Source organism: Niabella drilacis (genome assembly GCF_900101395.1).
In the GTDB taxonomy this organism is placed as follows: Bacteria; Bacteroidota; Bacteroidia; order Chitinophagales; family Chitinophagaceae; genus Niabella; species Niabella drilacis.
This window is the reverse complement of sequence record NZ_FMZO01000002.1, coordinates 128354-186024: the sequence shown is the minus strand read 5'-3', so window position 1 is coordinate 186024 and position 57671 is coordinate 128354. Positions and strand designations below refer to the sequence as shown.

The following is a 57671-nucleotide window of genomic DNA, read 5'->3' as shown; positions in this document are numbered from 1 at the left end:
CAGCCCCCATTTTTACCGAAGCATTCCGGTCCATTCACCAGTACCTGGCATTCAGCGTAAATACGCCGGCACAATATGCCCTGGCAAAATACCTGCTGATCGCAGACCAGGAAGCCTCCGCCATTATGTTACAGGCGAAACGCGATCTCCTGGTAAGCAGGATGGAATCATCAAAATTCAGACTCCATGCCTTATCCAGAGGCTCCTATTTCCAGCTATTCGACTATAGCAGGATCAGCGACCTGGACGATGTATCCTTCGCCCGTTGGCTGGCTGTTGAGCATAAAGTAGCCACCGTTCCGTTAAGCGCTTTTTACCGCATTCCTCCCGGGATCAGGCAGGTCCGTTTAAGTTTTGCAAAGCATGATGATATACTCCATGCAGCCACAGCAATACTCTCCAGTTTATAAAGATCCCCCACTATCGTAGCGGATCCTGTTGGTTTGGCAGTAGGTTTCAAACGCTTCCAGGATATGCTTCCATTGTTTCTGGGTAAACCGGCAAACGACCTTATTTTCCCTGTCAAACACCAGGGTATACCTGAACTTCATCTGATTGAGCGTTTTCACCTGTACACCGGCAATACGGGTCAACACCTTGTCTTCGTTCCCATACTTTCCGGAAAAAGCAACAATTGCGGCAAGCAGCTGGTACATTTCTGCTGCATTCCCTTTATAATACTCAACCTCATAGGCGCCGCTGGACCAGTCATCATGATAAAGCTGGTATCCCCAAAGCGAGAACGTATCCGTCTTTTCTTTTCCCGTCTTGCCGTCGAGCAATTTCCAGTAAGAAAGGTAGGTAAGCGTATTCCTGTCGGTAAATACCGGGTCCAGTTTATATACCTGTGCAGATACCACGGTGGCGCAAAAGATCCACAAAAGCGAAAGCGTTAATTTTTTCATAGACTCCTGGTTGCTTCTTATGTTGTAATAAGCAAAAGTAACGGGAAGGCCATCAGAATATATGGATAGGAAAAGTGAATTAAGAAAAGATTAACCCCTGTCCCTTTGGGAAATTTGAGAATGTGGAAATATGGAAATGTGAGCATGTGGATCCCCAAACTCCGGGAGAAAATCAAGCATAAAACCGGGTATGGGCAAGGTCAATAGTCAATGGTCAATAGAACATCAGACAAGCACACATATCCAACATCAGCCCCCAAACATCTTTCGAACCCCGATTCCGAAGCTTCGGAACGGGGGGCCCCGCACCTAACCCGTTTGCACCCCAAACAAATAGCCCACCAGGGCAGTAGCGCCCATGGCCACAGTACCCCAGAAACAAACCCTTAGAACGCCTTTGACCACGCTGGATCCTCCGGCACGCGCGGCAATCATACCGGCAACGGCTAAAAAGACAATGGCAGACACATATTCTACAAGTACCATATTTTTTACAGGCGCAAAAACGGCGACCAATAAGGGCAGCATGCCCCCGGCAATAAAAGAAGCGCCCGAGGCCAATGCGGCCTGAAAAGGTTTGGCCTGGGTAATCTCGTTGATACCCAGTTCGTCCCTGGCATGCGCCTCCAGGGCATTATGCTCCGTTAAAGCCCGCGCTACCTGAAGGGCCAGCTCCGGCGACAGTCCGCGCCCTTCATAGATCTTGGCCAGTTCCTTCAGCTCTGTATCCGGCATGGTTTCCAGCTCCCTCCGCTCCCGTTTCAGATCGGCAGTTTCTATATCCGATTGGGAGCTTACAGAAACATACTCACCCGCGGCCATGGAAAAAGCACCGGCTACAATACCCGCCAGCGCCGCCAGCATAATAGGGTTTCTTAAATCGGATGCTGCTGCTACCCCTATCACCAGGCTTGAAGTAGACAGGATCCCGTCATTGGCACCCAACACAGCAGCCCGCAGCCAGCCGCTGCGGTTAATATAATGCTCTTCGAACAGGGGGACCTTTTCCATGCTTGATATAATTACAGTTACGCTAAATTAACCAAATCATAAAAATCAATCGCTTATTCATTATTTCCGTAAATTTCAGGGGGCACCGCAGCATTAAAGCCGTTAACCCTAAAAAATTATGTATATCCCGGCAAACAACCGCATGACCGACCCGGACGAGATCCTTTCTTTTATCGAACGTTTTTCATTCGGCACTCTTATTTCTACAGCAGCAGGAGGTGTACCCGTTGCCACGCATCTGCCTTTTCTTGTAAAGTGCGAGGCAGGGCAGCTGGTTCTGACATCTCATTTTGCCAAAGCCAACCCTCAATGGCAACAGATCGAAAACAACGGAAAGATACTGGTCATTTTCCAGGAACCGCATGCCTATATATCCCCTTTTCATTATGAAAAAGAACTGAATGTTCCTACCTGGAACTATATCGCCGTTCATGTTTATGGAACGGGCTCCCTGATCACAGAACAGAACGCGGTCTATGAGGTACTGGACCAAACTGTTGCCCGTTATGAGCAAGCCTACAAAACCCGGTACGATCAGCTTCCTCAGGATTTTAAATTCAAAATGAGCCAGGGCATCGTAGCATTCAGGATCTATGGCACCGATATACAGGCCAAGAAAAAACTGAGCCAGAACAAAACAAAAAACGAACAGGAACAGATCATCCAGAGTTTATCTGCCAGCAAGGATACAACGGAACAACTGGTTGCCGCATACATGCAAAGAAACCTAGACGCACATTAACATATGAAAGCGCTTTTTTCATCGTTGTTTGCCTGGCTTTTTCCGGTAATCTTTTTTACAGGATGCCGCAGCGTATCCTTGTCTGCCTCGGGTGCACCCGGCCACTCCTGTGAAGGCGTTAATGCAGCAGCAGCGGAAGCTACCGCTCTTTCCGGAACAGCCGTATACCAAAGCGGTGCCACAGAGATATACCGTGCAGCCCATGATCAAAAAGAGCATGCCGTTTCATTTGGAAAAGATACAAACGGGAATATAGTGCGCTCAGCCCTGTACAACGGTTCTTTCAACAGCACCCCGGTTCCTTACATTGAAAACCGTTTTGCAGACCTGCACAATCATCCGGAGAACAGGCCGCCTTCCAGCGGCGATCTGTATCATTTTATCGACCAGGCAACGGCCGCCAACGGGCATTATCAAAAATTTATCGTATTGCCGAACGGCGTGCAATATGCACTGGTGCTGATCTACGCACAGGCGGCCCAAACCTTTAATACCCGGTTTCCAAGAACCCGCGGCATCCTCGATACGATCGCTCAAATACAGTACCAGCCCACATTTCCCCGGTTGCTGGTCGATGAAATCAATCAGCTGAAGGGCTGGGGCGGGGCCACAGAGGAAGCCGCAATGGCGTTTATCCTTCAGAAATATGACGCAGGGATTGCGTTACTGAAAAAAGACAACAAGGGAAACTTCCGGAAAATATACACTGTTGAACAGAAATACAGGAGCGGAACCCGGGCCTATATTGCTTACAGCTGTCCTGACTGACATTAGTTAAGATCCGGGAACAGACCCGATCCAGGCAGGTGCTGTCCGGCGGAACCGGGTGGTCAGAACCGCTTATACTTCAGGTAAATCTCCAGTGCATGAGCCTGGCGTGCGCCGCCTTCCCGGATCGCTTTTTCGCGAACGTCCGGCTGGTTCATCTTCCGCTCCATCCACCTCAAGCGCCATAAAAACAGGTGTGCAATATTTCCGGCCACCGGTTTGGGGATCTGCAGCAACCGGCAGGAATACGCTCCCAGGAAGAAGTGATTATAAAACAGGTGCAGCTGCTGCATGAGCTTGCGGGCCAGTATGGATTTCGGAAAGCCGGAAGTGATGGTTTCGCGGATCAGCGCCTGCGCCAGCGCAACAGAATCCCCGTCGCCCCTGGCCTGGGTCATCGTCCAGTAATAAAGCGCCTCTATCGCCTCCGGCTCATTCTCCGGCAATAGTTCTACGGGAATACCTAAAAGATAACCGATGTATTTCCACAGATGAAAAAGCCCTTCCGTTTCCTCAGCAGAAGGCCGGAATCCCATGCGCCGCAGACCGGTAAGGAAAACGAGCGAAAAGCCCAGCTGTGTGGCCAGCATATCCCAGGTATTCAGCGGTACGCCCCATTGCGCGGCATCCCAATCCGTTTTTTCGAGGATAGCTACACGGGAGTACGAATGAATAAGCCGGGTACTGAGTACATGGAACAATCCGCGCCCATTCTTCTTAAAAGCCCCGGCACGGGTTATATTGATCCAGAAAAGCGTAGTTTCCGTAAGTCGTTTTGCCGCTCCTTTTTTTAAGGCCCCGGTATAGATCAGCGGCTTATTGATGGCAGCAGATTCATAGCCGCCCATTAAACAATAGTTACGCAATACCAGCAGCCCGGGAATGCCCGTACGCTGGCTTAGCTCTATCCCCTTATCTATTTTACCATGATCCAGCCAGGAAGGATAAAGCTCAAAAGTATTGAAGAAGGCATCAAAAACCGGGGCTGCTTCACCCGTTACTGTGCCATTACCCATATATGCCTCAAGTGCGGCATGTGCTTTTACAAACCCCACCCTGCTATACAGCCGGTGCACCACGGCATCTCCGTCCCGGTCCCATTCCAGCAGGTATTTTTTAAAGGAATCCGCATTCCGGATATCGGGCGTATACCCCAATTGCTGCAATAACAACAGCCCCGCTCCTTTTTTCCAGTAATGATCAAAAGAAGTCGTATTAACCTGGTAGCGGGAAGGCGTTTCCATAAACTCTAAAACAGGAGAGCCGGCAAAAGGTTTAAGTAAAAAACAAATAGCTGATGCCAATGGCCGTTAAAACGCCGGCCAGATCGGCCAGGAGCATCGTGCCGATAGAATACCGGGTATTCTTGATCCCAACAGCACCGAAATAAACGGCTACTACATAAAAAGTGGTATCGGCAGCCCCCTGAAAAACCCCCGAAAGCTTGCTGGCAAAGGAATCGGGGCCAAAAGTGGTCATGGTACTCACCATCATGCCCCTTGCCGCCCCCCCGCTAAGCGGGCGGATCAGCGCTGTAGGCAGCGCATCCACAAAACGGGTGTCGGCACCCAGTGCATGAAATACATATTTCATACCATTGATCACCATATCAAAGGTCCCGCTTGTACGCAGCATGCTTACGGCAACCAGGATTCCCAGGATATAGGGGATAATCTTTATTGCCGTATCAAAACCGCCCCGGGCTCCATCGATAAAAGCGCTGAATACATCTATTTTTTTGTATACCCCTCCTAATACGATCAGTAAAAACACCAGCAGGATCAGCCCGTTGCTCAGCAGCCCCGAGAAAGACTGGATCGATGCCGCATTTAAGGAAGACACATAGAGCACCAATGCCACGATCGCTGCCGATATACCCAGGAGCCAGATCAAAATGACCGGCTGAAACAGGTTTACCTTCTGCCGGAGCGCTACAATGGTTAGTGCTACCAGTGTGCCCACGAAAGTAACGATCATGCAGGGAATAAACACATCCGTGGGATCAGAGGCATTTTGAGCCGCCCGGACAGCGATCACACTCACCGGTATCAGGTTAAAGCCCGCCGCATGCAAACAAAGGAACATGATCTGGGCGTTGGATGCCACGTCCTTATTGGGATTCAACTCCTGGAGGCTTTCCATCGATTTGATGCCAAACGGTGTTGCCGCATTATCCAGCCCCAGCAGATTAGCAGAATAGTTCATTACCATATGGCCCATAGCCGGATGATCCTTGGGCACATCCGGGAATATTTTTGAAAAGAAGGGGCCGATGATTCTTGATAAGAACCGGATCCCTCCGGCTCTTTCCGCAATGCTCATAAACCCCATAAACAGGCAAAGTACACCGATCAGTTTCAAACAGATCTCCACGGCTACCCAACAGGTTTCAATAACACCGTCCAGCTTCAGCGGGTTAGCGGGGTCACTGGCTTTACCACTGATCATATAGCTGAAAATCTGGGTCTCTCCCAGAAAAAAACACTTGAATGCCGCAACCAGAATGGCGACAATGATAAATGCGGACCAGATCCTGCTCAATGCCATAATTCCCCGGATTATGATTTTTAATCGAAAGCGGGAAGTTAGGCTATATTTGAGAATTGCGCCGGAGAATTTGTACCTTTGCGGCCTGAAAAAAAAACAGGTTAAGGTTTAACGTTGCCCTGAAGGGGCCTTTTGAACAGGTTCAGGGTTATTTACCGGAAAGGAACGGGAACCATTAACTACTAATTTTAAAAAGATGGCATTACAGGCAGGCATCGTGGGGTTACCCAATGTAGGAAAATCGACGTTATTTAACGCAGTTAGCAACAGTGCAAAAGCACAGGCAAGCAATTACCGCTTTTGTACCATTGAGCCCAATGTAGGGCTCGTAAACGTGCCGGACGAACGGCTTAGCGTTCTTACAGGACTGGTACAGCCGGAACGCATTGTACCCACACAGATCGAGATCGTAGATATTGCCGGCCTGGTACGCGGGGCCAGCAAGGGCGAAGGCCTGGGGAACAAGTTCCTTGCCAATATCCGGGAGGTGGATGCCATTATCCATGTGATCCGCTGTTTTGAAGATGAGAACATCCTGCGTGATGAAGGGGCCATCAACCCCGTAAGTGATAAAGAAATTATTGATACGGAGTTACAGCTGAAAGACCTGGATAGCGTGGAAAAACAGATCCAGAAAAAAGAGAAACAGGCCAAAACAGACCCTAAAGCGAAAGCAGAGCTCGAAGTGCTGCAGCAATGTAAGGCACACCTGGAACAGGGGAAAAGCATCCGCTCTTTAGATCTGAGCAAAGAAGAGAAGGAAACCATCGCCGACCTGTTCCTGCTTACGGATAAGCCGGTTTTATACGTAGCCAACGTGGATGAGCCTTCTATGCATACGGGTAACAAATTTTCTGAAGCGCTGAAGGAGGCTATCAAAAGTGAAAATGCCGAAATGATCGTAATGAACAACTCCATCGAGGCACAGATCTCTGAAATGGAGGACCCGGACGACAAGGCGCTGTTTATGGACGAGTATAAAATGACCGAACCGGCCCTGGATCGCCTGATCCGTTCCGCTTATAAGCTACTGGGCTTAAATACTTATTTCACCGCGGGTGTGCAGGAAGTACGCGCCTGGACCTTCCACAACGGCTGGAAGGCGCCGCAATGTGCCGGCGTGATTCATACCGATTTTGAAAAGGGTTTTATCAAAGCCGAAGTCATTGCCTACAATGATTTTGTACAATACAAATCCGAAGCCGGTGCACGCGATGCCGGCAAACTGCGCATTGAAGGAAAAGAATACCTGGTAAAGGACGGCGATATCATGCACTTCCGGTTTAATGTATAGTCTTTTGCCGCAATGAACGGTTTTTCTTCCGGGAACAGCGCTGCGCTTTGCGAACCGTTTCCCGCAATGTCTCCCGCAGGGGACGTTGCGAAGGGGAAGTCTTTCAGCGCTGCCGGTTGCATCCCCTAAAACCACATTTGTTACACTTTTCATTGTATTAAATTTTTAAAACTGAATCAATGGATATTGCCTGCATAAAGTTGAGGTATTTTAGTGCCGGTTTCTTTTTTTGATCCCTCCTGATCCCTCCTGACCTCAAAACGCATGTTTTCTGTATCCCTTCTGTATCGTTTGTATATCCTTTGTGTATCCTTTGTATATCGTTTCTGTATCCTGGCTGCGGTGTTTGTATATCCTTTCTGTATCCGGTATGGAGCAAAAATGTGGAAATTTCCTGCTTTTTTCCTTCCCGGTGCCGGCATGGGCGTAGCAGATCGGGAGGGCTCCGTCCTTAAGCCGGGTGTAACGTATTGTTAAATTTTGTACTATTGATCAGCCCCCAAAAACGCATCATAAAGCACCGGAATCAGTTTTATCAAAATACGCCATCACAAGTGGTTTGTGAAGACAGGACCACGGCCCGCGCTACGGTCAGTGCCCTCACTGTACATAAGCAGCAATCATTTTGATACGGTTTATTAGGAGGTGCTGAAGTGCTAAAGAATTTCAAAGTTTTTCATACCACTTCACGTGTCTCTGTTTCTTTGTGTCTCATGACAGAAAGCAATTACAGGTCCACCACTACCTGGTTGCGGATCAGATCTTCCATTGTATCCCGTTTACGGATCAGTTGGGCCTTTCCGTTGCGCACAATTACTTCCGCAGGACGGAAACGGGAATTAAAGGTAGACGCCATTTCATATCCATAGGCGCCGGCATTATAGAATACCAGCAGATCCCCTTCCCGCACTTCCGGCAACGGGCGGTCCCATGCGAAAGTATCCGTTTCGCAAATATTGCCGACAACGGAATAAGGCGCCACCGCACCACCGGGATTGCTCAGGTTCTCGATCCGGTGGTAGGCATCATAAAACATAGGACGGATCAGGTGATTGAACCCGCTGTTAATGCTTACAAATGTAGTAGCCGCCGTTTCCTTTAACAGGTTCACCGATGTAATCAGGTACCCGCACTCACTCACCATAAATTTACCCGGCTCAAACCATATTTCCAGTCCGCGGGCTGCTTCGTGCGCATCGAAGGCAGCCAGTACTTTTTGGGAAAGTTCCTCAATATTGATCACCGGATCACCATCCTTATAAGCCACTTTAAAGCCCCCGCCCAGATCGATCGACCGCAGGTCGGGAAAATGCGGAATGATATCAAACAATACATCAATCCCTTTTATAAAAATGTCGGCATCTTTGATGTCGCTGCCCGTATGGATATGCAGGTTCTGGATCCGGATCCCGTATTTACGGATAATGTCCTGCAGTTGTCCGAGCTGCTCTACAGGAATACCAAATTTACTCCGGTCGTGCCCGGTTGATATTTTAAGATTGCCGCCTGCCATAATATTGGGCCGCAGCCTTACGCCTACCGGGTACCGGTTCCCATATTTTTCGCCCAGTTTCTGAAGGTTGTACAGGCTGTCGATATTTACAAACACCCCCAGGAGCAATGCTTCTTCGATCTCGGCAAAATGAATACCATTACTTGTATAAAGCACCCTGGAAGGGTCAAAACCCGCCTGCAGGGCCAGTTTCACTTCGTTGATGGAGCTGCAATCTACATTTGCACCCAGCTTATGAATAAACCGAAGCACGCTCAGGTTCGTTAAAGCCTTTGCCGCATAAAAGATCTTTACACGTCCTCCCTCAAAAGCCGCGCGCAACCGCTGGTACTGCTTTTCAATTTTATCCGCATTATAAATATACACGGGGGTTCCGAATTCCTGCGCAATACGGACCAGCTGTTCATTTGTTAATTGTTCGCTCATAATGGTATTTACAAAAAAAGCAGTAAAATTACTGCTACATAAAAATAATAGGCCGGGCAGCAGTTATTCTTCCTCCGGCTTCTTCGAATTATCTTCTGTTTGATCGGTATCTTCCGTTTCGGAAATTTCCGTATCGCTATGATCCGCAGCGGCTTCCTGCGGTGCCGGTTCTTCCTGCTCAGGAGCTGCAGTTTCCGCTGTACCGGTTTCTGGTTCTGCTGCTGCAGCCTCTCCATCCGCTGAAAGGGCTTCATCATACTCTGCTTCCGGCTGCACAGTTGCCGCTTCAACCAGCGCCCCGGTTCCGGCAACGGCCAGGGGTTGATCCGCAGTGTCCGCAAGAGCATCCCGCCCAATGGCATTGCCCTCCTCATCTACCGGCGTTGGCAGGATCTCCTGTTCTGCAAGGACCTCCCTGATCTTTGGCAACTCCTCTGCCGAATTGATGCCGAAATAATCCATAAATGTTTTTGATGTGGAATATACGAGCGGATGGCCTGGCAGCTTTTCATTACGTCCGCTGATGATGACCAGTTCCTTCTCCAGCAGTTTCTGAATGGCATAATCGGCACTTACACCCCGGATGGCTTCGATCTCTCCTTTTGTTACCGGTTGCTTGTAGGCGATGATAGACAATGTTTCCAGTGCAGCCGGAGACAAGCGTTTCATAAACTTATCGCCATTGATCTGCGCCACCGTTTTATGATACGCCTTTTTAGTCAGGAACTGCCAGCCGCCGCCGCTTTCCCGCACTTCAAAAGGATAAAACTCCGAGTCATATTTTTCCACGATCCCTTCGAGGGCTGCTTCAACCTGGTCCAGTGTGATCTTATCTTCCATAAAGCCAAAAGCATTGTTCAGCAGATCCGTTAACTCCAGTGGGGTCAGCGGTTTATCGCTTGCAAAAATCAAGGCTTCAATATGGGGGATCAACCCGGTTATGTCCATGATAAAACGTTCAAAGTTTAAACGCTCAAGGTTTAAAGTCAAGGGCAAACAACGTTGAACCTCAAACCTGGTTCCGATAGCTATCGGAACGGAAACAAAATTTTATCCCTGTAAGGCAGCGGCACCGCTTACAATCTCGGTCAACTCTGTGGTGATCGCCGCCTGTCTTGCCCTGTTATAGGAAAGTTTGAGGTTCCGCAACATTTCGTTGGCATTTTCTGATGCCTTATCCATAGAGGTCATTCGCGCTCCATGCTCGGAGGCATTGGAGTCCAGCACCGCCTTAAACAACTGCGTGTTCAGGATCTTGGGCATCAGCTCCGCTATCAGCTCTTCCTTATTGGGATCAAAAACAAAATCGGCCTTTGTAGCCCCTTCCTTTTTCTCAACTTTCGGGATCGGCAAAAAGGGTTCTACGGTAAAGACCTGCGTGGCAGCGTTTTTAAACTGGCTGTATACGATCTCTACTGCGTCAAACTGTTTTTCTTCAAAGGCCTTCATTGCTTCCGTAGCAATTTTCTGCACATTCTCAAAGGAGAGCTGCAGGAAAATATCTTTATAGGTATCATCTGTTTTATACCCGGCCTTGGTCAGCGCCTCATATCCCTTCTTACCCAGGTTCCAGATCGTTACGTTCCCCTTCTCAAACTGGCTTTGATACTTTTCACGGATCAGGGACCGGGTCAGTTTAACCACATTCGTATTGAATGCTCCGGCCAGTCCGCGATCGCTGGTAATAGCGATGACCAGCACTTTTTCAACCGGACGCTCAGCAGCCAGCGCAATTTCGGTATCTCCATCATTATTGCTTACAATATTGCTCAGCATTTCCTGCAATTTCTGAGCATAGGGCCGCATTTGAACGATGGCATCCTGCGCACGGCGGAATTTTGCAGCACTTACCATTTTCATAGCCTTAGTGATCTGCTGCATGCTTTGTACCGAACTGATGCGATTACGAACCTCTTTTAACTGACCTGCCATAACGATTTGAGATTTGAGATTTGGGATTTGAGACCTTCCCGACCTACCGGAGGGTTTGCGATCTCGATCCTTTCCTCTGTTTTTTAAGGCGCAAAAGTAAGCGCTAATTACCAGATTTCCATATCTGGACCCCCTAATTTGGATGCCTTGTGGAAAAAGGCCGGATAAATCTGCAAAAACGACCTCCTACCTGCTGTAAAACAGGATATTAGCTACAGCACGTTCTCCTTTATGGTCCCATTCCTTGTTGTCGGACGGATGGTTGACCACTCCTTTTTTACGGGTCCATAAGGTAGAGGAACCACCACCGTCAAAATTGATCACCGCTACACAATTCAGCCACCGCATTACCTTCCGCAGCTCATCAAGACTCAAACCTGCGGCATTGGCACTCCTTCCATCGGCCACGAGCAGGATCACGGCCCCCTTGCGGGTAACCCCGACCGCCGTACGGGGGTGCCGGTTCTGCGAAAATGCAGACCCGGCAATGGCCAGATCAGCAGCATCCTGCACCAGCAAAGGGCCATTGGCCAACACGGAGGTTGCGGCAAGTGCATCCGGCCAGCCGGGCTCCTCACCACCCTGAACGATCGACAGTTTTCCATCCTTTATGACAACCGCCGATCTTTGATGTGCCGTCATTTTTTCATTGGTGCCCACCAGGTTTTCACTGATAACCCTGTTGTTCACCTTTACATAGTCCACGGATCCTCCCTCTTTGATATTAAAGAAATTGCCATTGACAGCTACCTCGGCACCTGACTCTTGGGCAAAGACAGATACCGGTTTCAATAATTTGGGGGCCGCAGCAATATTAAATCCTCTCTTTTTTCCCGCGCCTTTGATCACGGCATAAACAATAAACTGGTTGGATCCAAAAAGATCCTTGTCCTGGAACGAATGCATGACCAATTTTACCCCGCGTCCTAAACGTTCTTTTTTCCAGGCTGCTTTTACAAAATGAGCGGAATCGGATCCCTGGGCCGCAGCCATCAGCCCCGTAAGCATTAAGACGCATATCAACAATCCTTTCCGGGTCAGGCATGTCCCAAACATATACACTGATTTTTTAGAGTGCAAAAATGCAATGTTTTTGCTGCATTATTTTGATTAGAGAAAACTATAATGTAACTTTAATAACGGGTTACCTTTTCCTGACTTCTTTATAAACCACAAACGATTGACCATGCTACGATATGCAAGCCGGATGCTGCTGCTGACAAGCCTCCTTATACAGGTTACGGTACAGGCGCAGCAACTAAAAACCAGGCAGGAACGGGGATATTTTAACATTACAACTCCCGCAGAGATCCAGCTGATGCGCTCCATTGATTCAGCCATGCTTAACGACGGAAATGCCCGGTTCAGGGCGGGGTTCGAGTTCCATACAATAAACGGTTATTTTGTTAATCCCCAGTTTTCGGTAGGATTGGGCGTGGGTATCCAGTACTCCAATTACAAATATTTCCCGGCAACCGGCGCGCCTGAACAGCCTGCCCCGGCCAAAAGCGCCCGGATCAGCACACTTCCCCTTTTTGCAGATTTCAGGTATTATCCCCGCAACAGTATCAACGGCGCCATGTTTCTTGTAAACGCCGGCTATGCGCCTGCTTTAAGCATCAGTGTTGCCGAGCATAAACCTTTTTTGAATGGCGGCGCCTTCATGAAACTGGGGGCCGCCTATAAATTTTACCTGAGTCATTTTATTTCTTTTGTTCCCTCGCTCAATTTTAAAGCACAGCGGTATGGCGACCATACTGTTGCCGGCGGCATCGTGGGATTCGGGTTTATGTTTTGAGTAAACTCCTTTCTAACCAGGCCGGGGGCTTTTCAGATTTACATTGTCTATTCAATGCCGTTGCCTAAGCCTGATGCCGGGCCGGTAAAGCGCAAAGACGGGGAATGGCAAACCTTTCTTTTGCTCCGGGCGTATTGGTTCTAATATAGCATTACCGGGAACACTCCTCTGCTCTTCCTGTGCATATCCGTAGAATCTGTGAACAATGTATGGAGCATCTGTGTACCAAGAAAACGATATTGATAGCCTGTTCCCCAAATAGCTGCTGCAGGTTGAACGTTCAATCCGGATAACCGGGGCATGCCGGGTCCTATGCTCCATTGATTACAGGCTATTGCCGATGAACATTCCCCCGCCGCATTGCAGATTGCTATTAACTAAACCGTTTCCGCATCTGTTCGGTTTTACGCCCGATCAGCCAGAATGAGAGCGCCAGCAGGGCAAAGAAGATCCCCTTATTGGTCTTATCCCAGAAATATTCAAAATACCGGGTATAGATGTTCAGCAGGAAAAACAGTAATACCAGGTCCCTGAAAATTTCGTCCTTCAGCTTATAGGCAAGCACGATCAGTCCTCCCAGCAAAAGCGTATATCCCAGTGCCCAGGGCAATAGCCGTCCCTGACGGATATTACTCCATACATCGTAACTCAGGTTTCCGGATACAGAGAGGAACAACCCGGAAAGCAAAAAGAAGATCCACAGGAAGTAGACCGTGATCTCATAAAAAGGAACCTTTTGCCACTGCTGTCTGCGCAGGAATAAAACGACTGCCAGGAGTACACCGCCCAACACAGTCATCCGCAAAGGATAGTTCATACCCAGGAAGTAATCATGTGCAGGTCCGGACCATGTCCAGGTTTGGATCCCCCAGCTTACGATCAGTGCCAGCAAAGCGCAAATCCATATTAATTTTGACCGCAGGTATACGGCAACGGCTCCGTAACTGAGGGCCAGTACCAATACAACCAGGCCATAGAACCGGTATCCTTCTCCCAGCCCGCGGGTAAGATAGGTGATCGATACCCCAAGACTCAATACGGCCAGGATGTTAAAGCTTTCGTTACTCAGGGTGGCATCGGGGAACTTCCGTTTTCTTTTCCCCGCAAATCCTATCAGCAGAACTGAAAGTATCAGGAAGATCCCTCCGATCAATACCTCTGAAAATGCAAAAAAACGCCGCATCCGTTCGATCCACTTTTCATCCAGCACAATGGCGCCAAAAGCAAGAATGGCACAGGACACGGCAGCAACAAATGCATAAAAGGTCAATGACCCGAGGTCATCTTTATAAACATTGACAGACTTTCGTAACTGCGTTGCGTTCTGCGCATCAATGACCTGCTCTTCTTCCCATTGATCGATGGCATTCAGAATCACGTCCGCATCTTTTTTTGATACCCGCATGTCCCAAAGTTCGCAATAAAAACAATAAAAAGGGGCTTCATAAAAAAAACGAACGTTCGAAAGCGCCCTGCTTTATATCCCCAAAACAGCTTATCATTGCAGGCGCAGCGGATTTTAAATAACAGCCGCAACGGCTATAAAAAACAGGATGAAAGCAACAATTGATCTCTTCAGATGCATTAACGAAGGCCATACTGAGTACTTAAAGGAGGCCCTTGCCCGTAACACCAGCCTTGAACGGACCAACCCGGAGGGGCAAACGCCCCTGCTCTATGCCCTGTATAAAAAAGATACGGTAACCGCATTGCTGCTCATCAGTCACGGAGCGAATGTTAACGCACAGGACCAGGTTGGCAATACGCCTTTTTTATATGCCGGTGCACAGGGGTATACAGATGTGGTAAGGGCCTGCCTGGAGCAGGGTGCCGATTTTACAATTCTGAACCGCTATGGCAGTACCGCCCTGATACCGGCAGCTGAAAAGGCGCACCTGGAAACGGTAAACGTACTTTCCGGGACACCGGGTTTTCCTATTGACCATATCAATAACCTGGGATGGACGGCCCTGCTGGAAGCCATTATTTTAGGCGAGGGGGATGACACACATGCCCCTGTTGTTACCGCGTTAATTGCCGGTGGCTGCAATGTAAACCTCGCCGACAAAAAAGGCATCACTCCCCTGGCGCACGCGCAGAGCCTGGACTATAAAAAAATAAGCGCACTCCTTGAGGCGGCCGGGGCCCGGGTATCATAACAACCTTTCAGCGCTTCCCGTCGTCATACAAAAGAGTAAATTTTTTATGGGAGATGAAAAAGATCAGCGGCATCCTGTTATTAATGATGACTACGCTTTCCCTGCAAGCGCAACGAATAGAGCGTATTCAATTTAACCTGTATACAGACAGCCTGAAAAAGGGCACGCACAATTATATCAATGTAGACGGTAAAATGAGCGACGGCAGTTGGCGCCCTATGACTCAAAAGGAACTGAAATTCAGTTCCGATTATGGCAAATTTGATGGCAACAGCCTGGTACTGCCCGATGAGCCTTCTGTAAAAAAAGTAGCCATAACCATTTCCCTAAAAGATAACCCCAGGATGACCCAGGACATTACCATCTGGATCAAACAAAAGCCGGACCCTCCCCTGCCAAAATATGAAACCAACGCACCCCGCAGGCGAAGGTAACAGTCAATAGGCTTGGTTACCAGCTATCAGTCTTCAGCCGCCAGTAATCAGCACCCTTTAAAGAATGTTCCACCACGTTAAACCAGGAACCCTCCTGTGATCTTTGAGGGGGCCACACACGGATGTGACGTAAAACTTGAAACCTTAAACCTGAAACAAAACACATGCCTAAGCCTGCGCCGTGGGGCCTCCAAAATTCACCGGTAGTGCCATTTCATCCAGGTCCTTGATGGGTCCCTGTGTGGCTTCAAATTTTTCAACATTTTCAATCAGCGCTTTCATAAAGCGCTTTGCATGCTGGGGTGTAAAAACGATCCGCGACTTTACCTTGCTCTTGGGTGTGCCCGGCATTACATTCACAAAGTCAATCACAAATTCAGCCATGGAATGGGTAATAATGGCCAGGTTCGCATAGGTACCTTCTGCTACTTCTTCCGAGATCTCTATATTTAACTGGTTGGGTTGCTGTTCGTTCATTTTATCCTGTTTGGGACGAAGGTATAAAAAAGACGCCACCCCGAAAAGCGGAGTGGCGTCTTTAAGTTCTCAGTTCTTTTTAGCGGCTTCCACCAGCCCACCAAACATTTTCTTTGTAAACATAACTGCCATCTCCAAATGCGGCCTTAATAGCCTGGTTGGCGGTTACATCAGAGTTCCCGTAGGTATACCGGAGCGGGAATTTAGCCTGCGCATTAAGCGGATTGGCCAGCCCGATAAAATCTTCCTGGCCCAGGGCCTTTAACCGGCGGTAGTCATTATAAGCTTCTGTTGACTCTCCCGATGCCCCAAAGAATGCAAGGTATTTTTGCAATACCACCTCCTTCAATGCATTTTGTGCAAAGCGGGGCAAAACACTTGTGGTAAAGTAGTCATTGGCCACACTCTCCGACAGATCGGGGGTCACAATAGTCTTGGATGTACCTAACGCATCCATCAGACCGGAGTTACCCGACTCGATGGATTGCTCCAGATTTGCAAAAGCGGCAACAATGGCTTCATGAAGTGGTTCTGAAGCCTCTGCCCCGCGGTTTAAACGAGCCAGCGCTTCTGCCTTCAGGAATAAAACTTCATGATAGCTTAACAATAGTGTTGGGGCTGTTGAAGCATAGTCCAGTATTGCAATCGGATAGGTAAATTGCACCTGCTCTGCCTCTCCATTCGGCACCCCGTTCGTAATTGCAGCATCATTCGTTAATAGTTTACCGCCGTACGTAACAAAGACCTGGTTGCCTCTGGGATCATTCGTGTTTTTGAATTTCGTGGCAAGGCTTTTACTAGCGCCAAGCATATCCCTTGAGCTGGAGATCCCGTAAAGCGGGTTGATATTTGAAGACCCGTCATACAAATCAAATTTCATTTCCTCGCTGGCGTCTGCAAAAGATTTGCTCACATAATTCAGGATCTTATTTAAGTCGCCATTTACGTCTGCAGAAACCTTTAGTGTGTGCATCAGGTACCGGGCCTTTAAGCCATAGGCTGCCTTTGTCCACAAATTGGCTTTAGCACCATAAAGCAGGTCCTGATTTTTATTAGCAACGATACCTCCGATTAAGGATGCATCCGAACCTGCTAATTGTGTAATGGCTTCGTCCAATAACTTTTGAATTTCGGTATACAGATCCGATTGCTTGTCAATAGCAGGCTGCATGTACTTGGGAGTACCATCCTCATTCATAATGCCGGTTTGCTGGTAAGGCACATCCCCGTACAGGTCCGTTAAAACACCCAGGTTATAAGCCAGCAGCACTTTCGCTATACCCCCGGTAACATCATTCCCTTCCTCTGATCCGCCTTGCGCGGTTTTGCTTACAGCAATTTTGAGTGCCTTTATATTGTTGTACACCGCATCCCAGCTGTTATTATAGGTGGTGGCGGAAGTAGGCTGTGTAATCCGGTTTTCGGATTGATAGGCCTGGTTCCAAACCCCGCCTTCATGCTCCAGGTAAATGGATGCATATAAGGAAACATCACCGCCTACCACATTAAATGCTGTAGCCGTCATTGCATCTGTTAAAATAAACCGCGCCGGTACATCCTGGGTATGATTCCTGTCCATGTTCACGTCATCCATCGCTTTTTTGGAGCAGGAAGTCAAAAGACTGCCGGCCAGAGCAACGATGATAATATTAAAAATATTTATCTTTTTCATCTCCGTTGTTTTAAATTAGAATTAAGTTAGAATTGCAGGTTTAAGCCAATACCAAAACTTGTGGTTTGCGGTAATGTGAATCTTTCAAAAGCTCCTGCCATATTGGTATTTCCCTGAGTAGATTCAGGATCTAATTGCGGGTTGTTGGTCCACAGGAGGATATTGCGTGCAAAACCGTTTATAGCCAATCCCAGACGGGCTTTTTTCAGCACCTGGTACCTTAATGCAATTTCCCTCATCTTAACAAAAGAACTTCCATAAATGCTGCTTTCATCAATGGAGTTCAGCGTTTGATAATAGTCCTGAATATTGTCATACCCTTCTATTTTAATATCACCAACGGTACCATCTTCTTTCACAACATTCTTGAGTACTACTTCGTTTTTCTCTCTCGAATCTCCAGTTAACTTGCTGGCTCCATAGTTATCCAGCAGGTTGGTAGTACCGCTATATTGCTGGCCGCCGCTTTTCCATTCCACAACGGATGAGAATGTAAGGTTCTTATAACGGAGCCGGGTATTAGCACCCAAAATGAAGTCAGGTGCAGCCACTCCAATTACGCCGTCTTCGCCCACCAGGGGAATACCATCTTCACCGTAGATAACCTGTCCTTTATCATTCCGCTTGAACTTGGTACCATAGATAACCGGGAATTTATCACCAATGCCCGCACGTACCTGCGGCGTGGTAAATCCACCCAGGAAGATGCTTTCCACTTCCGGAGCTAATTCATCTACATAGTTATCAATTTTCGAAAAGTTTACACCAAGGCTCCATTCAAGATCGTTCTGCCGGATAATGTTTGCCGTAATAGTAGCTTCGTGCGCATTGGTATGAATTTTACCACCATTGGTCATAAAATTATTGGCACCGGTAGATCCTGCCAGCGGAATGGCAAAGATCTGGTCTTTTACATTCTGCCGGGAGTAGGTATAATTAAATTCTATTAAGTTGTGAAAGAAATTCAGATCCGCACCAATTTCATAAGAGTTGGTATTCTGCGGTTTCAGGTTGGGATCGTAAATAGTGGTACTGGGAATATAGGCTTTAACCGAATTTCCTCCAATGGGATAGAAAATGGGGGTGCCACCGTAAAAACCTCCGCCATAGGAAGGAATGGTATAATAATTAGGCAGGAACGTTCCGGCCTGACCAACCTGTGCTACAGAGAGGCGCAGTTTACCATAATTCAGTACATCGTTGCCTTTCAGCCCTGCCAGCTCGGTAAACACAAAGCCCAGCGATGCAGAGGGATAAAAGAAGTCCCTGTTTTTTGAAGGCATGGAAGCAACCCGGTCATAGCGGCCGGTTAAACCCAGGTACAGCATGTTCAAATAAGACAGGGAAATATTGGCAAACGTACCAATGGTCCTGTATTTTGTTAATGTTGCCGTAGCATCTTTGGTACCGGTATTATCCATATGGTTCCACCCGCCAAAAGCAAAGTCCTGACCATATTGGGATTTGTAGTTCGTAACCTGGTTTACAAATTCATTCCCGATTAAGGCGTTCAGTTTAAAATCGCTGCTCAGGTCCCATTTCAGGTTCCCGGTCAATAATGAATTAAAGCTGGTATTCGTAAAACTATATTGCGTAATATTCGATGCCCGGGCCGGAGAACCAAATCCCCAGATATCCTCGTAATTTGTCGTGTAGGCATCTGTTCCTAACTGGTACTTTACGTCCAGGGTTGTTTTATCAGAGAACCTTGTATTATAGTTCACATAACCATTTCCAAAAAAACGGTTGGTTTGCTCCGTAAAAGTATTGTTATTTACGCCCCAGTAAGGGTTTACAAACGCCCCGCCTCTGTAGCCAACAGGCGTATACAGATCCCCTTCAGCATGGCTGGGAATGCCCGCCAGGTCATAGCTGGCAGGAGCCGGGTAAATGGTTGCTATTAAACCATCATTTGCGGAAGGTGCTTTTTTAATATTGGAGTTCACAAAATTACCGCTAAACCCTGCTTTAAAATGATCCGACAGCTTGGTTTCGGCAGCTAATTTGGCATTGTACCGGTCCATCCCTGTTTTTGGTACGATACCGGTTTGGTTGGTGGCGGCCAGGCTTAAAGCATAAGAGCCCTGGTCGGTGGCATTCACCACCCCAATGGAATTATTGAACGTAAGTCCCGTATTAAAGAACTCTTTTACATTGTTATAAACCCCAGGAGTAACCCAGGGATCCAGGCCTGCACGGGCACGCTGGGGCACATAATACATTCCCGGGTGTTTGCCATCGGCAGCAGTATAGTCATTATCTGTTTCCCCGCCGTAGTCAGGGTCCTTTGGCAGATCGGTGATCTTAGGCCCGTAAGAAGTAGAAGCATTAGGATTGAAAGCCCCGTATGAGCCTTGTGCATAGGTCGTTTGCAGATCCGGGAACCGGGATATCCGGTCAAAACTTACCGTAGAGTTAAACGAGATCTGAGGTCTTCCCTTTGCAGCGCCCTTTCCACTTTTGGTGGTAATCAAAACCACACCATTGGAAGCCCTGATACCGTAAAGCGCAGAAGCGGCCTGTCCTTTCAGTATTTCAACATTAGCAATATCATTAGGATCAATATCCACACCCCTGTTTGCATAGTCGGTACCGGTAACGCTATTCCCGGTGCTCACATCCGGCCCGGAAGAAATAGGCATCCCATCTACTACGTACAGGGGAGAGTTATCACCGGTAAAGGAACGGGCACCCCGTATGGTGATCAGTGTTGAGGCCCCGGGCATACCGCTCGACGGTACAATGTCAACCCCGGAAACCTTGCCCTGGAGCGCACCGGCAAAACTGGTATTGGCCGCTTCAACCAGCTGATCTGCTTTCAGCGATTGGGTGGCATAGCCCAGTGCACGCTTTTCTCTTGATACGCCGAGAGCCGTAACCACTACTTCAGTGATGGTCTGGTCCTTTCCGCCAGCGAGTACGATATTCATCGGACCGGCGGTAGCTGTTATTGTTTGTTCCTGGAACCCGGCAGCAGAAACTTCCAGTTGGGCACCGGGTTTAGCATTGATGCTAAACGCGCCCTCTGCATCTGCAGATACAGCATTTTTTGTTCCTTTTTCGGAAACGGTTGCAAAGGGAATGACATTCCCCGATTCATCCTTAACGGAACCTGTTACCGCCCTTGTCTGTGCAAAGGCCAGCATGGAACAGGTAATGAGTGCTAATAGCAATACAAGTTTTCTCATGGATTTTTTTTTGTTAATAGAATAAACTTAGTCAATCATAGCGAGGTTGATACATCTATACTTCTTCCGAAATAACTATGCAAAGTACAACGTTTTAACAAATTGTTGATAATTGGTTAACCTTTCGAAAACACTAACAAGCGTTAATTGCCGTCAAAAATAGTTGCATAACTAACGTTCTTGTTTGGTTTACAATAAATTGTATTTAAATGAAAAATTTTTGAAAAAATCAAAAAATTGATTCAAGTCAAGTAGTTTTTTTGAAAAATCATAAACAATTCGTGGCTGGTCTGTATTCCATCAACACCATCCGGCGCCACTTTTCACCATTTCAGCCACAGCCAAAACATTGATTCTGACATCCGCAGGTATGCCCGGGGTATCAAAAGCGAATACCTTGCCAGATACACCGATTTTAACAAACAGCTGATCTTACGCTACCAAAATTGCCGGTATTCCAGCAATCAAAAGCGTCGCAAAAGGATATGAGGGCACCAGCTTCAGGAACAGGGTGGTGCGCCCATAGAGCATCAGCCGGGGTTACAGCTTCCATATACAGGAACGGGTTGCCAGCAGATCCGGTTGTACAGGAGCAGCCTCCCTAAAGACTTTTCCCCTGCCCGGGCTTATGACCTGCCGGACGCATTATAACAGAGGGTGTATCATTCATTTTTGACACACCCTCTTAATGCCGGACCATTAACGAACGTTATTTCTTCTTTAAGACCAAAGCATAGGTTCCGCTCCAGTTCCCTGCTTTAGAACCATAAGACACCGAAAGATTGATGACCTTATCGCAGGCAACAATAGTTCCGGTTGCCGCCATGGTCGGGTCGATATATGCCGGATCGTCATAGTCCCAAAGAGTACCAACAATTTGCTTGTCTATTTTTACTGCATTGGTGCTCGTATTCACCGTAACAACAACAGGAACAGGGTTGAGCGCATGTTTATTTTTAAATGAAAAATGGGTAGCGTCAATATTTGTGAGGGTGATGACATCTCCTGCCGAATAATCCTCCCAGGCATCCTGCACAACCACAAAATCACCGCTGTAGTCCCCGATAACCAGTGGGCAAACCTTTTGCATAACCAATTTATATGTTGTAAATCCCGTAAAAGGAGTTCCATCACCACCGGTAATCGTAAAATACAAAGAATCTTTTTTATCCCTTGAAGCATAGCCTGCAAATAACCCGTTTACCTGGATCGAGTCCAGTGCCTTACCCGAAGGTATCGTTACGGAGCCGTTTTGAGCGACCGTGTATTGCTGGCCCGACACCGCGCCTGTAGGAGAGGTCACGCTGAAGTTAATAGTCCTGTCGATATTCTGAATATCAGTAAACCCGATCGGGATCTTAAAATTCGAACCGGGATTGTTTAAAATAGAATAGGAACCGGTTGCAACCGGGAACTCCGCCCTGGATTCAGGTTTGGTCAGATCACTGTTTCTCTTACATCCAAGGAAAGATATAAGTAACAAAGAATATAGAAATAAAACAGATTTTTTCATTATGATAATATTTTGCTTATAAGGGATTTTGATCTGCACTTGTTAACGATTTATTTGCATCTATCTCAGCCTGGGGAAACTGCCATCTCCATTTGTTGCTGTTTGCCGGTATATTTAACATGCTCCAATGGATACCATCCCGTACCAGGGGCAGCTGGTATCTTTTCAGATCAAAGTAATTCCACCCTTCCTCTCCGTAAAGCTCCTTGCGTCTTTCTAATAAAATCTCACTGATTACATCTGCCTTTGCAGTGTAGGCAGACTTTATTGCACTGGGGTCGCGCTGCAATTGCAAAGCATAAAGCGTTGTTTTGGCATCCGGTATATTATTCATTTGCGCCTGCGCTTCTGCTTTAATCAAATGCATTTCGGCAGCGCGCATCATAACATAGTCACCGGACTTGGTAGCATTATCCCTGAACTTAATAGTAACCCATCTTTTCCATGGAAGGGAAGCACTTTGTCCTGGTGCAGCCAGAAATTTATACCGCATATCTGTTTCTGTAAAATTGGCTACAAAGGAGGAGTTAACATATATATCATTATAACGTGCAGAAAAATTGGTATTAGGCGTATTGGTCGGCTCTATATAACCAAACCAACCCGCATAAGATTTAGACTGGGTTCCATTAAACATCAGGCCCCAGATCCACTCTGAATTGCTTGCAGTATTGAACCCGTCGTTATATGACGCGGCAGACATTAAAGGATAGCCATTCATCGCGGTTTCCGCATTTGCGAGCGCTTTCGCCCAAAGTGTTTGGTCACTCATGGCCATTTCCTGGTATACTTCGGCCAAAAGACCTGCAGCAACATTCTTGTTGATCCTAAATTTGGCGATTCTTGTCGTGGGCAAATTCTGCACAGCTTCTTCCAGATCACTAACGATTAACGCATAAACTTCCTTTAGCGGGGCTCTTGGATTACCACTGACAGCAGCGTCAGCAGGAGTCGTGTAAATGGGTACGCCAGGAGCGTCAGGGTTGGTAGCATAGGAGAATTGATACGTTCTGGCTAAACAAAAGTACGCATAAGCCCTAAGCGCTTTCGCCTCGGCAATCAGCGGCGCTTTAACGGCATCACCATCCTGAAGATTAGGCGTATTAAGGATTATAGCATTGGCGTTGTTAATGGTTTTATAAAGCATATTCCAGGTAACACTGGTTCTTCCGCCGGTTGCCACCCGTCCGTACCCGTTATCAGACCAGTTCGTTTCATATAACCACCAGTTTCCCGGATCCGAGAACAGGTCGTTTCCTCTCACCTCAAAATTGAACTGCCAGGATTTAATACCATACATGTTCTGCTGGCCACCGGATGCATAATCCCGCAGCTCGCCATAGATCCCGACCAATGCATTATTAACGCCTTCCTTCGACCCGAAAATCACTGTCGGATCCAAGCTGCCGTCTGAGGGTACTACCTCATTCAAAAAGCTTTTTTTGCATGAGCTAACTAAAAAGAGCAGGCAAAACGGCAAAGTGATTCTAAGAATATTTTTCATTATATACTATAATTAATATTTTATAAATTAACATTTACACCAAATGATATTGATTTATAAACTGCAGAGTTATTATTGGCACTTGCACCATTTAAGCCGCCTTCTTCCGGGTCAAATCCTTTTCTGCCAAAGAACGTAAGCGGATTTTGCATATCTACATAAAACCGGACCCGGTTAATTTTATAGCGTTCAATAATCTTTTTGGGGATGTTATAGCCCATTGTAACATTTCTGACCCTTGCAAAAGAGCCATCGTACAGGAACCTGGTTGATACGGAAGTAGGCTGGTAGTCTGTTGTCTGCATTAATTTAGGAGTAATCCCGTCACCCGGGTCACTGGGGCTCTTCCAGCTGTTTAAAATATCAGGGCTCCAGTTTTGCCCAACCGACGTACCGATACCACCATGCATTAAAGCAGCGTAGTTATAGTCATACACTTTACCGCCGTGACTTACAGAAATAAGGAAACTCAGATCAATATCTTTATACCGTACATAGTTAGAAATACCGCCCGACCATGCCGGCAGGGAAGACCCTTTAAAATACCTCGTGGCCTCGCTGTATGTTTTAGTGATATCCTTACCGGTCACTTTGCCGTCGCCATCTAACACATCCTTATACCACATCGGCCGGCCGTCAGCCATATCTACCCCTGCATACTCTCTGATATAATAATTGTAAACCGATTTCCCTTCAGAAAGCATACTCAATCCCGATCCGGCAACATCTTTATGATTAGGGAGCTCCAATACCTTATTTTTTATCGTAGTAAAATTGAGGCTGGTTGTCCATAAAAAGTCGCCATTGCTAATATTCCTCGTATTGAAATCCACCTCGTAACCTTTGTTAGATACCTTTGCAATATTTGAAGTAACCGAACTTACCCCCGATGATGGCGGCAAAGGTTTGGCAAACAGTAACCCATCCGATACCCGGTCAAAATACGTGAATGAACCTGTAATCCTGTTATTCCAAAATCCAAAATCAAGCCCTAAATCCAGGGTCTTTTGCTTTTCCCAGCTAAGGAGACCATTTGTAACCGAGGAAATAACCGAGCCCGAAAAATCAGCAATATTCCAACCTGCATCATAAAGACCCAGGTACGGGAAGAAGGAACTGGTAGCCGAGTTCCCTGTAGTACCATAACTTACTCTTAATTTCAGATCGCTTACCACATCAGAATGGAAGAAGGATTCCCGGTTAATATTCCAGGCAAACCCTGCAGAATAAAACTTGCCCCATCTTACGCTATCGGCAAACCTGGTTGAAGCGTCCGTTCTGGCAGACAGCGATAAGTGATACCTGTCGAATACATCATAATTCAGACGGCCGAAATAGCTTACCATCCTGTTATTATAAGACCAGGAACTTGCTGTAATCGGGTTGGAACCATAATCCAACTCGGTAACATCGGGGAATGTAAAACCCCTGTTTTCGGCTGCAACATTTCCATTATTCCATCTGTAAGCCTCCATACCCAATACCACATTGATATGATTGGCTTTATCCAGGCTTTTATCATAAGTAAGCGTATTCGTAAACGTTTGCGAGCTGGTCACGTCTCTTTCTTTGTAACTTCTCCCTTTGTATGCAGCGCCATCACCTAAAAACGGGTTATAGTACTGATTGGCAGAATACAGATAATAATCAATTACATATTGCGTACGGAAATCCAGCCCGGGCAACAGATGCGCTTCCGCGTATCCATTCAATGAAGTAATAAACCGGTCATAGGAGGTCTGGTTCAGCGTAACAGCCCCCAGGGCATTGGAGCCCGCTCCATATGGCCTTGTCTGCTGCCCGTTGTTACCATAATCAAGTATCTTATTTCCCTTTGCGTCTAAAATATAGGAGCCGGTAGCCGTATCTACCAAATAAGCCGGAAATATGCTGGATGCGCTTCTGATCCACTGGATCGAATTGGAATAAGCGGAACCGCCCTGTGCCGGATAAGACTGGTTCGAATAGCTCACATTTGTATTTAAGCCCGCCTTAAGCCAGCTGCTGATCTTTGTATCTACTTTGATCCTGGTAGAGTATCTCTTGAAAAAAGAGCTGACTACCAGACCCGGGTCGTCCAGGTATTGACCTGAGATAAAATATTTTGTTTTATCGGTTCCGCCGGAAATGGACAGATCGGCCTGTTTTCTGTGGCCAACCCTTAACAGCTGTTTTGACCAGTCTTCATTCCATAATAAAGAAGCGCCCGGAACAATTTTTCCATCTAACCCAACCGGCTGAGCCATCCTGTAAGGATTATATGCGATTAACCCCGCTACCGTTTTGGAAGCATAAGCAGCAGCGCTCGTAACGCCGGCCTGGGTAATCAGTGTCGGGTTTAAATCCGCCTCATTTTTGAGCGCTAACCAGGTCGTCTCATAAATTTGACCGGTACTCAGGTATTTATAATCAGGAACCGCTCTTGAAGAAAAACCATATAAAAAAGAAGCATCGATCTTTGTGGGACCATTGCCCTGTTTAGTGGTAATCTGCAAAATTCCATTTGCTGCCCGGGAACCATACAAGGCGGTTGAAGAAGCATCCTTCAAAACGGTAATGCTTTCAATATCATTGGGGTTGATACTATTAATATTACCGGCATAGGGCGCCCCGTCAAGCAGGATCAAGGGGTCAGACGAAGCACTGAGCGAGCCAATACCCCGTATTCTGATAGTGGCATTTTCGCCGGGCTGACCGCTACCGCTGACGGCAAGTACTCCACTTGCCTGTCCCTGAAGCACGTTGGTAAGAGAGCTCACCTGCATATCCTTAAACTTATCCGAGTTGATCACAGATGCAGTTCCGGTAAAAGCTTTCCGTTTTGTTGCCCCATAAGCAGTTACCACTACCTCTTCAATAGTTTGGGACGCAGTCTTTAGAACCACCGCCAAAGGTGATCCCGGCGAGGGAACCTCCTGTGAAACAAATCCTGTAGCGGAAACACTTAAAGTAGCACCATTTTTAATTTGAATACTAAAAACCCCGGCTTCATTGGCTGCAACAGCATGAGCAGCCCCTTTTTCAGCAATTGTAGCAAACGGAATAGCCTTTCCGCTTTCATCTGTTACCGTTCCGGTAATCACCCTGGTTTGAGAAAAAGCCAGAAATGAAAAACCCATAAGCATTGTCAAGAGCAATACAACTTTTCTCATGTACTTTTTTGTTAAAGATTATTAGTCAATTTTTTGAAGGTTACAGTCACATTAAACAGTTGTTAGTCATAAAATATCGCTAAACCTCCATACCTTGCAAAATACATTTTTTTAACAGTTAATTTATGTTTTTTTAACCTTTCCTTATAAAAACATTCACTACAAGATCAACCGTTAGTTGTTTAGACAACCTTATAAATTGATTTTCATCAATTTATACAACAATTAAAACATTAAATATTTTCGAAAAAATTGATCAAAATCAAGAGTTGTATTGAAAATATACTAACAATACTGCGCTTCCCTATCCTTTCGCCTTTCCGGATAAAATTTTTACCCCTGCTCCCAAACTTTATGTAGGTTTGCAGCCTATGCAACTACTGAACGGAAAAGAAACAGCAAAAGTGCTCCTGGATTCCCTTGAAATTGATGTAGCCCAGCGTGCGGCTACCGGTAAAAAAGTGCCGCACCTGGCGGCCATTCTCGTGGGGAATAACGGGGCCAGTGAAACCTATGTAGCCTCTAAAGTAAAAGCCTGTAATGAGATCGGCTTTGTATCTACCCTTATTCATTTTGAAGAAGACGTAACGGAGCTGAAACTCCTGGAGAAAATAGAAGAACTCAATGAAGATATGGACGTGGACGGCGTCCTGGTGCAATTGCCACTGCCGGAACATATTTCAGAAAAAAAAGTAATTGAGACCATTGATCCGTCTAAAGACGTGGATGGATTTCACCCGGTGAACATTGGTAAGATGACCCTGGGAGAGAAAGAAGCTTATGTTTCTGCCACGCCTTACGGGATCATGCTGTTGCTGGAACATCATAAGATCGAAACAAAAGGGAAGCATGCAGTGGTGATCGGGAGAAGCCATATTGTGGGCCGCCCCATGAGCATCCTGCTGAGCAACAATACCAACCCTGGTAATTGCACGGTCACACTCTGTCATTCAAAAACCACTAATCTCAAAGAAATTTGCCTGCAGGCAGATATTATTGTTGCCGCCATCGGCATCCCCGAATTTGTTAAGGCGGATATGGTAAAGGAAGGAGCAGTGGTAATTGATGTTGGTATCACCCGGATCAAGGACGCTACAAAAAAATCGGGCCACCGCCTGGTGGGTGATGTGGATTTTAAAAATGTAGCACCCAAAACAAGCTTTATCACACCGGTTCCCGGAGGCGTAGGCCCCATGACCATCGCGGCTTTAATGAAGAATACATTTAAGGCCTGTGACGAGCGCAATTAAAAATGAGGGAATGTGTTCATTGAAAAATGAGTTTTACGTTCTGCATTAATGGTATTTTTGTATTTTAACAGGTTCATCAGTCATCAGTCATCAGTCATCAGATACCGCCCCAGTAGCATTTAATGGTACCTACCCGGTAATGGAGCATTTTTACACCATCCAGGGCGAGGGCTATCACCAGGGGAAAGCCGCCTATTTTATCCGGCTGGGAGGATGTGATGTGGGGTGTACCTGGTGCGATGTAAAAGAGAGCTGGCCTTTTGATGCCCATCCCCTCTGGCCCGTTGCAGATATCGTTGAAGCAGTCAAAAAAACACCGGCCCGCATTGCCGTAATTACCGGTGGCGAACCCCTGCTGCACCCGCTGGACGGCCTCACAACCGCGCTCCGCGAAAACGGTATCGCTACCAATATTGAAACCTCCGGATCCGCTCCCCTGTCCGGTGAATGGGACTGGATCTGCCTCTCTCCTAAAAAATTCAAACAACCCCTGCCGGCGATCCTGCCCGGGGCCCACGAATTAAAGATCATTGTTTACAATAAAACGGATTTTGCCTGGGGTGAGCAATTTGCGGCCCAGGTATCACCCGGCTGTAAACTTTATCTGCAACCGGAATGGAGCAAAGCCGCCCAAATGACACCGCTCATTATTGACTACATCAAGGACCACCCTCAATGGGAACTGAGCTTACAGATCCATAAATACATAAATGTCCCATAGCGTTCAGTGCCGGAACGCAGCTGTTGCGTTCCGCTAATCACTACCGTCTTTCTATTTATATGAGAAAGACTACTGCCTTAACTACCCTGCTGCTGTTTGCCGGCTTTTTTGCATTTTCGCAGGACTCCATTTTTATATCCGGCCAAAAAACAATTGCTGCCAAAGTTTATGAAGTGAACCGGATTTTCGTAAAGTTCCTTTTTCCCGGCAACAAGAGCTTCAGAAGAATTTCACTGAGTGTTGTTGATTCTATTAAATACGGAGATGGCACCACCGACAAGACCGTAAGCAACTACTGGCAAAAACGGAATGCAGCCCGGGAGTACCGGGAGCACCAACGCCTTCTTGCCCGGGAAAAAATGCGACAAGCCCTAATAAACCGGAAAAGGCGAAACAGCTTTATTGACCCCGCGCCCAATCGCTTTTCACTGGGGGCACAGGCAATGACCACCTCCTTATTTTTGGTGAAACCATTATCTCCGGGCGCCGATCTTTCTGCAGCACTTGGCATGCATGCTACGTATGAAAGAGCCCTCGTTAAAAACCGCATCGGAATTGCGGTCTCCGGTTTCCGGAGCTGGAATAAGCAAGCCGAAGGTTTTCAGGTAGCGGCAAGGTATTTTTTTATGAACCGGCCGGAATTTCGCATTGGCGCCGGCCCCATGTTCTTCTGTTCAAACACTTATTTCCGTACCATAAAAAAACGATCCTGGAGCAGCTATTACTACACAGGCCTTGATGGTATCAATAAGGATACGACCATACGAACCCCTGCAACAAGTATCGGGGGAAATCTTAATATCCAGGTAAATTTTGGAAAGCGGTTTTTTATGTCGAATGACCTGTTTGCCGGCGTCACCAACTATAAAAAAAGCAGTTCAGAAAAAGCACTTTTTATGTGCCGGGTGGGGGTCGGGGTCCGGTTTTGAACAGACCACCATTAGGGGTCGGTATTCAGGACAATATTGGGCGTCATCTGAGAATCCGGAATTTGAAGATTTGAATCCCGAAGAACTTCGCATGTGCGTCAGGATAAAAAACAGGTTATTGCTATAGAATGTAGCACGAATAAACCTTTGGAGCCCCCAAGCCCCGTTTTTTGATAGCAAACAGGCGCAGCGCGCCGTAAATCATGGTAACAAGAACTTCCAGGGACTTGCCCATAGCCGCAGCGCGGCGGGAATCTTTTGGGGAAGATTTATATTACCGGTGCGCTGCACCTCTATTCCATCTGGTGTCCGTTGCTAATAAACGTAACGCTGCGCTGCAGCTTTTGTCTTTGACCACTAAATTTGTAATATTAACTTGACGCATATGCGAAGAACTTCGGGTATGAGGCGGATCCGGCGTCAAACATTAAACCTAACCCGCCGTGAATGTCCGGGGTTTGGGGCAAAACCCTACCCGTGACCTGTGAGCAATAAAAACGGATGCACCTTGAAACCTTGAGCTTTAAACGGGCAACTTCTAAGCCCGGCCGAGGTATTCCTGCAATATAATGGTTGCAGCGATCTCGTCCACCAGGGCTTTGTTCCGGCGTTGTTTTTTTTTGAGGCCCATTTCCAGCATGGCATCCTTTGCCATTTTGGAGGTGTAGCGTTCATCAACCCCTTCGATGGGCAGGTTGGGAAAATATTTTTTCAGCTCCTTTACTGCTTTTTTTACCAGCGGCGTGGCGTGCGTATCCGAATCATCCCAATTCCTGGGCTCGCCGATAATGATCTTTTCCACCAGTTCCTGCTGGAAATACTTTTTCAGAAAAGGGATCAGCTCGCGTGAATCGATGGTTGTTAACCCTGTAGCAATGATCTGCATAGGGTCCGTTACTGCGATGCCGGTGCGTTTTAAACCATAATCAATTGCAAGAATCCTGGACATTAAAATATAAAATAAGAAATGTAAAATTATGAACGGGGAACCAGAGTTGAGCAGCCTGCTTTCCGTGTTTTGAAACAACATTCAACCATATTTAACCCGCCGGTGTCATTAAGCAGCGAACCCACGGATCTAACGCGCCCCGGTGGCCACCGGAAAAACGTCAAACCTGGAACCTGAAAAACATATCCATGATCACAAAAACAGCAAATACCACCGAGGCGATGCCATTGGCAGTCATAAAAGCCAGGTTCACCCTGCGCAGATCGCCGGGTTTTACAATACTGTGCTGGTAAATCAGCATCCCCACAAAAACGGCTACACCGGCCCAGTACAGAACCCCGAAATTACCCTTAAACGCTGCTGCAATAACCGCCACAGCGCTCAACAGGTGTAAGAGCTCCGACACCCGGAGCGCCTTCCTGCCACCCAGTACGGAAGGAATGGAGTATAATTCGTTGTGCCGGTCAAAGGCTTCATCCTGCAAAGCATAAATAATATCAAACCCGCTTACCCAGAAAAGAACGGCAAAGGAAAAAAGTACCGGCAAGGTGTCAAATGCCCCGGTTACCGCCAGGTAGGCACCAATCGGAGCCAGGGATAACCCCAGCCCCAGCACCAGGTGGCACAGCGCCGTAAAACGTTTGGTATAACTGTACCCCAGCACGACCAGCAATGCAGCGGGTGATAAATAAAAACAAAGACTATTGATAAAATACGCCGCTACAATAAACAATATACTATTCAGTACAGTAAACCATAATACACTCCGGGCAGACAGGACCCCCGCAGGTATCTCCCGCACCGCCGTGCGCGGGTTAAGCGCGTCATACTTCCGGTCGAGGTACCGGTTAAAGGACATAGCGGCATTACGGGCAAAAACCATACACAACAGCACCAGGAGGAAGAGCCAGCCTTTTTCCCGGAAAAGATAAAGGGACTTGTTCCACATGGTGGGCAGGATACCGGTGGCATTGGGCGACTGATCACTGATATCCGTATCCCTGATGCCCAGGAAAAAACCGATGAAAGCAAAAGGCATAGCAAAAATGGTGTGCGAGAACTTTACAAGACTCAGGTAATTCTTTGTAACAGACATTCGGCAAATGTACTGTTCTTCAGGCAACCGGCAAGCATACCTGTTTCAGTTATCAGTCGTCCGTTTTCAGGAGTTGTCAGCCATCAGCGCCGGGTACCAGATCACATGAAACGTTAAACCTCAAACCCTGGTACGTACCAGCTCCCAAAGTACCACACCCGCCGCCGTGGCAATATTGAGTGAATGCTTCATACCCAGCTGGGGGATCTCCAGGCACCCATCGCACAAAGCGATGGTCGACTGCTCCACCCCGCTCACCTCATTTCCAAACACCACTGCAATTTTTGTATGACCATCCCACTGTAACTGGTGCAATTTCCTGCTTTGAGCCACCTGCTCAACGGCCAGTATGGTATACCCATCCTGCCGTAATGTGGCAATAGCCGCCCCGGCATTGGCAAAATGCTGCCAGCTAACGGTCTCTTCTGCCCCCAGGGCTGTTTTCTTTATTTCTTTATGCGGTGGCTTTGCAGAATACCCGGTCACATAGATCGCTTCAACCAAAAATGCGTCGCTCGTCCGGAATACGCTGCCCACATTATAGGCACTGCGGATATTTTCCAGCACAACGATGATCGGCATCTTTTCTGACTCCCTGAACTCGGCCACCGACTTCCGCCCTAACTCTTCCATGCTTAATTTACGCATGGCGCAAAAATAAACGGATACCGGTTATTATACAATAAAAAGCCGCCCCGGGTGTACCCGGGGCGGCCGATAAGTTATTCTGCTACGGATCCGTTATCTCATATCATCCCGTACCTGCTTCAGTTTGGATCCGGGCAAATGGATCTGGAAGCCCAGGTTTAGACTCGGAGCAAAAGCCGCACTTTTATTGCCGGCACCGGTTATAAAATTGGCTTTGGCCAGTAACTCCAGCGCCACATTTTCCGTTACAAAATAAGCCAGTCCCGGCCCGATGCCTCCTTCAAAGCCATTTGTAGAATTACCGCCCCCGTTGGTTCCTCCAACCCCGGCATTTGCTTCCCCAAAAAAGCGGGTCTGCTTCACCAGGCTTACCTGGTCCTCACCAAAATAATACCGAGCCATGGGTCCTACAAAATAATTAAAGGACGGCCCGCGGCCGCGGCCGGCATCCACACCAAAACGAACCTCCCCTCCTAATGCAAAGTTATCCTGTATAAACCATGCTGCCTTGGGCGACAGGTTGAATTTGAAGCTCTTTTCTGTGGTGTTCCCGTTTATGGCTGCGATACTTCCGCCAATAATATAATACCCTTTCTGTGTCTGCGCCTGCGCAGCTAGAGCCATCGTAGCAAAAGCTACGGCCGAAAGCAATAATTTCTTCATAAACTATCTATTTTGGGGAACTAAGCCCAACAATTATGCCACAACCAGAAATATCCTTGTAAATCAATCTGTTTATTGATAAGCGGCGTCCCCCGCGCTCCTTCTTTTTTGACAGTGTTACCACCCCCACAAACGCTGTTTTATCCTATTTTTGCGCTCCATGGCAAAGGCAAAGAATAATAACCCGAACGATACTCCACTGATGCAGCAGCACAAGGCTATTAAACAAAAATATCCCGATGCAGTGTTGCTGTTCCGTGTAGGCGACTTTTACGAAACCTTTGGCCAGGATGCCGTGATCGCATCCCAGGTGCTGGGCATCACGCTCACCAAAAGGAACAACGGAGCAGCAGCCTCGCTGGACCTGGCGGGCTTCCCGCATCATTCGCTCGACACCTATCTACACAAACTGGTTAAAGCCGGCTACCGCGTAGCTATCTGCGACCAGCTGGAAGACCCCAAACAGGCAAAAGGCATTGTTAAAAGAGGGGTTACGGAGATGCTGACCCCCGGCACGGCAGTTAATGATAAACTGCTGGAGCACAACAGTAATAATTTCCTGGCGGGTATCCATTTTGCAGACAATGACCAGTTTGGCATTGCGTTCCTGGACCTGTCTACCGGTGAATTCTTTGTAGCCGAAGGCGACCGTGAGTACGCCGACAAGCTCTTACAAAGCTTTCGTCCTGCCGAAGTCGTATTTCAGCGGCATCAGCAAAAGAAATACAAGGAATATTTTGGCAGCAAGACCTATATCTACACGCTGGATGAGTGGATCTTTGACAAAAATTATACGGAGGATGTGCTGCTCAAGCACTTTCAGACCCACTCGCTGAAAGGATTTGGCATCGCCGCTATGGAGAACGGGATCATCGCTGCCGGCGCCGTGATCCATTACCTTAAAGATACGGAACATCCCAACCTGCAGCATATTACCTCCATCGGCAGCATCCATAAGAATGATTTTTTATGGATGGATAAATTCACCATCCGGAACCTTGAACTTGCAGGGGGACCGGCGGATGGGCAGCATACCCTTTTAAAGGTACTGGACAACACCGTATCCCCCATGGGCGCGCGCCTGCTCAAACGGTGGATCATTTTTCCTTTAATCGATCTTCATAAAATCAACGAGCGGCTGGATGTGGTAGAGGTATTGATCAAAGACCCGGAGCTTCGGCAGTCGCTGATACAATCCATAAAACTTTGCGGCGATATAGAACGGCTTGTAGCCAAGATCCCCACTAAAAAGATCAACCCCAGGGAAGTCCTGCAGCTTGCCCGCGGCTTACAACAGGTTGCGCTCATCAAGCAGGTGTGCCTGGCCCAGAGCAATCCCTATCTGAAACGGATCGGCGACGCCTTAAACCCCTGTCCCGTTATTGCCGAAAAGATCTTCCGGGAGATCATCGAACAGCCTCCTGCCACGATCCTCAAAGGGGGCGTTATTCAAAACGGTATCCTTCCAGAACTGGATGAACTGCGTACCATTTCCAAAGACGGGAAGGCCTACCTCACAGAACTTCAGGTAAGAGAAGCAGAGCAAACCGGCATCAGCTCCCTGAAAGTAGGTTTCAATAACGTATTCGGGTACTACCTGGAAGTGACCAATGTACATAAGAACAAAGTACCGGAAAACTGGATCCGCAAGCAAACACTGGCCAATGCAGAGCGCTATATAACACCGGAATTAAAGGAATACGAGGAAAAGATCACCGGCGCCGAAGACAAGATCCTGCAACTTGAGCTGCAATTATACGACCAGCTGCTCAATGAGCTTTCCGATTACCTGGCCCCGGTTCAGGCAAACGGCAACCTCATCGCCGTCCTCGACTGCCTGGGTTGCTTTGCACACAATGCCATCCACTATCAGTATAAAAAACCCACGCTGCATGAAGAGGCATCCTGGAGTATAAAAGAAGGGCGGCACCCGGTAATAGAACGGAACCTGCCTGTTGGAGAGCCCTATATACACAATGATCTTGAACTGAATAAAACAGAACAACAGATCATTATCCTCACCGGTCCCAACATGAGCGGTAAATCAGCATTGCTGCGCCAGACGGCGCTGATTACCCTGATGGCCCATATGGGCAGTTTTGTTCCCGCAACCGAAGCGCATATATCGCTGACTGATAAAATCTTTACCCGGGTGGGCGCATCCGATAATCTTAGTGGCGGGGAAAGTACCTTTATGGTTGAGATGAACGAAACAGCCTCTATCATCAATAATATTACAGATAAAAGCCTGGTGCTGCTGGACGAGATCGGCCGGGGTACTTCTACCTATGACGGGATCTCTATTGCCTGGAGTATCGCCGAATACCTGCATCAGTCGCCCCACCAGCCCAAGACCCTGTTTGCAACACATTACCACGAGCTCAATGAGCTGGAAGCCAGGCTGGAGCGGGTCAAAAACTACCATGTCACCAATAAAGAGATCGGCAACAAGATCATTTTCCTGCGCAAGCTGGCCCGCGGCGGCAGCACGCACAGTTTTGGTATCCATGTGGCCAAAATGGCCGGCATGCCTCCAGCACTCATCCGGAGGGCCAATGAAATACTCAGCCAGCTGGAAAACAAACATGTAAACGAGACAGACGAAGATCCAAGGACAATAAAGGAAAAGATCAAAGATGTAAATGCCCCCAAGTTTCAGCTCTCGATCTTTGATGCGCACAGCGAAACTTTTGAAGGCATCCGGAAAGCACTGACCGATATCGACATCAACCGCCTTACCCCGGTTGAAGCACTGCTGAAACTGCAGGAGATCAAAGCAAAGATTCAATAACGACCGGGCCGCCAGGAACCGGCTCCCTTACTAAAAAAAATGGCCGGATTGTTGCGTATAGCCCCCCGGATACGTCTTCATTAAAGATAAACCGCTGCCATAACAATATGGATCAATCTAACAAACTATTCAGTATCATTTGGAGGCCACTCCTGGCCTGCTGTCTTCTTTTTGCATCCTGTCAAAAAGAAGACCTGCAGCCGGAAACAATCATTGACCCCGTAGAAGGACGCGTGCTCGCTGCCGACACCCTGAGGTCCGGAAGCCTCCTGGGCATGCAGATCGGCGAAAATCACGAAGCGGTCTATGAAAAGATCAGGCAGATCGGAATCGAAAAAAATATCGACATCCTGTGGGTCACCAACCCGCAATTTTCAGGAATCGAGGTACTAAAGGGAAAGCTGGGTTACTACTCCGACCTCCGGCTGAGCAGTCAATGGGTTCCCTCAGACTATATACTATTCCAGATCGAGAACGACCGGATAAAAGCTATTTACAACCCGGAGGGCCGGCAACTTCCCAAATGGCCGGCGGGCCGGCAATACCGCTACACTATTAATGTAGGCGACCCTGCCAGCCAGGTTTACAACAAGATGCTGGAACTGCAGTCTATGAAAAAATACAAAGACTATTTCACCGCCATCTCGGCCTTTGCAAAGCTGATCAGCAAACCCTACGACAGCCGGATGTCTGCCTCCTCCGAATGGTACTTAAATTACCGGCAGCCGGACCAGAAGAACATCACCAGGAATACCCTGCTGTTCAAAGAAGGGGTTTTAAAGGAAATAAGGACCCTTGTACAGGCAGCGCCTTAGATAGGAAAAGCTGTCAAATGGGAAAAGATGAAACCGGATCGAACACGCGTCAATAGCGCAAAAGGATAAACCGAAATCTAACGTTAAACCGGAATAATCTGATAATTTGGAAATTCATCCTGCCCATGATCTGTAAGAAGTAAAGCACGGCAAGCGGTGATCAAAAAGCATCGAAGGAAGAGGTAGACGCTATGTATCGTGACCAACGATTTGGTACGGAAACATCTAAAACGATTACAGGTACCACCATCGAAATGCTGCATGGTCCTTCTTTAAGGGAATACAGGGATTATTTACGACGGCTGGAACAATCGCACCCCTACAACAGGCTTACGGATGAAGCGTTCCTGGAAAAACTGCGCATTACAGAGAAAGGAACACTTACCTATGGCGGCCTGCTGTTTTTCGGCAACAACGGGGCTATACAAAACATATTTAACGACTTCAGAATTGATTATCTTGAAATACCCGGTACCAGTTACCAGGATGCACCCATAAGATATGCTTACCGGATGGATGAACAGGAAAATATATGGCAATACTTTTTTGCCCTTTTCAGGCGTATCGCCGGGGCGGTTGAGGTGCCGTTCCAATTAACCCCGGAAGGATTTGCTACAGAAGAGCAGCCACAGCTTGGCGCGCTGCGGGAAGCACTGGTTAACCTCCTGATGCATACGGATTATTTTAGCGTAATGAAACCCCGTATCCGTGTATTTACGGATAAGATCGAGTTCCTGAACCCGGGGGCTTTGCCACAATCGCTTGAAAAAATACGGGCAGGAGATCTGTCATTACCCCGCAATCCCGTTATCGCCAAACTGTTTAGAATCATAAATCTTGCCGAAAATGCCGGGTATGGATTAGGAAAAATGGAATCGGGATGGATGCAATACAGCAAGAGCAAACCCCTGATTGAGCAAGGCATTGATTTTACCCGGATCGAATTTAAATTCTCCCGGAAAGGTGGTCAAAAAGGTGGTCAAAAAGGTGGTCAGAAAAGTGGTCAGAAAGGTGGTCAGAAAATTTTACTGGGCACGCCCCAAAAAGAGCTATTACAGGTGTTAAAGAAAAACCCTTCGGTGAGCAGGAAAACATTGGCCATAGCTTTTGGCATCAACGAGTCTGCCATACAAAAACATCTGGATGCGTTAAAAATAAAAGGGATCATTGAACGAAAGGGTGCCCCACGCGGTGGGCAATGGATTATTAAAGTGCCCTGAGCGATCATTCACAGGACTCATTTAAACTTTCTTGCTTTTTCTTTTGTTTCTTTGCCGGTAAGATACAGGCAGGTTACCTGCCCCCGGGACAAAAAACAAACACTCGTTAATGAAATTAGATATACTCGCAATAGGCGTGCACCCCGATGATGTGGAACTGTGCTGCGCCGGAACACTGCTCAGGGAAATACAGTCCGGCAAAAAGGCCGGCATTATCGACCTTACCCAGGGCGAACTGGGAACAAGAGGAACCAAGGAGACCCGTTACGAGGAAGCAGCCGAAGCTGCCCGGATCATGGGAGTATCCATCCGGGAGAACCTGAAAATGCGGGATGGCTTTTTCCGGAACGATGAAGCGCATCAGCTCCAGCTGATCAAAGTGATCCGGAAATACCGGCCCGAGATCATCCTGGGAAATGTGCTGGAGGACCGCCACCCGGATCACGGCCGTGCCGGGCACCTCATCAACGACGCCTGCTTCTTATCCGGCCTGGCAAAAATCGAAACGACAAACGACGACGGTACCCCCCAGGAAAAATGGCGCCCCTCCTATTTTTTCCAGTATATGCAGGATTGGTACCACGAGCCCAATGTGCTGATCGACATTACCCCGGTGATCGATATCAAAATGAAAGCCATCGGGGCCTATGCCACCCAGTTCTATACCGGCCAAACAGACCCTAACGACCCTGAGCCCCAAACTTATATCTCAACACCGGGCTTCAGGGAAAGTATTCTTGCCAGAAGCCGGATGCTTGGCAAACGTATTGGTGTACAATACGCTGAAGGCCTGCTGACTACGAAAGTGATCGGGATGGAAAACCTTTCTTCAGTCATCCTCAACGAAACCTGACCTGAAACGTTAAAATAAAAGAAAATATTTTATCATAATTTGCAACAGCGGGCTGACGCATTTTAGTTACCTTTGCAGCCCAATAAAATTAATCTAACAATGGCTTTTCCCAAGTTTGCGACTCCGCCGCCACCTTCATTTCATACGGTTCTCAAAAATCGGATACACGATTATTTTGAATCAAAAGGGGTACGCAGTACCGGAAATTTCCGGCTTTATTCCAAAGCCTTGTTCCTGGTGGCCGGCTTCCTGGCCACCTATATCCACCTGGTGTTTTTTACTCCTTCAACCGCCTGGGCTATTGTTGAGTGCCTGCTGCTGGGGCTGTTCACCTCCGCTATCGGGTTCAACATCATGCACGACGGGGCACACGGAAGCTTTAGCAGCAAGCCCTGGGTGAACACATTGGCCGCCTCTTCATTGAACTTCCTGGGTGCCAATACTTTTATGTGGAAGATGAAGCACAACGTGATCCACCATGCCTACACCAACATCGATGGTATTGATGACGACCTGGATGCCAAACCTTTTTTAAGACTGTGCGAAACCCAGAAATATTACAAGATGCACCGCTACCAGCATCTTTACTTCTGGTTGGCTTATTCCCTGTTGTATCTTTTCTGGATCTTTTTCTCCGATTATAAAAAGTATTTTACCGGCAAGGTGGGTGATATCCCTTTAAAGAAAATGAAGGCCAAAGACCATATCACCTTCTGGGGTTTTAAACTCCTTCATATTTTTTTATTCGTAGCGTTCCCCATTTACATGCTGGGCTTTGAAGACTGGCTGATCGGGTTCCTTGTTTATACACTTTTTTCCGGTTTTGTCCTGAGCGTTGTTTTTCAATTGGCGCATACTGTGGAGGACACCCATTTCCCCGTTGTTAATACACAGAACAACAAGGTAGACGACGAATGGGCTATTCACCAACTGAAGACTACGGCTAATTTTGCAACCAGGAACCGGCTGGCCTGCTGGTTTATGGGAGGGCTGAACTTCCAGGTAGAACATCACCTGTTTCCAAAGATCTCGCATATCCACTACCCCCGGATCAACAAGATCATCAAAAACACCTGTGCCGAATTTAATGTAAGCTATATCGAATATCCCCAGGTACGCCACGCTTTTGTTTCTCACGTATCCTATTTAAAGGATCTGAGCAGACCGAATAGCGGGCATTAAGGCTGCACAGGAGGCCGGCAAGGCCTTTAACCGGGGGGATGCGACGATTCTTACAGGTATTACAATGAGCTGTTAATCCATTGCCATCATGAAAAAAATTCAGTCAACCCTCATTCTTATTTTCTTCTCAGCCATGAGCCTATATGCACAGGAATCTAAAAAAGCTGTTGTATTATCTAACCACCAGGCCATTTATGTAACCGATCTCAAAAAAGCAGCAGCTTTTTATGCGCATATCATCGGGCTGGAGCAGGTAGACGAACCGTTTAAAATAGGCAAGCACGCCTGGTTCAGGACCGGGCCCAAAACAACGTTGCACATTATCCTGGGAGCAGACAAGCCCAAAGAATATTTTAAAAATAACCATATGTGCTTTTCTGTTCCATCCCTGGAGGATTTTATCCGCAAGCTGGATCAAAACAAGGTTCCCTATGAAGATGTAAACGGCAAGCTATCGGCGGTTACCAACCGCGTGGATGGTGTAAAGCAGATCTGGCTCCGCGACCCGGATAATTACTGGATCGAGATCAACAATGATCCTTCGATGTTCCGTTGAGTTGTCGACAGAAAAGGGGCAGCAGAACACCGGCTACGAAAGGGACCAAACATTGCCTGATTGACCGCCGGGAGCACGTTGAACCTGCCGTGAGTGGTTTGTGAAGCAGGAACCGAACAGGAAGAATTTGAATTTCAAACCTTCGGGAAACAACCAACTACCAGGCATAAACAGGGATCAAATGAGGAACCTCAAACCGTTTTAAACCCCTTTCAGCGCTTTTTTCACCAGCTGCTCCAAACTGATCTCGGGCTCCAGGGCTAATACTTTTTGCACTGCCTGTTCTGCCTGCGCACGCTGAATACCCAATGCCTGCAGGGCCTCGGCAGCATCCTGCCTTACCGATGGAGCAGCAGCGGGGGTAAGCGCAACCGGAAGATCGATATGCAGTTTCCCCAACTTATCCTTTAATTCCAGTACCGCACGCTCTGCCGTCTTCTTCCCGATGCCCTTTATGCGCTCCAGGCTCTTTGCATCACCATACGTAATGGCCTTCACGATCTCATCCGGTTTCATATAGGAAAGGATCAGCCTCGCCGTTCCGGCGCCAATGCCCGATACGCTGACCAACCCCAGGAAAATATCCCTCTCCTTACTTTCGGCAAAGCCATACAAAAGCTGCGCATCCTCTCTGATGATCAGGTGCGTAAAAAGCAACCCCTCCTTTAAGGTCTCAATTTTTGAATACGTGTTTAAACTGATGTGTACCTCATAGCCCACTCCATTGACATCGATGATCACGGAAGACGGCGTTTTGCTAACGAAACTTCCTTTCAGATATGCATACATACCGCGAATTTAAATTTCTAATTCCAATTTCCCGATTTCTTATTTCCGATTTCTCATTTCCTATTTCCGCGCATTCACCCTAACTTTGGCGCTAAATTTTTTTTACCAGATGAGCAACAAAGTTACAGCAGCCATCACGGCGGTGGGCGGATATGTTCCTGAAGACAAGTTAACCAATTTTGACTTGGAGAAAATTGTAGATACCACAGACGAATGGATCCGTACCCGGACGGGGATTACCGAACGCAGGATCCTGAAAGGAGAAGGAAAAGGAACCTCAGAAATGATCGTGCCTGCTGTATTGCAGCTTTGTGAAAAACGGGGTATCGATCCGATGGAGATCGATTGCCTCATTGTAGCCACCGTTACCCCGGATATGGTATTTCCGGCTACTGCCAACCTTGTCTGTGACAGGATCGGGGCAAAAAATGCCTGGGGCTTTGATGTTTCTGCAGCCTGCTCGGGTTTCTTATATACCCTGACCCTTGGTGCCTCCCTGATCGAAAGCGGACGTTATAAAAAAGTAGTGGTGGTGGGCGCCGATAAAATGAGCTCTATCATCGACTATACCGACCGGGCTACCTGCATTATTTTTGGCGACGGAGCCGGCGCTGTGTTACTGGAGCCTTCGCAAAACGGGCACGGGATCAAGGACAGTCTTCTTAAAAGTGACGGAAGCGGTGCTCAATACCTCAGGATGAAAGCAGGCGGATCAATGTACCCGGCAAGCGCCGAAACTGTTGCGGCACGTGAGCATTACGCTTACCAGGAAGGAAAGACCGTTTTCAAATTTGCCGTTACCGGTATGGCAGATATAAGTGCACAACTGCTGGAACGCAATAATCTCACAGGTGATGATATTGCCTGGCTGGCACCTCACCAGGCCAATCTCCGGATCATCGATGCTACAGCCCAGCGTATTGGTCTTCCCAAAGAAAAAGTAATGATCAATATCCAGAAATTCGGCAATACTACGGCGGCAACGATCCCGCTCTGTCTTTGGGAGTGGGAGCACCAGTTAAAAACAGGAGACAAGATCGTTCTGGCTGCCTTTGGCGGAGGCTTTACCTGGGGCGCTACCCTGGTGGAATGGGCCTATGACCCCGCGGGATAGTGAAGGGTAACAGGCTACAGATCTCTGTGGTCAGGAACCGAACCTGACCGGCCCTGCTATCAGTTTTCAGTTACCATCTTTCAATGAACAGCAGCAACCTGCAGGCTGCGCAATATTTTGCGGGCCTGCAACATAGTCCTTCCTTTCAGTCTCCGCACCAATTACCTCCGGCAGCTTTCAATCAGACAAACGGGCTTTTATATTGCCTCCGTAAATAACCAGTAGAGCAGCGAGCAGCGGTGCAATTTCTCTTAACGGCAATTGCTGGATACCGGAAATATGCACCAGGAGCGCGGCTATGAGCCCCCCGATGGCAAAAGCGAAATAATGCCGCCGCACCCACTTATTCTTTATAAAAACGACAACAACATTCAATGGCATTGCCCATAAAACGTTCCAGTTATATGCGCAGGACTGATGATTGGTAAAGAACCACATAAACAGCAGTTGTACGCCCAGCAGCCCGGTAATAAAAAGCAGCGCCGCGCTCACTATCTTCCGGCAGCGCCGGAGCAATGGTATAACATGAACTGCCAGTACAAGCAGCAATACCAGGGAAAAAACCAGCACTGGCGTGTTCAAAGGAAGGGCAGGCCCGGTCCCGTTCCCATTCAGCAGCACATGGTTTGTGGCAAAAGCCCTGCCCGCGTAGCCCGCATGGGCCAATCCGCTGTACAGATAATCCGGCAAGAACATGGAATGAAAATCATCCATTAATGCGTCTACGGGACTGCCTAATATTATATCAATACCCAACCGCTGCCAGGGTTTGCCGGCCAGGTACTGATCAATCACCTGCCGGTAGCGCAGGCGCTTACCACCCAGCGCCGGTCCAAAATGAAAAGAGGTATCCAGGGCGGCGGGGAAAATATCGCGTACCCTCGTGGCACAGTTGTCAAAAAGAAAATCATACCGGTAGGCCCGGTTGGCCGGCTGCAGGTTTGTTTGTAAAAACATCCGGACCCTTTGGCTACCGGCCGCATCCAGGTGCAGCACCTGCTCCGTAACCCTTCTGCCCTCCCGGGCATAACTGTCTAAAAAGCCCTCAAAATCTTCGGCATCCAGAAAATACAGCAGCTTTCCTAATGTAAATTTGGTATAGAAATCAGGATCGTTAAAATCAAAAGTACCATAGTTGTAAACGATATCGGTGCCTCCGACGCTATCGATAATCCTTACGGCTGTATGTCCAAAAGAAGTGTATAAAGCATCGCCTGTTCCACAGGTAAGAACACTGATCCGCAGCCGCTCCCCGGGAATAATTTGCGCCTCCAGGCCCCCAGCTCCGGTCAAGAACAGCAGCAGCCAGAACAGCCGTATCTTTATCATAGGAAGCCCGAATCTTATTTTTTTGCCAAAACGGAAAGCATAACCGTCACTTTATCCGCCATGGTGATGCTGCTCCGGCCAATCTTGTAATCCAGCCGGTTTAATGAAAAGTTCGAGGTCAGCAGGTATCCGCCGTCGGCAGGTTTGGCAATAAAATCAAATTTGATACTTTTAGAAATGCCATGCATTGTCAGTGTTGCTTCAGCATAATAAACATTGCCCTGTTTGGGAAGGATCCGGGTTGATTGAATGCGGATCTCCGGGTATTGCGCTGCATCAAAAAAATCGGCCTGTTTCAGATGGTTGTCCCTTTTCTGGATGCCGGTACTGATCGTGTTCAGATCCACGGTTACATCAAATGCGCTTTTGCTCCAATCCGCCGGGTTTATATTGATTGTTCCCTTTAGCCCTTTCAAACTGCCTTCCACATCCATGCCCATATTCCGGATCACAAATGCAACCTTGCTGTCTGCTTCAACAGGTTTCAGCGACTGGGCCGGTAGCGCGCCTTTCAGAAAAAGGGTTGCAGCAAGTAACAGTACTATTTTTCTCATAGCCTCTTTGGGGGTTTATTTTTTAAAATTGATTCGTGGCCAGCAGCACCAGGGTACAGGCTTCAACAGGTTCAATACCCGCTTGTTTTGCTTTTTGTGCCAGGGCACTGTTTTCCGCACCGGGGTTAAAGATGATCCGCCTGGGGTGCAGTTTCAGGATATACGCTTCATATTGCTGCTGGTGCAGCGGGTTCAGGTAAACGGTTACGGTATCCACATCCTGTTCTTCCGGCTGCCCTTTCACTATTGCAACATCATCGATCCGCCCCTCCTGTTTTCCAATAGCCACAACCTCATGCCCGTGCGTCCGCAGGCGTTTCACCGCCATATTGCTGTAGCGTACGGGGTTTTCAGAAGCGCCCAGCACTACTGTTTTTTTATTCATACATTTTTCCTCTCCGTATAATAGAACAGGCTGCTCCTTAAAAAGGTTGCAGCCTGTATCATTTATTTTCCGGCCCTCTTCTTTTAAACCAGCATCCGCAGCGGCTCTTCCAGCAGCTGTTTCAGGGTTTGCAGGAAGGCTGCACCAGTGGCCCCGTCTACCACCCGGTGGTCGCAGGTAAGAGTCACTTTCATAATATTCCCGATCCCGATCTGGCCATTTTTAACAACCGGCACTTCATTGATAGCGCCTACTGCAAGGATGCAGGAGGCCGGGGGATTGATGATAGCGGTAAATGCTTCAATACCAAACATCCCCAGGTTGGAAATGGTAAATGTATTGCCCTCCCAGTCGGAAGGTTGCAGTTTTTTGTTCTTTGCTTTCTGGGCAAACTCTTTTACCTCGCCGGCGATCTGCGACAATGATTTTGTATCCGCAAAACGCACTACCGGCACCAGTAACCCATCTTCCACGGCAACCGCTACGCCAATGCTTACATGGTGGTTTACCCGGATCGCTTCGCCCATCCAGCTGCTGTTAATGGCCGGGTGTTTCTTTAATGCCACCGCGCAGGCTTTCAGCACCATATCGTTGAAGGAGATCTTGTTGGCCGAGATCTCGTTCAGCTGGGCACGGCTGGCCACCGCTTTGTCCATATTGATCTCCATTGTCAGGTAAAACTCCGGAGCCGAGAACTTCACTTCCGAAAGACGGCGGCTGATGGTTTTGCGCATCTGGGATACCGGCACATCAACAAAGCTTTCCTGTCCGGCCGGTACTGCCGCGGGCGCTGCCGCCTGCGAAGCCGCCTGGCTTTGAGCTGCCGCCGGCTGATAATTATCAATATCTGATTTAATGATCCTGCCGTTATCACCACTGCCTTTTACATGGCTCAGGTTCACCCCTTTTTCTGCTGCCAGCTTTTTAGCAAGCGGTGAAGCCTTAATACGGCTATCGCCTGAAGTTCCGGCTGTTTCTGCTCCGGGCGTTGCCTGGGCAGCTTCAGCAGCCTGGGGTTCCGGCTCCGCCGCTTCAGCAGGAGCCACCGTTACAGCGCCCCCTCCTTTTACCGCAGCTACGATCGCATTCACATCCACTTTTGCCACATCCCCTATAATACAAAGCAGGTCATTTACCTGTATTTTTTCTCCTTTTGCTGCTCCCTGGTAAAGCAAGGTTCCATTCTTATAGCTTTCCAGCTCCATCGTGGCTTTATCGGTCTCAATTTCTGCCAGCAGGTCCCCTTTTTTCACCGGGTCACCTACATTCTTCGCCCAGCTGGCGATCACCCCCTCCGTCATGGTATCACTCAAACGGGGCATTAGCACAACTTCCTCCATTTTTGATACATCCACCGAAGCCGCTGCGGCCGGTTGCGCTTTAGGGCCTTCTTCTGCCGGCGCTTTCGCCGCAGGAGCCGGCGCTGCAGCTCCGCTCCCATTTCCGCCAATCAGGCCGGAGATATCCTCTCCCGCCTCTCCTACTATTGCTAACAGGTCATCTACCTGCAACTTACTTCCTTTAGGACCGCCCAGATGGAGAATAACCCCATCTTTATAACTTTCCAGTTCCATAGTGGCCTTATCCGTTTCGATCTCTGCCAGCAAATCGCCTTTTTTAACAGGATCTCCTACTTTTTTATGCCAATCTGCGATAACTCCTTCTGTCATGGTATCACTCAAACGGGGCATTAATATCTTCTCAGCCATTACCTAATTATTTTCGCCGAAATTAAGGTAAAATGATGAATTTGCAGGAAAAGATCATGAGCTTTTGATACAGTGCAAAGTGGTTAATTGTAATTCCGGCAATTTATTCCCGCTATGCTTCCGGGGAATATGAAACCGGATATTCTATTTTTTCGTACGCAACCATTTCCCTAATTTGGCTCGTCTGTACAAAGTATTGAATAGAAATGAAAAAAACAGTTTTAACAGCATTGGCGGGGTTGCTCTTAGCCTCCGCAACCTGGGGGCAGAAAAAACTGACTGAAGCCACAATTTATTATGACATTGTCATCAATACCGGTAATGACAAGCCAAGCAAGGCCGGTATGCTGGATGGTGCCACTAATATCACGTACCTGAAGGGGAATGACAGCAGGGCTGATATGATCAGCTCCCTTGGCTCAGAATCAGTGATCATTGATGGCAAGACCGGCGGTGTTACGATCTTAAAGGATTATGGGGAAAAATACATGATGAAGCTCACTGCCGCCGATTGGAAAAATTATAATAAGAAGTACGAGCATATTTCTTATACCATCGAAAACGAATTCAAGACCATTGCCAACTATAATTGCCAGAAGGCGGTGGGTAAACTAAGCGACGGCACCACTTTTACGGTTTATTTTACAAAAGACCTGGTTCCTGTAAATACAGAGTTCCTGTATATCAATAAAAACCTGCCCGGCCTGGTAATGGAATACGAAGCATCCAATGGCAAAACGAAGGTAACCAATACGGTTTCCAGCATTGACTTCGGCGCGGTTCCGCTCTCAAAATTCGACCTTCCGGAATCCGGATACCGGATCATTCCTTCTGCAGAAAAAAGCAAAAAGTGAGCATAACTCCAACAAAAAAGTGCCTCCCGGCACTTTTTTTATTGTATACAAAGCGTTGTTTTATGCTCCAAATGCATCCTGCCAGGCCAGGATACCGCCCTCTACATTTACGGTGTTCTTAAACCCCATAGAATCCAGCAGCAGACAGGCGGAGGCGCTCCGTTTTCCACTGCGGCAGTGTATAATCACTTCTTCCTCCTTTAAAGGCTCCAGCTCCTCTGCGTCCATATCCTGGATTTTTCCAAGCGGAACCAGTTTACCCCCGATATTATACTCGTCATATTCAGCCGGCTCTCTTACATCAACCAGGTTGATCTTTTCGCCGCTGTCGATCCTTTTCTTAAGATCCTGAACAGTAATGGTATTCATATTTCTGTATTTTAAACGATGAACAAACGGTTTCTACTCCGGTGTATCGGACGGTTCCTGTGGAAGCGAATCTTTCCTGTTTCCGCCACTGCTCCCGGCTGAATCTACCACCGGCCGCTCCTGGCTTAGCCATATATCCACGATCTGGCCGGGACGGATCGACCGGGTATTTCCTTCCGCATCGAACCGTTCCGGGCTTTGGCGGTACACGAAAGCAGCCGCTGTATCTGTAACTCCCGCAGCGGGGATCACAGAACCAAGGCCGATGCCTTTGTCTTCCAGCACGCTCTTTGCATCCGTATAGGTAAGCCCTATCAGGTTGGGTACCAGGAAAGAAGCTCCAAGCCCACTTCCGATAACCAGGTCAACCCGCGAGCCCTGCCTTATTTTTGCACCCGGCTGGATCGCCACGCCGTTGTATAATTGTGCCAGCACAGTATTCTTTGCAAAATCCGGTTTAAAAGTGGTATCACCCAGTTTCAGCCCCATATTGTTCAGGGTAAATTCTGCACTCCGCAAGCTGTACCCCACAATATTAGGCATCTCAACCAGCGGCGGCTCCGCCCGGTTAATGGTAAGATATACAGTCCTGCTGGACTTTACAACCTCATATTCATCCGGCACCTGGCGTACAACCTGCAAGGGCTTCAATGTATCATTGAATACACTATCCTGCACCACCAACTCAAAACCGGCATCTGCCAGTATCTTTTCCGCCTGCGCCAGCGTTTTTCCCAGCAGCGGGGGAACCGTTCTGGCATCGTTGTGATGCGTGAGCCATCCCAATGAGAGGATCACTATCGAAAAAACAGCCAGCGCTAAAAAAATGCCGGCAAGTATATTTACCCAAAGTGGTCTTCTTGTTATAAAACGAAACATGTGTTGATTATTCTTGGTAAATATAGGATAATTCAGCTATCGGCCGCCAGGTTTTAGCATTCAGCCGTCAGCTTTTAGCTTTTGCTTCAGGAAGCCGGAATCGAGAGGCCGGGATCGAGAAATCAGAATCGGGGAACCAGGATCCAGCGGCCGGAATCCGGAATCGAGTATCCGGATTCACGGATCCGGTACCGGGCGATACAACAGAAATCCTAAAAGCACTCCTCCACAAGAAGCGTATAAAAATCGGTCAGCTTAGCTCCTGCCGCAGCTACCTGCTGTGGTACAATGCTGGCGGCACTTTGGCCGGGGATGGTGTTCACTTCCAGCATATACGGCCGGTCTTCCGCCTCGTTATAAATAAAATCGATCCGGATCACGCCCCGGCAGTTGAACACTTCATAAACCGTCTTTGCAGCTGTCCTTATTTTTTCGGCAACGGGCTCCGCAACCACAGCCGGGGTAACTTCAGTAGATTTTCCTTCATATTTTGCCTCGAAATCGAAAAAACTTTTACTGTCATGCGCTTTTACCTCGGTAAGCGGGAGCACATGGATCATACCATTTGACCGGTACACCCCAACGGTAAACTCGCGCCCGGCAATCATTTCCTCCACCAGGACCTGGTTATCTTCCTTAAATGCTTTGGCAATAGCCACCTCCAGTTCAGCCGCATCATCTACCTTACTCATGCCAATGCTGGACCCCCCGTTATTGGGTTTTACAAATACAGGAAGCTTCAGCCGGTCCGGTATGGTGGCTGCCGCTACCGGTGTATGGGCAAACAGGTGCAGGGAGTTGGCCACCCCAATACCCGCCATCCGGGCCACGGCAACTGCATATCTTTTATTAAATGTAATGGCAGAACTGGCCGCATCGCAGCCGGTATAAGGAATGCCCAGCATATCAAAATACCCCTGGAGTTTTCCGTCTTCCCCCGGGGTGCCATGCATACCGATCAGGACCGCATCGAACCGGATCTTCCGGTCCTGTTCCATGATCGAAAAATCATCTTTGGAAACGGTTGTTTTGACACCGGTACTGTCCGTATAAAACCACCCTTCCGGGTTAATGTCCACTACATACACATCGTATTTTTCCCGGTCCAGGTTCTTTTCGATAGTTGCAGCGCTTTTATAGGAAATCACCGACTCTCCCGAAAGCCCACCCGTTACCAACGCGATCGTTTTCTTCATACTTACTGTTAAGAACAGGCAACGCCACTACTGAAGGGTGTGCCTGCTGATCTTTTTCTGGTGATGATTATAAATGTAATTTTTCTTTTTTTGCCAACAGTTCTTCTACTGTTTCCTGGTACATTTCATCGGGTACACAACAGTCTACCGGGCAAACAGATGCGCATTGGGGCTCCTCATGAAAACCCTGGCACTCGGTGCATTTGTCCGGAACTATATAGTAGGTATCATCGCTGATCGGGGGATTTTTAAAATGGGAATCCACTACATTGCCGTTAAACAATTTATATTCCCCGGTTACGGTATTTCCGTCGGAGATGGTCCATTCTACCCCACCCTCATAAATGGCATTGTTAGGACATTCCGGCTCACAAGCTCCACAGTTTATACACTCTTCTGTTATTTTTATAGCCATATTCGAATAATTATTATTTGATTGAACGTATGCTGTAATCTATTTATTTTGTACAAAATTAATCATTGAAGATGACATTATCACAACGCATCCGCTTATTGGCCAAATTGGGCGCCTATATGCAGGGAAACAGCCACGGGTGGCTGGCTGCAAAAGAACAGGCGTTCCGGAACAACGGATGGTTTTTGCCGGATTTTATTAACCGGTCTGTACAGAATATTGCTTCTGCGTTCTTACAGGAGCCCCTGCTAAAGAAGTGGACTGATGCTTACCCAAACCTTGAAGCCGCGGACCGGGAACCCCGGCTTGTAGGACTCGTTATGGCCGGAAACATACCGCTGGTTGGGTTTCACGACCTGCTCTGCGTTTTTATATCCGGCCATAATTGCCTGGTGAAAGCTTCTTCAAAAGACGAAACACTGATCCGGCACCTGGTAGACCAGATGATCTCCTGGGAACCGGAGGTAGCGGAATGCATCCGGTTTTCAGACCTGCTAAAGGGCTGCGATGCATATATTGCCACCGGCAGCGATAATACCGCCGGTTACTTTGATTATTATTTTGCAAAATACCCCCATCTTATCCGCCGTAACCGTACCTCGGCAGCATTGCTTACGGGAACAGAAACCGCTGATGAGCTCAGCGCACTGGCAGACGATGTATGTCTGTACTTCGGGATGGGATGCCGCAATGTGACCAAGGTTTATGTGCCGGAGCAATATAACTTTGAACCCTTGCTGCAGGCGTTGAAAAAATATGACTACCTGGCAGACGTACATAAATACAGGAACAACTACGATTATAACCTGGCGCTCTACCTGCTCAACAGCCGTTTTTATATGAGTACCCCGGCTGTATTGCTGGTAGAGGATCCTGCGCTGTTTTCGCCGGTAAGCCAGCTGAACTATGGCTTTTACGGGAACAGATCCGGCCTGGTGGAAGCGTTGGCCGGCAACCCATCGGTACAATGCATTGTAGGTCACGGCTGCATTCCATTCGGGAACGCGCAATCGCCGGCCATTGACCAGTATGCAGATGGCGAGGATACCCTTGCCTTTTTGCTTTCCCTGAACAGATCTTTCTTTGAATGAAACGATTTTCACCATCATTTTTAAACGCTGTTTCATGCCATAAAAATGATGTACATCAAAGTACGAAGACTTTAGTAAAACTTTGTTAAACTGACTGCCAGATCTTCCGAATGTCCGGTACAGTTTGTTACTTTGTATAAGCAAGGCATAATTTTTGAAAACGAAACTTTTAAATTGAATCGTAAAATGAAATTGAAACAAATTCTTTTAGTGATTGTGATAAGCGTGCTGTCTGCTTTTGCAGGCATTTTCCTTTACGGGAAATTTGCGCGCAGCGGGAACAGTACTGTAGGTGTGCCTGTTGATGGAAAACTACCGGCAAACTATGCCAGTTTCTTTGACAACAAAGGAAACGCAGCCGAACCCACTGATTTCACAAAGGCATCCGAATCGGCCATTCCTTCCGTGGTGCATATTAAAACAAAGATACCGGCAAAGAAGCTGGATAACGGGTTACCCAACAGGGGCCGGACGGGTGATCCTTTTGAAGATTTTTTTGGCGACATGTTTGGCCTGGGCCCGCAAATGCGGCCCGAGCAACGTGCTTCGGGCAGTGGTGTTATCATCAGCCAGGATGGCTACATTGTTACCAATAACCACGTTGTTTCGGATGGCGGTGATGGCGTGGCAGCTGAAATAAAGGTTACGCTGAACGAGGGACGTAAAACCTACACCGCTAAAGTGGTTGGGCGCGATCCCAGTACCGATATCGCAGTTCTAAAGGTTGAGGCCAACAATCTCCCTTACATGATCTATGGCAACTCTGATGATGTGAAGGTAGGGCAATGGGTACTGGCGGTTGGGTATCCGTTTAACCTGGAGGCTACCGTTACTGCGGGTATCATCAGTGCCAAGGGCCGCAGCATCGGCATCAACGGGCAGCAAAGCATGTCGCCTGTAGAATCCTTTATTCAAACAGATGCGGCGGTAAACCAGGGTAACAGCGGTGGCGCACTGATCAATGCCAACGGGCAGCTGGTGGGGATCAACTCCGCCATACTGGCGCCCAGCGGCACTTACGCGGGTTATTCCTTTGCCATACCTGTTAATATCGTAAAGAAGGTGGTGAATGACATTATCAAATACGGGGATGTAAAACGCGGCTACCTGGGCATCAGCTACTTCGATGAGCAAAAGACCCCGGGGGAAAACGAACGGCGCCTGAAGCAGTCCGGTTTGCAAAACGGGGACGGTGTATATGTGCTGGAGGCTCCTGCAGATGGCGGTGCTTCAAAGGCCGGGGTAAAGCGGGGCGATATCATTACGAAGGTGAATGGTACAGCCGTGTCCTCCGGGTTACAGATGTCCGGTATCATTGCCAGCGCGCAACCGGGCGACAAGGTGAAACTGACCTATCTGCGGGGAGGAAAAGAAACAACTGCAGATGTAACCCTCTCCGACAAGCCAAGCGCAAGCAAACTGACCAATGCGGATCAGATAGCCGACCAGCTGGGTGTTGAACTGGGCAATGTGGACTCAAAAAGGGCCGAGCAGCTGCGTATACATGGCGGAGGTGTTGAGATCAAAAACATCCGTCCCAATGGCCTGCTGAGCAAGAGCCGGATCGATAAAGGATTTATCATTACCGCTGCAAACGGGCAACGCGTAAAATCGATCGAAGAACTTTCAAAAGTCCTGAGCAGCAGCCGGAGCGCCAAACTTGAACTGGAGGGGATTTACCCTGGTTACAGTGGCCTGTATTCCTACCAGATCAATCTGAACGGAGACGATGAAGATTCCGGCTCTTTCTAAACAGCGCAAAGAGTGATGAATTATACGGAAGGCCCGCGGTTTGCGGGTCTTCTTTTTTTTGGTATATTTATGGTAGTATATAAGCTGGCCGGCGTTTATCCCTGATACCGGAGCCGGTAACAGGCAGAGAATTTCCAGGTTAGCGGTATTGTTAACGGGATACGATCCTGCAGGCTCGCGGCATAAAAAATTCTATATGAAAAAGATCCTGGCGCTTACTGATTTTTCCGAGAATGCAGAACATGCCATCCATTATGCAATGCGCTTTGTTCCATTCTGGCAAACAGCGGAACTGGCACTGCTTCACGTATATGAACCCCCGGTTCTTTTCCAGGCCGATCCCTCCGGCGGCATGGGTCCGGAGGGCACAAGCGGCCTTATTAACTATACGCTGATGGCTGAACAGGCAGCAACACTTGCAGAAAGCAGCCGGGAAAAACTGGAGGCATTCAAAACGGAGCTTGCGGCGCGTTACCCTTCAGTAGCAATTACGGCTCGGGTTACGGAAGGTTTTTTGGGAGACATGGCAAACGAGCTATCAGAAAAAGAGGGCTATGAGCTTATTGTTATGGGCATTACCGGAAAGTCGGGACTTGAAAAAATACTCATCGGCAGTAATGCGGTCAAAGCCATTGAAAGCCTGCACAGCCCGCTGCTGATCGTTCCACCCCAGCCGGCGAACGCCCTCCCGGATAAAATAGCCCTGGCATCAGACCTGGAGCTCCTGACCACATCAGGCATCGGGCAACTGGAACAATTCATGAACGGCCTGCCGGTTCAGGAACTGCAAATGGTGACCATCAATAAAAACCCTGCGGACCCCGTAAACCAGGAAAGAATAAGCGCTCTTAAAGCCCAGTTGCACCTGCTGAACCCTGTTGCACATTTTGTGCAGGCGCCGCATGTGGAAAACGGGCTTGAGCATTTTGTAACGGAGCATCATATTTCGCTCCTGGTGTTCGTGCATCATGAACGCAGCTTTATCGGGCAGCTTTTTCATAAAAGTATCAGTAAGCAGATCGCCTGGAATACCACCATTCCTGTTTTGCGGTTAAAGAACAGGCTATAGCCCTGCTGTATCCAATACACGTTTGATAATAGCGCTGATCTCTGCGGCACGATTCCATACCATCATATGGGTACCTCCTTTTATAATGTAATCCGGTGCTATATTTTTTATGGGAAAGATCCGGTCCCGGTCTCCGTGAATCTGCACCACATTCTTAAAACCGGCGGTGTTTCTCCAGTTCAGTATCTGATCAAAGGACCAGTTCACATAATGGAGCTTTGCGGTTTTGCGGTAGGTGTTGGCAAATTCCTGTTCATCTTTGGTATTGGCCCCCAGCCTCCTGTTAGCGATCTTAAACGCAAGATCACTTTGCTGGATCTTCCTTACCGGAAATACGCGGTTCAGGCGCAGCAGACCTGCAAGCCGCATATGCCAGGGCATTTCTGACCGCTGTTTAATACTGGAGATAAGGATCACCTTCCGGATGCTCCGGAAGCCTGCTATTTCAAGGGCCACCATGCCGCCAAACGAGATGCCCACCAGCACGGCATCTTCTTCATGAATGCCTTCAGCCATCCGCCGCGCATAGGCGTTCAATGTTTCACCGGGCTCCGGCTCCAGCCAGTTCAGGAAACACAGGCGGACATCGCCCACAGACAGGTTGCCATAAATGCGTTCATCAACCCCAAAACCCGGTATGCAATAGAGATTCAATATCTTTTCCAGCTTTCGGCCATCCGCATTCAGATTTAAGCTTTGAGAACCGGGACATTACATCGGGCATAAAACCGGCTATAACCTGAAAACATTCCCTAATCGAGCCCGAACATGCCCTTATTCAACTGTTTCAGCAGGTGTACTTTTTCATCAGCGCCTACCAGCAGTGATATATTATGCTGGCTTCCGCCGTAAGATACCATACGAATAGGAACATTCCGGATGGAGCCGAACAATTTTTTGATGATCTCTTCGGTTTCGTTGATCCGGTAGCCCACTACGGAAACGATGGTCTGATCGCGGTCTACCGATACGGTTCCCAATACCTCCAGCTCTTTCACGATCTGCTCCAGATGCTCGGCATTATCGATCGTCAGTGAAACGGCCACTTCCGAAGTGGTGATCATATCGATAGAGGTCCTGTATTTCTCAAATACCTCAAACACTTTTCTTAAAAATCCATAAGCCAGCAGCATCCGGCTGCTTTTAATGCGGATGGCGTAGATATTATCTTTAGCGGCTACAGCTTTTACCCCGGCACCGGAAGGGTCCTGGGTAATAAGGGTACCTTTTGCGCCCGGGTCCATTGTATTGAGCAGTTTTACCGGTATCTTATATTGCTGTGCAGGCCATATCGACGCCGGGTGCAGGATCTTGGCACCAAAATAAGCCAGCTCTGCCGCCTCTTCAAAACTGAGTTGCTCCACCGGCCGGGTTGTACCCACTACCCGGGGGTCATTATTGTGCATACCGTCAATATCGGTCCATATTTCACATGCGGAAGCGCTGATCGCCGCCGCGATCAATGAAGCAGAGTAGTCGCTGCCACCACGTTTCAGGTTATCTACCTCACCCCGCGCATTCCGGCAGATATACCCCTGTGTTACCAGTATCTTTTTATCCGCATGCTGGTTCAGCAGCTGCGTCAGCTTGATGCGAATGCTGCCGATCTGCGGCTCTTCATTCTCATCGATACTCATAAACTCAAGCGCCGGCAATAACGCATAGGACATACCCTGTTCTTCGAGGTAAGCGGAAAATATTTTTGTAGAAAGCAACTCGCCCTGGGCAAGGATGTCTTTGCTCAACGCCTCACTAAAGGATATCTTTAAAATAATATTTAAGAATTCAAAATGCTCATCAATGATGGCCTGGGCTTTTGACAAAGCTGTTTCCTTTGTAAAAAGTTCTTTTATAAATTGATTGTAATGCTCCTGCAGGTTGTTGATGGACTGTTGTGCAGCATGCCGGTCGCCGGTTGCTATAGAATTCCCGATCTCCACCAATGCATTCGTAGTTCCGGAAAGTGCCGAAAGCACTACCATTGCGGTTTCATTTTCGTTCTGTAAAAGCGATGCAATATGTTTCATCCGCTCTGGTTTACCAACACTGGTACCTCCAAATTTCATTACCTTCATGGCTCTTCTTGTTTATTTCTTTTTACTATTTAGTTTTGCTATCAGCAACGTTTACGGGTCATTCTTTTTTGTTTTACCCCGTCTTTGGGCTGGAATCCTTTACCTGTTTGCCGGTACTCTTTGCGGCATCACGCTCACGCTTCTCTTTTGCCCGGTCGCGAATTTCGCAAAAAATCACCAGTAAACAGCATCCTTTTTAAAATACCACCCCCAGTTTTGCTCCGAGCGCCTGCAGATCTGCCGCTACCACCGGCAACAGGGGAATACCGGCCACCCGGCGTTCAGCCTCCATCTCCCGTTCAGGATCGCCCGGGATCAGCACCCTGTCCTTCCCTTCTATCGTATCGGCATTGCGAAACCCGCTGATCCAGTCATCCATATCCCGTTTATATTCCGCAACTGTACGGAATGCATCCACCCGCAGGGCGCCAAAAAAATGCCCAATCCCTTTTCCGGGCTGTCGCTGGGGCATGGGTACGTAGGCCGGGAACGGGGGTACCCAGGGAGCATAATTGGCCCCGCTGAGCAAGGCTGAAAAAATATCGACCACCGCACCTAAGGCATATCCTTTATGGCTTCCGTGCTCCCTGTCTCCGCCCAATGGTAATAAGGCGCCTCCTTTTTTAAGGATACCGGCATCTGTTGAGTCCTGCCCTGCTGCATCCTGCACCCAACCCACCGGTGCCGCTTCATTTTTGCGCTGCAAAATTTCCAGCTTTCCATTGGCCGCCGTTGTAGTGGCCAGGTCTGCTACAAACGCCGGCTCGTTCCCCGCAGGAGCAGCTACGCAGATCGGGTTTGTTCCCAGCATTTTTGATGTAGAGAAGGTTGGCGCCACCAACGGACTGGCATTGGTCATCGAGATACCGATCATATCATGTTTCAGCGCCTTCATGGCATGCGCTGCAGCAATACCATAATGGTTACTATGCTGCACACTTACCCAGCCCGTTCCTACCTGCCGGGCCTTTTCGATGGCCAGTTCCATGGCATAGGGTGCTACTACCAGCCCAAGCCCGCTGTCTCCATCCACTACTGCGGTGGAGGGGGTTTCATGAATCACTTTTATTTGCGGGGTTGCATTCACACGCCCTGCTTCCCAAAGCCGCACATACCCCGTAAGACGGGCTACTCCATGGGAGTCCACCCCGCGCAGATCTGCAGCAAGCAGTACTTCCGCTGCGGTGGCAGCATCTTTATCGGGACAACCTATCTTTTTAAAAATCTGAATGGTAAAGTCAAGTAATTGCTGATAAGCATATGTTGTATCCTGCATGATCACAAAGTAACAATAAAGCCTTAAATTATCGTATAAATGTTTCCGGGGGATGCCTTATATATTGCTCACGGATTTCACGGATATTCACAGAAAGGGGCACTGCT

General features: G+C 48.0%; 52 protein-coding genes (1 of these 52 cut by a window edge). 21 read left to right on the top strand and 31 right to left on the bottom strand.

The window, feature by feature from the left end; all coding sequences use genetic code 11:
- Nucleotides 1-410: the final stretch of a methionine aminotransferase gene (locus tag BLS44_RS04170; protein WP_090388793.1), read on the top strand. 736 nt of this gene lie to the left of the window's left edge; 410 of the gene's 1146 nt are visible here — the last part of the coding sequence; its start codon lies beyond the left edge, outside the window; its stop codon occupies nucleotides 408-410.
- Here the strand turns inward: BLS44_RS04170 and BLS44_RS04165 are convergent.
- The gene (locus BLS44_RS04165) at nucleotides 405-905 is read right to left on the bottom strand and encodes a hypothetical protein (RefSeq protein WP_090388792.1); all 501 of its coding nucleotides are present in this window, start codon (nucleotides 903-905) and stop codon (nucleotides 405-407) included. The genes BLS44_RS04170 and BLS44_RS04165 overlap by 6 nt on opposite strands.
- A 309-nt stretch (nucleotides 906-1214) precedes the next feature.
- A complete protein-coding gene (locus tag BLS44_RS04160; RefSeq protein WP_090388791.1) occupies nucleotides 1215-1916 on the bottom strand; it encodes a VIT1/CCC1 transporter family protein in 702 nt (233 codons plus the stop codon).
- Between the two features lie 118 nt (nucleotides 1917-2034).
- Here BLS44_RS04160 and BLS44_RS04155 point away from each other — a divergent pair, with 118 nt between their 5' ends.
- Together BLS44_RS04155 and BLS44_RS04150 are read left to right on the top strand one after the other, a co-directional pair.
- Nucleotides 2035-2658, top strand: a complete 624-nt coding sequence (locus BLS44_RS04155; protein WP_090388790.1) for an FMN-binding negative transcriptional regulator — start codon at nucleotides 2035-2037, stop codon at nucleotides 2656-2658.
- A 3-nt stretch (nucleotides 2659-2661) separates the two neighbouring features.
- Nucleotides 2662-3426, top strand: a complete 765-nt coding sequence (locus BLS44_RS04150; protein WP_143019654.1) for a hypothetical protein — start codon at nucleotides 2662-2664, stop codon at nucleotides 3424-3426.
- Between the two features lie 62 nt (nucleotides 3427-3488).
- Here the strand turns inward: BLS44_RS04150 and BLS44_RS04145 are convergent, their stop codons facing one another.
- Together BLS44_RS04145 and BLS44_RS04140 are read right to left on the bottom strand one after the other, a co-directional pair.
- The gene (locus BLS44_RS04145; protein WP_090388788.1) at nucleotides 3489-4670 is read right to left on the bottom strand and encodes an oxygenase MpaB family protein; all 1182 of its coding nucleotides are present in this window, start codon (nucleotides 4668-4670) and stop codon (nucleotides 3489-3491) included.
- A 31-nt stretch (nucleotides 4671-4701) separates the two neighbouring features.
- Entirely contained in the window at nucleotides 4702-5973 is a 1272-nt protein-coding gene (locus BLS44_RS04140) for a nucleoside recognition domain-containing protein (RefSeq protein WP_090388787.1), read from the bottom strand.
- A gap of 196 nt (nucleotides 5974-6169) precedes the next feature.
- On the opposite strand from BLS44_RS04140, the gene ychF reads away from it, so the two are divergent.
- Nucleotides 6170-7267, top strand: coding sequence for a redox-regulated ATPase YchF (gene ychF, locus BLS44_RS04135; RefSeq protein WP_090388786.1), 1098 nt, complete (start codon nucleotides 6170-6172; stop codon nucleotides 7265-7267).
- A gap of 727 nt (nucleotides 7268-7994) precedes the next feature.
- On the opposite strand, the gene lysA is transcribed toward ychF, so the two are convergent.
- The 4 genes from lysA to BLS44_RS04110 form a co-directional block, all read right to left on the bottom strand.
- Nucleotides 7995-9206, bottom strand: a complete 1212-nt coding sequence (lysA, locus tag BLS44_RS04125; protein WP_090388784.1) for a diaminopimelate decarboxylase — start codon at nucleotides 9204-9206, stop codon at nucleotides 7995-7997.
- Nucleotides 9207-9269: 63 nt separating this feature from the next.
- Nucleotides 9270-10154, bottom strand: coding sequence for an SMC-Scp complex subunit ScpB (gene scpB, locus BLS44_RS04120; RefSeq protein ID WP_090389157.1), 885 nt, complete (start codon nucleotides 10152-10154; stop codon nucleotides 9270-9272).
- A 102-nt stretch (nucleotides 10155-10256) separates the two neighbouring features.
- Nucleotides 10257-11138: an ATP synthase F1 subunit gamma gene (gene atpG, locus BLS44_RS04115; RefSeq protein WP_090388783.1), complete on the bottom strand. Its 882-nt coding sequence runs from the start codon at nucleotides 11136-11138 to the stop codon at nucleotides 10257-10259.
- 186 nt (nucleotides 11139-11324) lie between these two features.
- On the bottom strand, nucleotides 11325-12194 hold the full coding sequence (locus BLS44_RS04110; RefSeq protein ID WP_090388782.1) for a phosphodiester glycosidase family protein: 870 nt from the start codon (nucleotides 12192-12194) through the stop codon (nucleotides 11325-11327).
- Between the two features lie 130 nt (nucleotides 12195-12324).
- On the opposite strand from BLS44_RS04110, the gene BLS44_RS04105 reads away from it, so the two are divergent.
- Entirely contained in the window at nucleotides 12325-12936 is a 612-nt protein-coding gene (locus tag BLS44_RS04105; protein WP_090388781.1) for a hypothetical protein, read from the top strand.
- A gap of 373 nt (nucleotides 12937-13309) precedes the next feature.
- On the opposite strand, the gene BLS44_RS04100 is transcribed toward BLS44_RS04105, so the two are convergent.
- On the bottom strand, nucleotides 13310-14341 hold the full coding sequence (locus BLS44_RS04100) for a hypothetical protein (protein ID WP_090388780.1): 1032 nt from the start codon (nucleotides 14339-14341) through the stop codon (nucleotides 13310-13312).
- A gap of 148 nt (nucleotides 14342-14489) precedes the next feature.
- On the opposite strand from BLS44_RS04100, the gene BLS44_RS04095 reads away from it, so the two are divergent.
- Entirely contained in the window at nucleotides 14490-15095 is a 606-nt protein-coding gene (locus BLS44_RS04095) for an ankyrin repeat domain-containing protein (protein WP_090388779.1), read from the top strand.
- A 53-nt stretch (nucleotides 15096-15148) separates the two neighbouring features.
- On the top strand, nucleotides 15149-15529 hold the full coding sequence (locus BLS44_RS04090; protein WP_090388778.1) for a hypothetical protein: 381 nt from the start codon (nucleotides 15149-15151) through the stop codon (nucleotides 15527-15529).
- A 168-nt stretch (nucleotides 15530-15697) separates the two neighbouring features.
- On the opposite strand, the gene BLS44_RS04085 is transcribed toward BLS44_RS04090, so the two are convergent.
- From BLS44_RS04085 to BLS44_RS04060, 6 genes are all read right to left on the bottom strand, one after another.
- The gene (locus tag BLS44_RS04085) at nucleotides 15698-16006 is read right to left on the bottom strand and encodes a DUF3467 domain-containing protein (protein WP_090388777.1); all 309 of its coding nucleotides are present in this window, start codon (nucleotides 16004-16006) and stop codon (nucleotides 15698-15700) included.
- A gap of 79 nt (nucleotides 16007-16085) precedes the next feature.
- Nucleotides 16086-17678, bottom strand: a complete 1593-nt coding sequence (locus tag BLS44_RS04080; RefSeq protein ID WP_090388776.1) for a SusD/RagB family nutrient-binding outer membrane lipoprotein — start codon at nucleotides 17676-17678, stop codon at nucleotides 16086-16088.
- Nucleotides 17679-17704: 26 nt separating this feature from the next.
- Nucleotides 17705-20866 carry a SusC/RagA family TonB-linked outer membrane protein gene (locus BLS44_RS04075; protein WP_090388775.1) on the bottom strand — a complete coding sequence of 1054 codons (3162 nt, stop codon included), beginning with the start codon at nucleotides 20864-20866 and terminating at the stop codon, nucleotides 17705-17707.
- Between the two features lie 709 nt (nucleotides 20867-21575).
- Nucleotides 21576-22379, bottom strand: coding sequence for a hypothetical protein (locus tag BLS44_RS04070; RefSeq protein ID WP_143019653.1), 804 nt, complete (start codon nucleotides 22377-22379; stop codon nucleotides 21576-21578).
- A 16-nt stretch (nucleotides 22380-22395) separates the two neighbouring features.
- The gene (locus tag BLS44_RS04065) at nucleotides 22396-23811 is read right to left on the bottom strand and encodes a RagB/SusD family nutrient uptake outer membrane protein (RefSeq protein WP_176954310.1); all 1416 of its coding nucleotides are present in this window, start codon (nucleotides 23809-23811) and stop codon (nucleotides 22396-22398) included.
- A gap of 92 nt (nucleotides 23812-23903) precedes the next feature.
- Complete coding sequence (locus BLS44_RS04060; protein WP_090388772.1) at nucleotides 23904-27035, bottom strand: SusC/RagA family TonB-linked outer membrane protein; 3132 nt, start codon at nucleotides 27033-27035, stop codon at nucleotides 23904-23906.
- A gap of 371 nt (nucleotides 27036-27406) precedes the next feature.
- On the opposite strand from BLS44_RS04060, the gene folD reads away from it, so the two are divergent.
- The 3 genes from folD to BLS44_RS04045 all read left to right on the top strand — a co-directional run bounded on the left by folD (nucleotide 27407) and on the right by BLS44_RS04045 (nucleotide 29935).
- Entirely contained in the window at nucleotides 27407-28285 is an 879-nt protein-coding gene (gene folD, locus BLS44_RS04055) for a bifunctional methylenetetrahydrofolate dehydrogenase/methenyltetrahydrofolate cyclohydrolase FolD (RefSeq protein WP_090388771.1), read from the top strand.
- Between the two features lie 139 nt (nucleotides 28286-28424).
- Nucleotides 28425-29006 (top strand): 7-carboxy-7-deazaguanine synthase QueE, encoded by a 582-nt coding sequence (locus BLS44_RS04050; RefSeq protein ID WP_090388770.1) that lies wholly within the window; start codon nucleotides 28425-28427, stop codon nucleotides 29004-29006.
- Between the two features lie 59 nt (nucleotides 29007-29065).
- Nucleotides 29066-29935 carry a hypothetical protein gene (locus BLS44_RS04045; RefSeq protein WP_090388769.1) on the top strand — a complete coding sequence of 290 codons (870 nt, stop codon included), beginning with the start codon at nucleotides 29066-29068 and terminating at the stop codon, nucleotides 29933-29935.
- 538 nt (nucleotides 29936-30473) lie between these two features.
- Here the strand turns inward: BLS44_RS04045 and ruvX are convergent.
- The 4 genes from ruvX to BLS44_RS04025 form a co-directional block, all read right to left on the bottom strand.
- Nucleotides 30474-30884, bottom strand: a complete 411-nt coding sequence (gene ruvX, locus BLS44_RS04040; protein ID WP_090388768.1) for a Holliday junction resolvase RuvX — start codon at nucleotides 30882-30884, stop codon at nucleotides 30474-30476.
- 160 nt (nucleotides 30885-31044) lie between these two features.
- Nucleotides 31045-31980 (bottom strand): UbiA-like polyprenyltransferase, encoded by a 936-nt coding sequence (locus tag BLS44_RS04035; RefSeq protein ID WP_090388767.1) that lies wholly within the window; start codon nucleotides 31978-31980, stop codon nucleotides 31045-31047.
- A 120-nt stretch (nucleotides 31981-32100) separates the two neighbouring features.
- Nucleotides 32101-32628 carry an RNA methyltransferase gene (locus BLS44_RS04030; protein WP_090388766.1) on the bottom strand — a complete coding sequence of 176 codons (528 nt, stop codon included), beginning with the start codon at nucleotides 32626-32628 and terminating at the stop codon, nucleotides 32101-32103.
- 93 nt (nucleotides 32629-32721) lie between these two features.
- On the bottom strand, nucleotides 32722-33291 hold the full coding sequence (locus tag BLS44_RS04025; RefSeq protein ID WP_090388765.1) for an outer membrane beta-barrel protein: 570 nt from the start codon (nucleotides 33289-33291) through the stop codon (nucleotides 32722-32724).
- A 160-nt stretch (nucleotides 33292-33451) separates the two neighbouring features.
- Between BLS44_RS04025 and mutS the strand changes: the two genes are divergently transcribed.
- The 6 genes from mutS (at nucleotide 33452) to BLS44_RS03995 (ending at nucleotide 40708) form a co-directional block, all read left to right on the top strand.
- Nucleotides 33452-36082: a DNA mismatch repair protein MutS gene (gene mutS, locus BLS44_RS04020; protein WP_090388764.1), complete on the top strand. Its 2631-nt coding sequence runs from the start codon at nucleotides 33452-33454 to the stop codon at nucleotides 36080-36082.
- A 107-nt stretch (nucleotides 36083-36189) separates the two neighbouring features.
- Nucleotides 36190-36897 carry a hypothetical protein gene (locus tag BLS44_RS04015; RefSeq protein ID WP_090388763.1) on the top strand — a complete coding sequence of 236 codons (708 nt, stop codon included), beginning with the start codon at nucleotides 36190-36192 and terminating at the stop codon, nucleotides 36895-36897.
- Nucleotides 36898-37088: 191 nt separating this feature from the next.
- Nucleotides 37089-38117 carry an ATP-binding protein gene (locus BLS44_RS04010; protein WP_090388762.1) on the top strand — a complete coding sequence of 343 codons (1029 nt, stop codon included), beginning with the start codon at nucleotides 37089-37091 and terminating at the stop codon, nucleotides 38115-38117.
- 109 nt (nucleotides 38118-38226) lie between these two features.
- On the top strand, nucleotides 38227-38970 hold the full coding sequence (gene bshB1, locus BLS44_RS04005; RefSeq protein ID WP_090388761.1) for a bacillithiol biosynthesis deacetylase BshB1: 744 nt from the start codon (nucleotides 38227-38229) through the stop codon (nucleotides 38968-38970).
- A 99-nt stretch (nucleotides 38971-39069) separates the two neighbouring features.
- On the top strand, nucleotides 39070-40152 hold the full coding sequence (locus BLS44_RS04000; RefSeq protein ID WP_090388760.1) for a fatty acid desaturase family protein: 1083 nt from the start codon (nucleotides 39070-39072) through the stop codon (nucleotides 40150-40152).
- An 88-nt stretch (nucleotides 40153-40240) separates the two neighbouring features.
- Nucleotides 40241-40708, top strand: a complete 468-nt coding sequence (locus BLS44_RS03995) for a VOC family protein (protein WP_090388759.1) — start codon at nucleotides 40241-40243, stop codon at nucleotides 40706-40708.
- Between the two features lie 201 nt (nucleotides 40709-40909).
- On the opposite strand, the gene ruvA is transcribed toward BLS44_RS03995, so the two are convergent.
- Nucleotides 40910-41497 carry a Holliday junction branch migration protein RuvA gene (ruvA, locus tag BLS44_RS03990; protein ID WP_090388758.1) on the bottom strand — a complete coding sequence of 196 codons (588 nt, stop codon included), beginning with the start codon at nucleotides 41495-41497 and terminating at the stop codon, nucleotides 40910-40912.
- A gap of 109 nt (nucleotides 41498-41606) precedes the next feature.
- Here ruvA and BLS44_RS03985 point away from each other — a divergent pair, with 109 nt between their 5' ends.
- Nucleotides 41607-42611 carry a beta-ketoacyl-ACP synthase III gene (locus BLS44_RS03985; protein ID WP_090388757.1) on the top strand — a complete coding sequence of 335 codons (1005 nt, stop codon included), beginning with the start codon at nucleotides 41607-41609 and terminating at the stop codon, nucleotides 42609-42611.
- A 177-nt stretch (nucleotides 42612-42788) separates the two neighbouring features.
- On the opposite strand, the gene BLS44_RS03980 is transcribed toward BLS44_RS03985, so the two are convergent.
- The 4 genes from BLS44_RS03980 to BLS44_RS03965 all read right to left on the bottom strand — a co-directional run bounded on the left by BLS44_RS03980 (nucleotide 42789) and on the right by BLS44_RS03965 (nucleotide 46588).
- On the bottom strand, nucleotides 42789-43940 hold the full coding sequence (locus BLS44_RS03980; protein ID WP_090388756.1) for an Lnb N-terminal periplasmic domain-containing protein: 1152 nt from the start codon (nucleotides 43938-43940) through the stop codon (nucleotides 42789-42791).
- Between the two features lie 14 nt (nucleotides 43941-43954).
- The gene (locus BLS44_RS03975) at nucleotides 43955-44494 is read right to left on the bottom strand and encodes a YceI family protein (protein WP_090388755.1); all 540 of its coding nucleotides are present in this window, start codon (nucleotides 44492-44494) and stop codon (nucleotides 43955-43957) included.
- A gap of 22 nt (nucleotides 44495-44516) precedes the next feature.
- Complete coding sequence (locus BLS44_RS03970; protein ID WP_090388754.1) at nucleotides 44517-44879, bottom strand: CoA-binding protein; 363 nt, start codon at nucleotides 44877-44879, stop codon at nucleotides 44517-44519.
- An 83-nt stretch (nucleotides 44880-44962) separates the two neighbouring features.
- Entirely contained in the window at nucleotides 44963-46588 is a 1626-nt protein-coding gene (locus BLS44_RS03965; RefSeq protein ID WP_090388753.1) for a pyruvate dehydrogenase complex dihydrolipoamide acetyltransferase, read from the bottom strand.
- Nucleotides 46589-46794: 206 nt separating this feature from the next.
- On the opposite strand from BLS44_RS03965, the gene BLS44_RS03960 reads away from it, so the two are divergent.
- Nucleotides 46795-47442 (top strand): hypothetical protein, encoded by a 648-nt coding sequence (locus BLS44_RS03960; RefSeq protein ID WP_176954309.1) that lies wholly within the window; start codon nucleotides 46795-46797, stop codon nucleotides 47440-47442.
- A 60-nt stretch (nucleotides 47443-47502) separates the two neighbouring features.
- Here the strand turns inward: BLS44_RS03960 and BLS44_RS03955 are convergent, their stop codons facing one another.
- The 4 genes from BLS44_RS03955 to BLS44_RS03940 all read right to left on the bottom strand — a co-directional run bounded on the left by BLS44_RS03955 (nucleotide 47503) and on the right by BLS44_RS03940 (nucleotide 50301).
- Nucleotides 47503-47811 (bottom strand): rhodanese-like domain-containing protein, encoded by a 309-nt coding sequence (locus BLS44_RS03955; RefSeq protein WP_090388751.1) that lies wholly within the window; start codon nucleotides 47809-47811, stop codon nucleotides 47503-47505.
- 33 nt (nucleotides 47812-47844) lie between these two features.
- Nucleotides 47845-48690, bottom strand: coding sequence for a PASTA domain-containing protein (locus tag BLS44_RS03950; protein WP_090388750.1), 846 nt, complete (start codon nucleotides 48688-48690; stop codon nucleotides 47845-47847).
- Nucleotides 48691-48902: 212 nt separating this feature from the next.
- On the bottom strand, nucleotides 48903-49886 hold the full coding sequence (locus BLS44_RS03945; RefSeq protein WP_090388749.1) for a D-alanine--D-alanine ligase: 984 nt from the start codon (nucleotides 49884-49886) through the stop codon (nucleotides 48903-48905).
- 67 nt (nucleotides 49887-49953) lie between these two features.
- Nucleotides 49954-50301 carry a 4Fe-4S dicluster domain-containing protein gene (locus BLS44_RS03940; protein WP_090388748.1) on the bottom strand — a complete coding sequence of 116 codons (348 nt, stop codon included), beginning with the start codon at nucleotides 50299-50301 and terminating at the stop codon, nucleotides 49954-49956.
- Between the two features lie 71 nt (nucleotides 50302-50372).
- Between BLS44_RS03940 and BLS44_RS03935 the strand changes: the two genes are divergently transcribed.
- The 3 genes from BLS44_RS03935 (at nucleotide 50373) to BLS44_RS03925 (ending at nucleotide 54213) form a co-directional block, all read left to right on the top strand.
- On the top strand, nucleotides 50373-51392 hold the full coding sequence (locus BLS44_RS03935; RefSeq protein WP_090388747.1) for an acyl-CoA reductase: 1020 nt from the start codon (nucleotides 50373-50375) through the stop codon (nucleotides 51390-51392).
- 186 nt (nucleotides 51393-51578) lie between these two features.
- Nucleotides 51579-53144 (top strand): trypsin-like peptidase domain-containing protein, encoded by a 1566-nt coding sequence (locus tag BLS44_RS03930; protein ID WP_176954308.1) that lies wholly within the window; start codon nucleotides 51579-51581, stop codon nucleotides 53142-53144.
- 196 nt (nucleotides 53145-53340) lie between these two features.
- Nucleotides 53341-54213: a universal stress protein gene (locus BLS44_RS03925; protein ID WP_143019652.1), complete on the top strand. Its 873-nt coding sequence runs from the start codon at nucleotides 53341-53343 to the stop codon at nucleotides 54211-54213.
- On the opposite strand, the gene BLS44_RS03920 is transcribed toward BLS44_RS03925, so the two are convergent.
- From BLS44_RS03920 to BLS44_RS03905, 3 genes are all read right to left on the bottom strand, one after another.
- Nucleotides 54208-54867: an alpha/beta fold hydrolase gene (locus tag BLS44_RS03920; protein WP_090388744.1), complete on the bottom strand. Its 660-nt coding sequence runs from the start codon at nucleotides 54865-54867 to the stop codon at nucleotides 54208-54210. The two genes, BLS44_RS03925 and BLS44_RS03920, sit on opposite strands and share 6 nt — an antisense overlap.
- A gap of 98 nt (nucleotides 54868-54965) precedes the next feature.
- Nucleotides 54966-56288, bottom strand: a complete 1323-nt coding sequence (locus tag BLS44_RS03915; protein ID WP_090388743.1) for an aspartate kinase — start codon at nucleotides 56286-56288, stop codon at nucleotides 54966-54968.
- A 196-nt stretch (nucleotides 56289-56484) separates the two neighbouring features.
- A complete protein-coding gene (locus BLS44_RS03905; RefSeq protein WP_090388741.1) occupies nucleotides 56485-57564 on the bottom strand; it encodes an Ldh family oxidoreductase in 1080 nt (359 codons plus the stop codon).
- Between the last annotated feature and the right edge of the window lie 107 nt (nucleotides 57565-57671).

What these genes read in the sequence shown, in the direction of transcription:
- BLS44_RS04165 (WP_090388792.1), bottom strand. Translation starts at nt 905, where the DNA reads ATGAAAAAATTAACGCTTTCGCTTTTGTGGATCTTTTGCGCCACCGTG.
- BLS44_RS04160 (WP_090388791.1), bottom strand. Translation starts at nt 1,916, where the DNA reads ATGGAAAAGGTCCCCCTGTTCGAAGAGCATTATATTAACCGCAGCGGC.
- BLS44_RS04155 (WP_090388790.1), top strand. Translation starts at nt 2,035, where the DNA reads ATGTATATCCCGGCAAACAACCGCATGACCGACCCGGACGAGATCCTT.
- BLS44_RS04150 (WP_143019654.1), top strand. Translation starts at nt 2,662, where the DNA reads ATGAAAGCGCTTTTTTCATCGTTGTTTGCCTGGCTTTTTCCGGTAATC.
- BLS44_RS04145 (WP_090388788.1), bottom strand. Translation starts at nt 4,670, where the DNA reads ATGGAAACGCCTTCCCGCTACCAGGTTAATACGACTTCTTTTGATCAT.
- BLS44_RS04140 (WP_090388787.1), bottom strand. Translation starts at nt 5,973, where the DNA reads ATGGCATTGAGCAGGATCTGGTCCGCATTTATCATTGTCGCCATTCTG.
- ychF (WP_090388786.1), top strand. Translation starts at nt 6,170, where the DNA reads ATGGCATTACAGGCAGGCATCGTGGGGTTACCCAATGTAGGAAAATCG.
- lysA (WP_090388784.1), bottom strand. Translation starts at nt 9,206, where the DNA reads ATGAGCGAACAATTAACAAATGAACAGCTGGTCCGTATTGCGCAGGAA.
- scpB (WP_090389157.1), bottom strand. Translation starts at nt 10,154, where the DNA reads ATGGACATAACCGGGTTGATCCCCCATATTGAAGCCTTGATTTTTGCA.
- atpG (WP_090388783.1), bottom strand. Translation starts at nt 11,138, where the DNA reads ATGGCAGGTCAGTTAAAAGAGGTTCGTAATCGCATCAGTTCGGTACAA.
- BLS44_RS04110 (WP_090388782.1), bottom strand. Translation starts at nt 12,194, where the DNA reads ATGTTTGGGACATGCCTGACCCGGAAAGGATTGTTGATATGCGTCTTA.
- BLS44_RS04105 (WP_090388781.1), top strand. Translation starts at nt 12,325, where the DNA reads ATGCTACGATATGCAAGCCGGATGCTGCTGCTGACAAGCCTCCTTATA.
- BLS44_RS04100 (WP_090388780.1), bottom strand. Translation starts at nt 14,341, where the DNA reads ATGCGGGTATCAAAAAAAGATGCGGACGTGATTCTGAATGCCATCGAT.
- BLS44_RS04095 (WP_090388779.1), top strand. Translation starts at nt 14,490, where the DNA reads ATGAAAGCAACAATTGATCTCTTCAGATGCATTAACGAAGGCCATACT.
- BLS44_RS04090 (WP_090388778.1), top strand. Translation starts at nt 15,149, where the DNA reads ATGAAAAAGATCAGCGGCATCCTGTTATTAATGATGACTACGCTTTCC.
- BLS44_RS04085 (WP_090388777.1), bottom strand. Translation starts at nt 16,006, where the DNA reads ATGAACGAACAGCAACCCAACCAGTTAAATATAGAGATCTCGGAAGAA.
- BLS44_RS04080 (WP_090388776.1), bottom strand. Translation starts at nt 17,678, where the DNA reads ATGAAAAAGATAAATATTTTTAATATTATCATCGTTGCTCTGGCCGGC.
- BLS44_RS04075 (WP_090388775.1), bottom strand. Translation starts at nt 20,866, where the DNA reads ATGAGAAAACTTGTATTGCTATTAGCACTCATTACCTGTTCCATGCTG.
- BLS44_RS04070 (WP_143019653.1), bottom strand. Translation starts at nt 22,379, where the DNA reads ATGAAAAAATCTGTTTTATTTCTATATTCTTTGTTACTTATATCTTTC.
- BLS44_RS04060 (WP_090388772.1), bottom strand. Translation starts at nt 27,035, where the DNA reads ATGAGAAAAGTTGTATTGCTCTTGACAATGCTTATGGGTTTTTCATTT.
- folD (WP_090388771.1), top strand. Translation starts at nt 27,407, where the DNA reads ATGCAACTACTGAACGGAAAAGAAACAGCAAAAGTGCTCCTGGATTCC.
- BLS44_RS04050 (WP_090388770.1), top strand. Translation starts at nt 28,425, where the DNA reads ATGGAGCATTTTTACACCATCCAGGGCGAGGGCTATCACCAGGGGAAA.
- BLS44_RS04045 (WP_090388769.1), top strand. Translation starts at nt 29,066, where the DNA reads ATGAGAAAGACTACTGCCTTAACTACCCTGCTGCTGTTTGCCGGCTTT.
- ruvX (WP_090388768.1), bottom strand. Translation starts at nt 30,884, where the DNA reads ATGTCCAGGATTCTTGCAATTGATTATGGTTTAAAACGCACCGGCATC.
- BLS44_RS04035 (WP_090388767.1), bottom strand. Translation starts at nt 31,980, where the DNA reads ATGTCTGTTACAAAGAATTACCTGAGTCTTGTAAAGTTCTCGCACACC.
- BLS44_RS04030 (WP_090388766.1), bottom strand. Translation starts at nt 32,628, where the DNA reads ATGCGTAAATTAAGCATGGAAGAGTTAGGGCGGAAGTCGGTGGCCGAG.
- BLS44_RS04025 (WP_090388765.1), bottom strand. Translation starts at nt 33,291, where the DNA reads ATGAAGAAATTATTGCTTTCGGCCGTAGCTTTTGCTACGATGGCTCTA.
- mutS (WP_090388764.1), top strand. Translation starts at nt 33,452, where the DNA reads ATGGCAAAGGCAAAGAATAATAACCCGAACGATACTCCACTGATGCAG.
- BLS44_RS04015 (WP_090388763.1), top strand. Translation starts at nt 36,190, where the DNA reads ATGGATCAATCTAACAAACTATTCAGTATCATTTGGAGGCCACTCCTG.
- BLS44_RS04010 (WP_090388762.1), top strand. Translation starts at nt 37,089, where the DNA reads ATGTATCGTGACCAACGATTTGGTACGGAAACATCTAAAACGATTACA.
- bshB1 (WP_090388761.1), top strand. Translation starts at nt 38,227, where the DNA reads ATGAAATTAGATATACTCGCAATAGGCGTGCACCCCGATGATGTGGAA.
- BLS44_RS04000 (WP_090388760.1), top strand. Translation starts at nt 39,070, where the DNA reads ATGGCTTTTCCCAAGTTTGCGACTCCGCCGCCACCTTCATTTCATACG.
- BLS44_RS03995 (WP_090388759.1), top strand. Translation starts at nt 40,241, where the DNA reads ATGAAAAAAATTCAGTCAACCCTCATTCTTATTTTCTTCTCAGCCATG.
- ruvA (WP_090388758.1), bottom strand. Translation starts at nt 41,497, where the DNA reads ATGTATGCATATCTGAAAGGAAGTTTCGTTAGCAAAACGCCGTCTTCC.
- BLS44_RS03985 (WP_090388757.1), top strand. Translation starts at nt 41,607, where the DNA reads ATGAGCAACAAAGTTACAGCAGCCATCACGGCGGTGGGCGGATATGTT.
- BLS44_RS03980 (WP_090388756.1), bottom strand. Translation starts at nt 43,940, where the DNA reads ATGATAAAGATACGGCTGTTCTGGCTGCTGCTGTTCTTGACCGGAGCT.
- BLS44_RS03975 (WP_090388755.1), bottom strand. Translation starts at nt 44,494, where the DNA reads ATGAGAAAAATAGTACTGTTACTTGCTGCAACCCTTTTTCTGAAAGGC.
- BLS44_RS03970 (WP_090388754.1), bottom strand. Translation starts at nt 44,879, where the DNA reads ATGAATAAAAAAACAGTAGTGCTGGGCGCTTCTGAAAACCCCGTACGC.
- BLS44_RS03965 (WP_090388753.1), bottom strand. Translation starts at nt 46,588, where the DNA reads ATGGCTGAGAAGATATTAATGCCCCGTTTGAGTGATACCATGACAGAA.
- BLS44_RS03960 (WP_176954309.1), top strand. Translation starts at nt 46,795, where the DNA reads ATGAAAAAAACAGTTTTAACAGCATTGGCGGGGTTGCTCTTAGCCTCC.
- BLS44_RS03955 (WP_090388751.1), bottom strand. Translation starts at nt 47,811, where the DNA reads ATGAATACCATTACTGTTCAGGATCTTAAGAAAAGGATCGACAGCGGC.
- BLS44_RS03950 (WP_090388750.1), bottom strand. Translation starts at nt 48,690, where the DNA reads ATGTTTCGTTTTATAACAAGAAGACCACTTTGGGTAAATATACTTGCC.
- BLS44_RS03945 (WP_090388749.1), bottom strand. Translation starts at nt 49,886, where the DNA reads ATGAAGAAAACGATCGCGTTGGTAACGGGTGGGCTTTCGGGAGAGTCG.
- BLS44_RS03940 (WP_090388748.1), bottom strand. Translation starts at nt 50,301, where the DNA reads ATGGCTATAAAAATAACAGAAGAGTGTATAAACTGTGGAGCTTGTGAG.
- BLS44_RS03935 (WP_090388747.1), top strand. Translation starts at nt 50,373, where the DNA reads ATGACATTATCACAACGCATCCGCTTATTGGCCAAATTGGGCGCCTAT.
- BLS44_RS03930 (WP_176954308.1), top strand. Translation starts at nt 51,579, where the DNA reads ATGAAATTGAAACAAATTCTTTTAGTGATTGTGATAAGCGTGCTGTCT.
- BLS44_RS03925 (WP_143019652.1), top strand. Translation starts at nt 53,341, where the DNA reads ATGAAAAAGATCCTGGCGCTTACTGATTTTTCCGAGAATGCAGAACAT.
- BLS44_RS03915 (WP_090388743.1), bottom strand. Translation starts at nt 56,288, where the DNA reads ATGAAGGTAATGAAATTTGGAGGTACCAGTGTTGGTAAACCAGAGCGG.
- BLS44_RS03905 (WP_090388741.1), bottom strand. Translation starts at nt 57,564, where the DNA reads ATGCAGGATACAACATATGCTTATCAGCAATTACTTGACTTTACCATT.